This window comes from Acidiphilium sp. PA, from assembly GCF_026191915.1.
Lineage (GTDB): Bacteria > Pseudomonadota > Alphaproteobacteria > Acetobacterales > Acetobacteraceae > Acidiphilium.
Genome location: NZ_JAIMBY010000001.1, coordinates 225118 through 282474, shown reverse-complemented (window position 1 = coordinate 282474; position 57357 = coordinate 225118). Strand labels below are relative to the sequence as shown.

General features: G+C 65.0%; 47 protein-coding genes, 1 tRNA gene and 1 pseudogene (2 of these 49 cut by a window edge). 26 read left to right on the top strand and 23 right to left on the bottom strand.

The window, feature by feature from the left end; translation table 11 throughout:
- A protein-coding gene (locus tag AruPA_RS01320; protein ID WP_265634391.1) for a membrane integrity-associated transporter subunit PqiC crosses the window boundary here: on the top strand, positions 1-27 show its end. It extends 561 nt beyond the left edge of the window; only the last 27 of its 588 coding nucleotides appear in the window; the start codon falls outside the window, past its left edge; its stop codon occupies positions 25-27.
- Positions 28-299: 272 nt separating this feature from the next.
- Here the strand turns inward: AruPA_RS01320 and AruPA_RS01315 are convergent, their stop codons facing one another.
- Entirely contained in the window at positions 300-1706 is a 1407-nt protein-coding gene (locus AruPA_RS01315) for a UdgX family uracil-DNA binding protein (RefSeq protein ID WP_265634387.1), read from the bottom strand.
- Positions 1703-2917, bottom strand: coding sequence for a putative DNA modification/repair radical SAM protein (locus AruPA_RS01310; protein WP_265634385.1), 1215 nt, complete (start codon positions 2915-2917; stop codon positions 1703-1705). Before AruPA_RS01310 ends, AruPA_RS01315 begins: the two co-directional genes overlap by 4 nt.
- Positions 2918-3058: 141 nt before the next feature.
- On the opposite strand from AruPA_RS01310, the gene AruPA_RS01305 reads away from it, so the two are divergent.
- Together AruPA_RS01305 and AruPA_RS01300 are read left to right on the top strand one after the other, a co-directional pair.
- Positions 3059-5227, top strand: coding sequence for a malate synthase G (locus AruPA_RS01305; protein WP_265634382.1), 2169 nt, complete (start codon positions 3059-3061; stop codon positions 5225-5227).
- Between the two features lie 116 nt (positions 5228-5343).
- Complete coding sequence (locus tag AruPA_RS01300) at positions 5344-6216, top strand: retropepsin-like aspartic protease (RefSeq protein ID WP_265634380.1); 873 nt, start codon at positions 5344-5346, stop codon at positions 6214-6216.
- Positions 6217-6262: 46 nt separating this feature from the next.
- Here the strand turns inward: AruPA_RS01300 and lptB are convergent, their stop codons facing one another.
- The 6 genes from lptB to AruPA_RS01270 all read right to left on the bottom strand — a co-directional run bounded on the left by lptB (position 6263) and on the right by AruPA_RS01270 (position 10784).
- Positions 6263-7003, bottom strand: a complete 741-nt coding sequence (gene lptB, locus AruPA_RS01295; protein ID WP_265635114.1) for an LPS export ABC transporter ATP-binding protein — start codon at positions 7001-7003, stop codon at positions 6263-6265.
- Positions 7004-7050: 47 nt separating this feature from the next.
- A complete protein-coding gene (locus AruPA_RS01290; RefSeq protein WP_265634378.1) occupies positions 7051-8034 on the bottom strand; it encodes an LptA/OstA family protein in 984 nt (327 codons plus the stop codon).
- A gap of 92 nt (positions 8035-8126) precedes the next feature.
- Positions 8127-8870 (bottom strand): LPS export ABC transporter periplasmic protein LptC, encoded by a 744-nt coding sequence (gene lptC, locus AruPA_RS01285; protein ID WP_265634376.1) that lies wholly within the window; start codon positions 8868-8870, stop codon positions 8127-8129.
- 2 nt (positions 8871-8872) lie between these two features.
- Positions 8873-9910 carry an SIS domain-containing protein gene (locus AruPA_RS01280; protein WP_265634374.1) on the bottom strand — a complete coding sequence of 346 codons (1038 nt, stop codon included), beginning with the start codon at positions 9908-9910 and terminating at the stop codon, positions 8873-8875.
- Between the two features lie 72 nt (positions 9911-9982).
- Positions 9983-10639 carry a ribonuclease D gene (locus AruPA_RS01275; RefSeq protein WP_265634372.1) on the bottom strand — a complete coding sequence of 219 codons (657 nt, stop codon included), beginning with the start codon at positions 10637-10639 and terminating at the stop codon, positions 9983-9985.
- A gap of 62 nt (positions 10640-10701) precedes the next feature.
- Positions 10702-10784: transfer RNA gene (locus tag AruPA_RS01270), tRNA-Leu, on the bottom strand.
- A gap of 151 nt (positions 10785-10935) precedes the next feature.
- Here AruPA_RS01270 and AruPA_RS01265 point away from each other — a divergent pair.
- The 3 genes from AruPA_RS01265 to gltB all read left to right on the top strand — a co-directional run bounded on the left by AruPA_RS01265 (position 10936) and on the right by gltB (position 18044).
- Positions 10936-11877 carry a complex I NDUFA9 subunit family protein gene (locus AruPA_RS01265; RefSeq protein ID WP_265634370.1) on the top strand — a complete coding sequence of 314 codons (942 nt, stop codon included), beginning with the start codon at positions 10936-10938 and terminating at the stop codon, positions 11875-11877.
- A gap of 186 nt (positions 11878-12063) precedes the next feature.
- Entirely contained in the window at positions 12064-13500 is a 1437-nt protein-coding gene (locus AruPA_RS01260; protein WP_265634368.1) for an NAD(P)-dependent oxidoreductase, read from the top strand.
- A 5-nt stretch (positions 13501-13505) separates the two neighbouring features.
- Positions 13506-18044: a glutamate synthase large subunit gene (gene gltB, locus AruPA_RS01255; RefSeq protein ID WP_265634366.1), complete on the top strand. Its 4539-nt coding sequence runs from the start codon at positions 13506-13508 to the stop codon at positions 18042-18044.
- Positions 18045-18439: 395 nt separating this feature from the next.
- On the opposite strand, the gene rdgB is transcribed toward gltB, so the two are convergent.
- Together rdgB and rph are read right to left on the bottom strand one after the other, a co-directional pair.
- Entirely contained in the window at positions 18440-19027 is a 588-nt protein-coding gene (rdgB, locus tag AruPA_RS01250) for an RdgB/HAM1 family non-canonical purine NTP pyrophosphatase (protein WP_265634364.1), read from the bottom strand.
- Positions 19027-19758 (bottom strand): ribonuclease PH, encoded by a 732-nt coding sequence (rph, locus tag AruPA_RS01245; protein ID WP_265634362.1) that lies wholly within the window; start codon positions 19756-19758, stop codon positions 19027-19029. Before rph ends, rdgB begins: the two co-directional genes overlap by 1 nt.
- Positions 19759-19825: 67 nt before the next feature.
- On the opposite strand from rph, the gene hrcA reads away from it, so the two are divergent.
- Positions 19826-20917, top strand: coding sequence for a heat-inducible transcriptional repressor HrcA (gene hrcA / locus AruPA_RS01240; protein WP_029314034.1), 1092 nt, complete (start codon positions 19826-19828; stop codon positions 20915-20917).
- Between the two features lie 32 nt (positions 20918-20949).
- Here hrcA and AruPA_RS01235 read toward each other — a convergent pair whose 3' ends face one another.
- From AruPA_RS01235 to AruPA_RS01220, 4 genes are all read right to left on the bottom strand, one after another.
- Positions 20950-21984: a YncE family protein gene (locus AruPA_RS01235; RefSeq protein WP_265634360.1), complete on the bottom strand. Its 1035-nt coding sequence runs from the start codon at positions 21982-21984 to the stop codon at positions 20950-20952.
- A gap of 87 nt (positions 21985-22071) precedes the next feature.
- On the bottom strand, positions 22072-23862 hold the full coding sequence (locus tag AruPA_RS01230) for a Hint domain-containing protein (protein ID WP_265634359.1): 1791 nt from the start codon (positions 23860-23862) through the stop codon (positions 22072-22074).
- A gap of 188 nt (positions 23863-24050) precedes the next feature.
- Positions 24051-24914: a prephenate dehydratase gene (locus tag AruPA_RS01225; RefSeq protein WP_265634358.1), complete on the bottom strand. Its 864-nt coding sequence runs from the start codon at positions 24912-24914 to the stop codon at positions 24051-24053.
- Positions 24911-25660, bottom strand: a complete 750-nt coding sequence (locus tag AruPA_RS01220) for a 3-deoxy-manno-octulosonate cytidylyltransferase (protein WP_265635112.1) — start codon at positions 25658-25660, stop codon at positions 24911-24913. Before AruPA_RS01220 ends, AruPA_RS01225 begins: the two co-directional genes overlap by 4 nt.
- 92 nt (positions 25661-25752) lie before the next feature.
- On the opposite strand from AruPA_RS01220, the gene AruPA_RS01215 reads away from it, so the two are divergent.
- Together AruPA_RS01215 and AruPA_RS01210 are read left to right on the top strand one after the other, a co-directional pair.
- On the top strand, positions 25753-26745 hold the full coding sequence (locus AruPA_RS01215) for a cytochrome c family protein (protein WP_265634357.1): 993 nt from the start codon (positions 25753-25755) through the stop codon (positions 26743-26745).
- Positions 26742-27506, top strand: coding sequence for an inositol monophosphatase family protein (locus AruPA_RS01210; RefSeq protein WP_265634356.1), 765 nt, complete (start codon positions 26742-26744; stop codon positions 27504-27506). The genes AruPA_RS01215 and AruPA_RS01210 overlap by 4 nt, the downstream gene beginning before the upstream one ends.
- 192 nt (positions 27507-27698) lie before the next feature.
- Here the strand turns inward: AruPA_RS01210 and AruPA_RS01205 are convergent, their stop codons facing one another.
- Positions 27699-28418: a hypothetical protein gene (locus AruPA_RS01205; protein WP_265634355.1), complete on the bottom strand. Its 720-nt coding sequence runs from the start codon at positions 28416-28418 to the stop codon at positions 27699-27701.
- 203 nt (positions 28419-28621) lie between these two features.
- Here AruPA_RS01205 and AruPA_RS01200 point away from each other — a divergent pair, with 203 nt between their 5' ends.
- On the top strand, positions 28622-29116 hold the full coding sequence (locus AruPA_RS01200; protein WP_265634354.1) for a cupin domain-containing protein: 495 nt from the start codon (positions 28622-28624) through the stop codon (positions 29114-29116).
- Between the two features lie 147 nt (positions 29117-29263).
- On the opposite strand, the gene AruPA_RS01195 is transcribed toward AruPA_RS01200, so the two are convergent.
- Positions 29264-29935 carry a PEP-CTERM sorting domain-containing protein gene (locus AruPA_RS01195; protein ID WP_265634352.1) on the bottom strand — a complete coding sequence of 224 codons (672 nt, stop codon included), beginning with the start codon at positions 29933-29935 and terminating at the stop codon, positions 29264-29266.
- A 389-nt stretch (positions 29936-30324) separates the two neighbouring features.
- Between AruPA_RS01195 and AruPA_RS01190 the strand changes: the two genes are divergently transcribed.
- The 4 genes from AruPA_RS01190 to AruPA_RS01175 all read left to right on the top strand — a co-directional run bounded on the left by AruPA_RS01190 (position 30325) and on the right by AruPA_RS01175 (position 34254).
- Entirely contained in the window at positions 30325-30681 is a 357-nt protein-coding gene (locus tag AruPA_RS01190) for a hypothetical protein (RefSeq protein WP_265634350.1), read from the top strand.
- A 191-nt stretch (positions 30682-30872) separates the two neighbouring features.
- Positions 30873-32195, top strand: coding sequence for a cytosine permease (locus tag AruPA_RS01185; RefSeq protein WP_265634349.1), 1323 nt, complete (start codon positions 30873-30875; stop codon positions 32193-32195).
- Between the two features lie 77 nt (positions 32196-32272).
- Positions 32273-33292: an alpha/beta fold hydrolase gene (locus AruPA_RS01180; RefSeq protein ID WP_265634347.1), complete on the top strand. Its 1020-nt coding sequence runs from the start codon at positions 32273-32275 to the stop codon at positions 33290-33292.
- 512 nt (positions 33293-33804) lie between these two features.
- The gene (locus AruPA_RS01175; RefSeq protein WP_265634346.1) at positions 33805-34254 is read left to right on the top strand and encodes a PEP-CTERM sorting domain-containing protein; all 450 of its coding nucleotides are present in this window, start codon (positions 33805-33807) and stop codon (positions 34252-34254) included.
- 564 nt (positions 34255-34818) lie between these two features.
- Here the strand turns inward: AruPA_RS01175 and AruPA_RS01170 are convergent.
- Entirely contained in the window at positions 34819-36576 is a 1758-nt protein-coding gene (locus tag AruPA_RS01170) for an aminopeptidase P family protein (protein ID WP_408858555.1), read from the bottom strand.
- Positions 36577-36742: 166 nt separating this feature from the next.
- On the opposite strand from AruPA_RS01170, the gene AruPA_RS01165 reads away from it, so the two are divergent.
- Positions 36743-37015 carry a DUF1127 domain-containing protein gene (locus AruPA_RS01165; protein ID WP_265634342.1) on the top strand — a complete coding sequence of 91 codons (273 nt, stop codon included), beginning with the start codon at positions 36743-36745 and terminating at the stop codon, positions 37013-37015.
- Between the two features lie 82 nt (positions 37016-37097).
- Here AruPA_RS01165 and AruPA_RS01160 read toward each other — a convergent pair whose 3' ends face one another.
- The 3 genes from AruPA_RS01160 to metF all read right to left on the bottom strand — a co-directional run bounded on the left by AruPA_RS01160 (position 37098) and on the right by metF (position 41231).
- Positions 37098-38003: a 50S ribosomal protein L11 methyltransferase gene (locus AruPA_RS01160; protein ID WP_265634341.1), complete on the bottom strand. Its 906-nt coding sequence runs from the start codon at positions 38001-38003 to the stop codon at positions 37098-37100.
- Positions 38003-40180 carry an ATP-dependent helicase gene (locus AruPA_RS01155; RefSeq protein ID WP_265634339.1) on the bottom strand — a complete coding sequence of 726 codons (2178 nt, stop codon included), beginning with the start codon at positions 40178-40180 and terminating at the stop codon, positions 38003-38005. The genes AruPA_RS01160 and AruPA_RS01155 overlap by 1 nt, the downstream gene beginning before the upstream one ends.
- A 127-nt stretch (positions 40181-40307) precedes the next feature.
- Positions 40308-41231: a methylenetetrahydrofolate reductase [NAD(P)H] gene (gene metF / locus AruPA_RS01150; protein WP_265634337.1), complete on the bottom strand. Its 924-nt coding sequence runs from the start codon at positions 41229-41231 to the stop codon at positions 40308-40310.
- Between the two features lie 222 nt (positions 41232-41453).
- Between metF and AruPA_RS01145 the strand changes: the two genes are divergently transcribed.
- From AruPA_RS01145 to AruPA_RS01110, 8 genes are all read left to right on the top strand, one after another.
- Positions 41454-42266: a VacJ family lipoprotein gene (locus tag AruPA_RS01145; protein ID WP_265634336.1), complete on the top strand. Its 813-nt coding sequence runs from the start codon at positions 41454-41456 to the stop codon at positions 42264-42266.
- 13 nt (positions 42267-42279) lie between these two features.
- The gene (locus tag AruPA_RS01140) at positions 42280-42915 is read left to right on the top strand and encodes a phospholipid-binding protein MlaC (RefSeq protein WP_265634335.1); all 636 of its coding nucleotides are present in this window, start codon (positions 42280-42282) and stop codon (positions 42913-42915) included.
- Positions 42916-43198: 283 nt separating this feature from the next.
- On the top strand, positions 43199-43723 hold the full coding sequence (gene rimP / locus AruPA_RS01135; protein ID WP_265634333.1) for a ribosome maturation factor RimP: 525 nt from the start codon (positions 43199-43201) through the stop codon (positions 43721-43723).
- Between the two features lie 46 nt (positions 43724-43769).
- On the top strand, positions 43770-45284 hold the full coding sequence (nusA, locus tag AruPA_RS01130) for a transcription termination factor NusA (protein WP_265634331.1): 1515 nt from the start codon (positions 43770-43772) through the stop codon (positions 45282-45284).
- A complete protein-coding gene (locus tag AruPA_RS01125; protein WP_265634329.1) occupies positions 45268-45969 on the top strand; it encodes a DUF448 domain-containing protein in 702 nt (233 codons plus the stop codon). Before nusA ends, AruPA_RS01125 begins: the two co-directional genes overlap by 17 nt.
- Before the next feature lie 78 nt (positions 45970-46047).
- Entirely contained in the window at positions 46048-48753 is a 2706-nt protein-coding gene (gene infB / locus AruPA_RS01120) for a translation initiation factor IF-2 (protein WP_265634327.1), read from the top strand.
- Positions 48723-49202 (top strand): 30S ribosome-binding factor RbfA, encoded by a 480-nt coding sequence (gene rbfA / locus AruPA_RS01115; protein ID WP_265634326.1) that lies wholly within the window; start codon positions 48723-48725, stop codon positions 49200-49202. Before infB ends, rbfA begins: the two co-directional genes overlap by 31 nt.
- Positions 49199-50158 (top strand): L-threonylcarbamoyladenylate synthase, encoded by a 960-nt coding sequence (locus AruPA_RS01110; RefSeq protein ID WP_265634324.1) that lies wholly within the window; start codon positions 49199-49201, stop codon positions 50156-50158. The genes rbfA and AruPA_RS01110 overlap by 4 nt, the downstream gene beginning before the upstream one ends.
- Before the next feature lie 145 nt (positions 50159-50303).
- On the opposite strand, the gene AruPA_RS01105 is transcribed toward AruPA_RS01110, so the two are convergent.
- Complete coding sequence (locus AruPA_RS01105; RefSeq protein WP_265634322.1) at positions 50304-51587, bottom strand: chloride channel protein; 1284 nt, start codon at positions 51585-51587, stop codon at positions 50304-50306.
- Between the two features lie 269 nt (positions 51588-51856).
- On the opposite strand from AruPA_RS01105, the gene AruPA_RS01100 reads away from it, so the two are divergent.
- Positions 51857-55315 carry a DEAD/DEAH box helicase gene (locus AruPA_RS01100; protein ID WP_265634320.1) on the top strand — a complete coding sequence of 1153 codons (3459 nt, stop codon included), beginning with the start codon at positions 51857-51859 and terminating at the stop codon, positions 55313-55315.
- 304 nt (positions 55316-55619) lie between these two features.
- On the opposite strand, the pseudogene AruPA_RS21755 reads toward AruPA_RS01100, so the two are convergent.
- Together AruPA_RS21755 and AruPA_RS01095 are read right to left on the bottom strand one after the other, a co-directional pair.
- Positions 55620-55814 (bottom strand): annotated as a pseudogene (locus AruPA_RS21755) (Gfo/Idh/MocA family oxidoreductase); the annotation flags it as partial.
- 95 nt (positions 55815-55909) lie between these two features.
- The gene (locus tag AruPA_RS01095) at positions 55910-56095 is read right to left on the bottom strand and encodes a Gfo/Idh/MocA family oxidoreductase (protein ID WP_265634319.1); all 186 of its coding nucleotides are present in this window, start codon (positions 56093-56095) and stop codon (positions 55910-55912) included.
- Between the two features lie 108 nt (positions 56096-56203).
- Here AruPA_RS01095 and AruPA_RS01090 point away from each other — a divergent pair, with 108 nt between their 5' ends.
- On the top strand, positions 56204-56368 hold the full coding sequence (locus AruPA_RS01090; protein WP_265634318.1) for a hypothetical protein: 165 nt from the start codon (positions 56204-56206) through the stop codon (positions 56366-56368).
- 105 nt (positions 56369-56473) lie between these two features.
- A protein-coding gene (locus tag AruPA_RS01085; protein ID WP_265634317.1) for an ABC transporter permease crosses the window boundary here: on the top strand, positions 56474-57357 show its 5' portion. 169 nt of this gene lie beyond the right edge of the window; only the first 884 of its 1053 coding nucleotides appear in the window; it begins with the start codon at positions 56474-56476; its stop codon lies beyond the right edge, outside the window.

Sequence of the window (57357 nt, the reverse complement as noted above, 5' to 3'; positions counted from 1 at the left end):
ACCCTCCTGGCCCCGGGCCACGCGTGATAACCTGATGCTTGCCGTCTTGGGGGGCGCTTTGGGTGAGCAAGGCGGGGGGCTTTGCCCCCTCGACCCCCACTAAGGGCGGAGCCCTTAGAACCCGCTAGTTTTAGGTAAGGGGAGGGCGACACAGGCCAGATCGGCGAAAAGTCCGAGGCAGCGCCCTCCCCTTACCTAAAACTAATGGATTTTAAAGGCTCCGCCTTTAACGGGGTCCAGGGGCAGAGCCCCTGGCCTTGCTTGCCCAAAGCGCCCCCAAAACGGCAGGCATCGGGTTATCACGCGGAGGCCAAGGATCGGGCGTGTTGGAGGTCGGCGACGAAGGCGGTGTAGGCGGTTTGTTGGGTGGCGGGATCGGGCAGGCGCAGCAGGTAGGCGGGGTGGGTTGTGACGAAGCCGGCCTGGCCGTCGAAACTGATCGGGCCGCGGTTGCGCAGCAGCGGCAGGGGCTGGCCGGTGAGGGCGAGCAGCGCGGTTGCGCCGAGGGCCACGACCAGTTTGGGCTGCACGAAGCCGAGTTCCTGCATCAGCCACCAGCGGTAATGTTTCACTTCGCTCGTGGTGGGCGATGCGTGCAGCCGGCGTTTGCCGCGTTGCTGGTATTTGAAATGTTTGACCGCGTTGGTGAGGTAGGTGGTGGTGCGATCGATCCCGGCGGCGGCCAGGGCGCGATCGAGCATCTGCCCGGCCGGGCCGACGAAGGGGCGGCCGGCGATGTCTTCGGCGTCGCCCGGTTGTTCGCCGACCAGCATGATCGCCGCCCCGACCGGGCCTTCGCCGAGCACCGCGCGTGCTGAGCCCGGCACGAGGCCGGGGGCGGCGGCGATGATGCGGTTGAGATCGGCGAGGGATTGCGGGTTTTGCCTGGTCATGGCGGCGACCGCGCGCGTCGGGTCGCGATGGACCGGGGCGGTGGCTTCGCGCGCGACCATTTCGCGCAGCCGCTCCGGTGCGCCGCGCACGAGGGCGGGGATCAAGCGCGCTTCGGGCAAATTGTGCCAGTATTTGCCGGCCATTTCGCTGCGCATTGCGACCGTGTTGAGCCGCGCGGGATTGAAGATGCTTTCGTAATAGCTGCACCAGCCGGCCTCGAACGCGTCATCGGCCGGCAGGTGGTCCTTGCTGCCGGCGCCACCGATCGCGAGGCGTTCGGTATCCCAGAACAGCGAGCCGACCGGGGTGAGAATGGCCCAGATCATGCCGCGGAATCGTTCGACAAAGAATCCCGCCGTCGCTTCGACGATGTAATGATCCGGCTCGAACCAGGCGATGTAGCGCGCCGTGCCATCGGGCGCGATGGTTTCGCGGAACCGCACGAAGGCGTGCATTTTGTGCAGATCGCGGCGGATGGCTTTGCGCATCGTCTCCAGCCGGCGGACCAGCGGGTCGGCGGGGTTGGCAAGCAGGGCGGGCTCGCCGTGCCGCATCCGCCAGATCAGCCGATACAGCAGGGCGTAGCGTTCGGGATCACGATGGCAGACCACCGGCGTGATCATCGCGGCGAGTGCCCGCGGCAGCATGACCGGCGGCGCATCGCCGGTCAGCGTGCCGCCGAACAGATCGCCCGCATCCGGCGTGCCCCAGACCACGGCATCCGGCGCGACATCGGCGGCGAGCAGGCGCCGGACCGCCAGGCGAAACCCGTCCTGGTCGGCGCCGGCGGCGAGGGTGACGGCTGTGTTCAATCGAACAGGCTCGGTTGCACCGGCGGTGCGACCAGGCTTTGCCGCAGATCGGCGCGGTCGATCAGCCGGGTGGGGCGATGGTCGAGCGTGATCAGGAACGGTCGCAGCCGTTTCAGCCCGCTGGTCAGGCGGGCGATGTCATCGAGCCGCAGACGCATGTGCCGCCGTGCGGCGAGGATGCGATCCACCGCGCGCGTGCCCAGCCCCGGCACCCGCAACAGCATTTCGCGCGGCGCGGTGTTCACATCGACCGGAAACAGCGCGCGGTGTTTCAAGGCCCAGGCGAGTTTCGGGTCGATATCGAGGTCGAGCATGCCGTGATCGCCGCCGTCGGTGATTTCAGGCACGGTGAAGCCGTAATAGCGCAGCAGCCAATCCGCCTGATACAGCCGGTGCTCGCGCTGCAAGGGCGGCGATTTGGCGGGCAGGAATCGGCTCGCCTCGGGGATCGGGCTGAACGCGGAATAATAGACGCGCTTGAGGGCGTAGTTTTTGTAGAGCGATGCGCTCGTCGTCAGCACGATGTCGTCGGTCGCGGCATCGGCGCCGACGATCAACTGCGTGCTCTGCCCGGCCGGCGCGAAATGCCGGCGTTCCTCTTTTGCCTCGACGATGCGTTCGCGCATCTGCCCCATCGCGGTCTTGATGGTCGCGGTGTTCTTTTCGGGCGCGAGATCCTCGAGGCTTTTCTGCAGCGGCAGTTCGAGATTGATCGAGAGCCGGTCCGCGAACAGCCCGGCCTGTTCGATCAGCCAGGGATTGGCCTCGGGAATGGTTTTCAGATGGATGTAGCCGGCGAATCCATGCTCGTTGCGCAGGGTTTTCGCCACCAGCATCATCTGCTCCATCGTGTAATCGGGCGAGCGGATGATGCCGGACGAGAGGAACAACCCCTCGATATAATTGCGCTTGTAGAACCCGAGGGTGAGGGACACCACTTCCGCCACGGTGAAGCGGGCGCGCCTGGTGTTGGAGGAGCGGCGGTTGATGCAATAGGCGCAGTCGAACAGGCAGTAATTGGTCAGCAGGATCTTCAGCAGCGAAATGCAGCGGCCGTCGGGCGTGTAGGAGTGGCAGATGCCCGAGCCGGTGGTCGAACCGATGCCGGACTTTCCCGCGGCGCGTTTTTTACCGCCCGACGAGGCGCAGGACGCATCGTATTTCGCGGCATCGGTCAGGATCCGCAGTTTTGCGTCGAGCGCTTCATCCATCGAAACAACCACCAATCATTTGTTCACTATATGTTCGTAAAATGGCGGTTGCAAGAGGAGGGTGTCAGCCTGCGGGTTCCGCCCACTCGACAAGCGCGTGGCGTTTGGCCAAAACCACCGCAACGGATGGAGACCCCCTTTATGAGCCAAACCTATATCGATGCGGGTAGCATCAAAATCGCTGCACCGCTGCACCATTTCATCGCTTCCGAAGCATTGCCGGGCACCGGGCTGGAGCCGAGCGAATTCTGGCGCGGTTTCAGCGCGCTGATCGCCAAACACGCGCCGCGCAATGCCGAGCTGATGGCCGAGCGTGACCGTTTGCAGACCGCGATCGATCAGTGGCACCGTACCCACAAGGCGCAGCCGATCGATCAGGCGGCATATCAGGCGTTTCTGCGTGAAATCGGCTATCTGCAGCCCGAGCCTTCGACATTCGCGGTCAGCACCAGCATGGTCGATGCGGAAATCGCCACCATCGCCGGCCCGCAGCTGGTGGTGCCGGTGATGAACGCGCGCTACGCGCTGAATGCCGCCAACGCGCGCTGGGGCAGCCTGTACGATGCGCTTTATGGCACCGATGCGATCCCCGAGTCGGAGGGTCAGGAGCGGGGCAGGACCTACAACGAAAAGCGCGGTGCCGCCGTGGTTGCGCGCGCGCGGGCGTTTCTCGATGCGAATTTTCCGCTCTCGGTCGGCAGCCACAAGGAGGCGCGCGGCTATCACATCCATAACGGCCATCTCGCGGTCGTGCTCGAACGCGGGGAAACCGGCATCAAGCACGGCGCGCAATTCGCCGGCTACCGTGGCGATCCGGCAAAACCGACCGCGATCCTGCTGCGCAATCACAATCTGCACGTCGAAATCGTGATCGATCCGACCAACACGATCGGCAAGACCGATCCGGCCGGCATCGCCGATCTGGTGATCGAATCCGCCATCAGCTCGATCATGGACGCCGAGGACAGCGTTGCCGCGGTCGATGCCGAGGACAAGGTGGTGGTCTATCGCAACTGGCTCGGTCTGATGAACGGCACGCTCGAAGAGCAGGTCGAAAAAGGCGGCACGCGCTTCACCCGCCGCCTCGCCGCCGACCGGGTCTATACCGCGCCGGATGGCACCGAATTCACACTGCCTGGCCGCGTGCTGATGCTCATCCGCAATGTCGGGCATCATATCTACACCGACACCGTGCTCGATGCCGCCGGCAACCCGATCCCCGAGACCATGCTCGATCTCGTGGTGACCGCGCTGTGCGGGCTGCACGACCTCAAACGCACCGCGGGGCTGAAAAACTCGCGCGCGGGATCGATCTACATCGTCAAACCAAAGATGCACGGCGCCCACGAAGTCGCCTACGCCAATGCGCTGTTCGGCGCGGTGGAGACCCTGCTGCATCTGCCGGCGAACACGATCAAAATGGGCATCATGGACGAGGAACGCCGCACCTCGGCCAATCTCGCCGCCTGTATCGAGGCCGCACGGCACCGCATCTTTTTCATCAACACCGGCTTTCTCGACCGCACCGGCGATGAAATCCACACCTCGATCGAAGCGGGGCCAATGATCCGCAAGAACGAGATCAAAAACACGCCGTGGATCAAATCCTACGAGGATCGCAACGTCGATATCGGCATCGCCTGCGGCCTGCCCGGCCGCGCCCAGATCGGCAAGGGCATGTGGGCGGCGCCGGATGCGATGGCCGCGATGCTAGAGCAGAAAATCGGCCATCCGCGCGCCGGTGCGAACACCGCCTGGGTGCCATCGCCTACCGCGGCGACGCTGCATGCGCTGCACTACCACAAGGTCGATATCGCAGCCCGCCAGACCGAGCTGAAATCCCGCCCGATGGGTTCGCTGAACGATCTGCTGACGATCCCGCTGGCCGGCCGGCCGAACTGGCAACCGGACGATATTCAGCAGGAGCTCGACAACAACGCGCAGGGCATTCTCGGCTATGTGGTGCGCTGGATCGACCAGGGGATCGGCTGCTCGAAAGTGCCCGATATTCACAACGTGGCACTGATGGAAGACCGCGCGACCCTGCGGATTTCCGCCCAGCACATCGCCAACTGGCTGCACCACGGCATCGTTACTGAGGCGCAGGTGATGGCGACGATGAAGCGGATGGCCGCGGTCGTCGATGGTCAGAACGCCGGCGATCCGCTCTATAAGCCCATGGCACCGGGTTTCGACGGCATCGCGTTCCAGGCCGCCTGCGATCTGGTGTTCAAGGGCCGCACCCAGCCGAACGGCTATACCGAATTCATCCTGCATGACCGGCGCCGCGAGGCCAAAGCCGCCGCCTGACGCCGAGCGCATGATCACGGTGACGTGATTGGACGAATCGTAACATTTCCCCCCCCCTGATCGCTTGCCGATCAGGGGGGATGTCTGTGAATTTTGCTTTTGTGCTGGCTGGTATCATGATGATGCTGGCCATGGGCGGTTGTGCTTCATCGGGCGTATGCAAACCCAAGCCGGTTGCCCTGCTCGAGACCGCCTTTCCGAACAGCCCGATGCCGATCGTCCGCGCGCGGATGAACGGGTTGCCGGTGGATATCGTGATCGATACCGGTGGCGCGTTTTCCAGCGTGACACCGTCGGTCGCCACCGCGCTCAATCTGCCGGTCGAGGCCAGCAAATCGCTGCTGGTCGCCGGCGCGGGCGGGTCGACGTTCACCTCGGTCGCGACGGTGCGCGATTTTCAACTCGGTGCTGCGCGCGGCAGCAAGATCCTGCTGCCTGTGCTCGCGTTGTCGGACCACAAACTGCCCGATGGGCGGCATCTCGGCGGCCTGATCGGCAACGACATCCTGCGTTATTACGATATCTACATCGACCTGCCGGCGCAGCAGGTGTTTCTCGTCGATACGTTCGATTGCGGCACGATCGTGCCATGGAGCGGTGCACTACACCCTGTCGATTTCGGCAAGGCGGGCAATGGCGCACCGAAATTTCCGGTCACGCTGGATGGTCATCGCCTGACCGCGATTCTTGATACCGGTGCGGCCAGCAGTTTTCTGTCGGAATACCTGTTCCACGCCTCCGGCCTCGCTGCGGAGCATCCACAGATCGTGGGGGAGCGGAAATACAGCGGCGTCGGCAACCAGATCTTCATCGCAAAACTGTACCGCTTCAAGACGCTCATCTTCGGCGGGCTCGTCTGGCATCACCCGATCATTGCCGTCGGTGGCCATCTGGCACAGATCGACAATCGTCTGGTGATCGGCGACAATCTGATCGCCCATCACGAGATCTATATCTCGAACACGACCGATCAATTATTTGCAAGATAACGGATAAAAGTTTTTTGGTTCTTTTTTGCAAAAAAGAACCCTTCTTTTACAGAATAAACCGATCCCCGAGATAAACGCGCCGCACATCCGGATGCGCCACGACCTCATCCGGCAGACCCTCCATCAAAACCTGCCCGTCGTGCAGAATATAGGCCCGGTCGATCACTTCGAGCGTCTCGCGCACATTATGGTCGGTAATAACCACGCCAAGACCGCGGTCTTTCAACTGGGTCACCATGTCACGGATCTCGCCGACCGCGATGGGATCGATCCCGGCCAGCGGTTCGTCGAGCAGAATGTAGCTGGGGCCGGTGGCCAGCGCACGGGCGATTTCCACCCGGCGGCGCTCACCGCCCGACAGCGCAATGGCCGGGGTGCGCCGCAGGTGCAGAATGCTGAATTCCGCCAGCAATTCAGTCAGCATCGCATCGCGCCGGTCGCGGTCGTGCTCGACCACTTCCAGCGCCGCCATGATGTTCTGCTCAACCGTCAGGCCGCGAAACACGCTCGCCTCCTGCGGCAGGTAGCCAACCCCGAGGCGGGCGCGGCGATACATCGGCAAGGTCGAGATATCCGCGCCATCCAGCACGATCGAGCCGGTGTCCGGCTGGATCAGCCCGACGATCATGTAGAACGTCGTGGTCTTGCCCGCGCCGTTCGGCCCCAGCAGTCCCACCACCTCACCGCGCCGCAGCGTGACCGACACGTTGCGCACAACCGGGCGCTTGCGAAAACTCTTGCCAAGACCGGTCGCGACCAGTCCCGCGCCCGATGGCGTCGAAATCATGCCGGCCGGCTCGCGGTAGCCGCCCTCGCTGACGCGCGATTGCTCGTTCATGATCCCGGTTTCCGCGCAGATTGCGGCGACTTCGCGGCAGGCCCAGGGGCGGAATTCGGCAGCACCATGCCCTCGACGCGATGGCCCTTGGTCGCCATCAGGGTCGCGATACCGGTTTTCATGTTCACCTGACCGCGCTGCCCCGCCAATTCGTTCGGTCCACGCGTGATATGCACGTCACCTGTCAAAATCGCGATGCCGGTCGCCGGATGATACACGCCGTGCTCGCCGGTCGCGATGTCGGTCGCCGTCCGCACCACCACATGCCCGACCGCGACGACCTTGCGCAGCTTGCTCGCCTGATCGTCCGGATCGGACGATGGTTTCGCCGCGGCGACGCCCGGCGCCGCGGCCGCGATGAAATAGCCGGTCAGCGTATCCGCCGCGATCGATCGGTGGTCGTTCGTCACGATCAGCGCGTTGCCGATCGCGACGGCCTTGCGCGCCTGCGACCAATACTGGATCTGATCGCGCGCCGTCACCGTATCGGTCGGCGTCGTCAGCTTCAGGTGCTTGCCGGTCAGAACCAGTTCGTGCCGGTCCATGTGAAACACCGCCAGATCCCCGAACGCCTGATCGGTCGCGGTGAAAATATGCACATTGCCGACCGCATCGAGCTGCGTGATCTGCGACGAGCCGGAATCGAGCCCGCCCAGCCCGCCATCGGTCGCGGCGGGTTTGGTCGCGGGCGGCGTGGTGCCCGATTTCGGCTGATAATGCGCGACCAGTTGATCCGCCGTCACCGTCACCTTGCCGCGCACTGCCTGGGCGTTGCCCATCGCGGTCACGGTGTGCGCCGTCTGGTTCCAGGCGATGCCGTTGCTCGCAGTGATGTTGATCGGCACCGGCGTCGGGCCGGAGCCGCCGCCGAAGCCGAGGGATTGGGCCTGGGCGGCCAGGGGTGCTGCGCAGGTAAAAAAGAGAAGGAAGGAAGCACTTCTTTTTTTGGAAAAAAAGAAGCAAAAAAACTTTTCAACCATCAGTCCGTGCTGGTGCAACCGCCCATGGCCCAGATTAACAAAAGTTTTTTGCTGCTTTTTTACAAAAAAGCAGTCCTTGCCTTGCCTCACCGTCACGATCCGCCTCCAACGGCCGGAACCGCGACCTGATCAAGCACCACGTGCGAAGCGCCCTTGAACAGAATATCACTGCCATGATTGGTCGCAACGAAGCCGTCCTGCGCGTGCAGCGTGCCGAACGGCCCGAACGCCCTGACCGGATCGGAGCCCTTGGCCGAGCCGCCCTTGATATCGATCGCGGCGCGGCTGGTGTGCAGAACCGTGCCGTCCTGGCGGTACAGCGTCACCTTGCCGGCGAGGTCGAGCAACTGGCTGTTCTGGTGATACAGGCCGCGGCGCGCGTTCAGCATCAGCCAGTTGCCGGCTTTGGTGGTCAGATCGCCCTTCGGCGCCACCAGGTTCAGCCGGTCCTGCGTGACCTGGATGACCCGCCGCGCCGTGATGGTGAATTTCTCGCCCTGCGCATCCACGCCGCGATACCGCGCCGCGCTCATGCGCGAGAGCGGTGTGCCGGCCGCAACCGCCTGTTTCTTGTACGAAATCCGGCCGATCGCGGCGCCATTGCGCAGATTCGGAAACACGGCGAGCGCCGTGATCAGCACGGCGGCGACCGCCGGCAGCGTGTATTTGAAGATCGACACCGTGCGGCGGTGGCGCCTGAGCACGGCGCGCTGTTCTTCGCGCGTGCGGCTCAGCGCCGCCATGATCCCCTCGCTGGTCAACAGCGAGCCCGGTTTTTTGTCGCTGTGCGCATCGGCGGGGCCGCCAGCGCGTTCGGGTGCGATCGGCGGGGTCATGCTCACGCCACCCCGGCGCGCAGCAGGTCATGCATATGCACGATCCCGATCACGCGCCGCGCCGCATCGACCACGAACAGCGACATCACCTTGGGGTCCAGCGCCGTCATGTCGTGCAGCGCGTCCTCGGCGAGTGCCGCCGCATCGATCACGCGGGGTGTGCGCGTCATGATGGCATCCGCCCGCCGGTTCAGGAAATCCGGCCCCATGGCGCGGCGCATATCGCCATCGGTCACGATGCCGAGCAGCCTGCCCTCGGGATCGACGATGCCGAGGCAGCCGAAATGCTTTTCGGTGATCAGCAGGATCGCCCGGTCCATGGTGGTCTCGGGCCCGGCGAGCGGGATTGCGGCGCCGGTGTGCATCAGATCGCTCACCCGCTTGAGCCGGGCGCCGAGCTTGCCGCCGGGATGGAACGAGGAAAAATCCGCCGCGGTAAAGCCGCGCCGGCACAGCAGCGTCACCGCCAGCGCATCGCCCAGCGCCATCTGCATGGTCGTGCTGGTGGTCGGCGCCAGGCCGATCGGCCCGGCCTCCGGCGCGTTCGGCAGCAGCAGCACCTGTGTCGCCGCCCGTGCCAGCGTGCTGTCGGCGCGCCCGGTGATCGCAATCAGCGGCAGCGCGAACCGCCGGGCATGGGTCACGATGTCGGCAAGTTCCGCCGCTTCACCGGAATTGGACAGGGCCAGCACCACATCGCCTGGCACGATCATGCCGAGATCGCCATGGCTCGCCTCCGCCGGATGCACGAACAGGGCAGGGGTGCCGGTGGAGGCCAGGGTCGCCGCGATCTTGCGGGCGACATGGCCGGATTTGCCCATGCCGGTCACCACCACCCGGCCGCCCGCTTCGTGCAGCAGCGAAACCGTGGCCGAGAAGCCGCTACCCAGCGTGCCGGCCAGTGCTTTCAACGCATCCGCCTCGGTGCTCAGCACATCGCGCGCAACCGCGAGATCGTGCGTCACCGACGCCGATTCGTCATCGCCGCCCCCGGCCCTGCGGCCGATGCGGGGATGATCCAATGTCTGCCTCAGACTCATGATCCTGTATGGGACGATGGATCGCGTCGGGTCAACTCATCAGGGCGCAACCAAGTGTAATCGGCGGCGCGCTCACCGGTGGCTGAACAGGTCCGGGTCCTCGTAGCCCAGCAGATCGAGCCGGCCGCGCATCGGCAGGAAATCGTAACAGGCCTGGGCGATATCGCGCCGGTTTTCCCGTACCAGCAACGCATCGAGCTTCGCCCACAACGCGTGCAGATGCAGCACATCCGATGCGGCATAGGCGCATTGCTCGGCGGTCAGTTCGGGTGCGCCCCAATCGCTGGTCTGCTGCTGCTTGGACAGATCGACGCCGATCAGATCGCGGCACAGATCCTTCAGACCATGCCGGTCGGTATAGGTGCGGATCAGTTTCGAGGCGATCTTGGTGCAGATCACCGGTGCGGTCATCACGCCGAGCCCGTTGTAGAGGGCCGCGACATCGAACCGGGCGAAGTGAAAAATCTTGGTCACGTCCGGGTTGGTCAGCAGCGCCTTCAGGTTGGGGCAATCGGCCCCACGCCCGCCCATGGCAGGCGGGATGATCTGCACCAGATGCGCGGTCCCATCACCAGCCGAGAGCTGCACCAGACAAAGCCGGTCGCGCCGGGGATCAAGGCCCATGGTTTCGGTATCGATCGCGACCATCGGGCCGAACGTGATGCCATCCGGCAGGTCGTGGCGGTGGATGTGAATGGTCGCGCCGGCGGCAAACTGCGTCTGGCTCATGTGATTTTCCAACAATATGATGACGGACCGGCCTGTCGCCCCACGGAAATGGCCCACCCAAATGCCCAGGAGAAGACTCGAACTTCCACAGCCTTGCGGCCACAGGCACCTGAAGCCTGCGCGTCTACCATTTCGCCACCTGGGCAGGGGGCTTTCGAGCGCCGCGTCACGAGGCGGCAACCGATGAGCCGCGCTTTAGCGAAGCCGCCTGCGCCCGTCAATGCGCCTACCGCCGGGCAGTTGTCTTGCCGCGGGTGATCGTGCGACCATTTCCCGGAGCAACCCCAGGAGATTTCATGGCATCGCGCAAGATCGCAACGGTATTCGGCGCCTCCGGTTTTATCGGCCGCTACGTGGTCAAGCGCTTGGCTGACCAGGGCTATATGGTGCGTGCCGCGATGCGGAATACCGAGGCCGGCGCGTTTTTGCGACCGCTCGGCAGCGTCGGGCAGATCGTGCCGCTTTATGCCCCGCTCGATAACGAGGCGGCGGTTCGCCGTTCGGTCGAATCGGCCGATGCCGTGGTCAATCTGGTGGGGATTCTGGCCGAGCGGCGGCGCGGCGATTTCGAGCGCGTGCAGCACGCCGGCGCCGGCCTGATCGCGCGCCTCGCCGCCGCCGGCGGGGTTGCCCGGCTGATCCAGATCTCGGCGATCGGCGCCGATCCCGCCAGCGCCAGCCAGTACGCGCGCAGCAAGGGCGCCGGCGAAGCCGCGGTGCGCGCCGCATTTCCGACCGCGACGATCCTGCGCCCCTCGATCGTGTTCGGACCGGAGGATCAGTTTTTCAACCGGTTCGGCGCGATGGCCGCGATCGCGCCGGCTTTGCCGGTGATCGAAGGCAACACCCGGTTCCAGCCGGTCTATGTCGGCGATGTCGCGCAGGCGGTGATGGCGGCGCTCGCGCAGCCAGCAACGATGGGCCAGACCTACGAACTCGGCGGGCCCGACATCGAAACCTTCCGTGCGCTGATGGCCTACATCCTGCACGAGACCGGCCGGCATCGCGCGTTGATCGCGCTGCCCCGCTGGCTCGCTGTGCTGCAGGCGAGCGTGCTGGAACATCTGCCGGGCAAATTGCTCACGCGCGACCAATTATTGCTGCTGCGCCAGGACAACGTGGTCACGCCCGGCGCGCTGACGCTGGCGAACCTCGGCATCACGCCCACACCGATCCGCCTGATCGTGCCCGATTATCTGCGGCGCTACCGCGTCGGCGGCAAGGGAAAACCAGGCTGAATCCCAGATAGGTCCGATTTGGGACTTATTTGCACCGATTGGTCGCGATCGGCGCTGGGCGCAATGCAGAAAAACAAATAAATGTAACACCTATCCTGTCCTATAGGTCAAATATTGCTGGTGTCGGGCGGTTTGATCGGATAAACGAAATCCGAACAGTGAAATAACGGAAACGGAGTTGTGCCGATGACCGAGCACATGCAGCAATTCGTCCGCCTGCCACAGCAACCGCCCCAGAAACGCGGCGTGGCGGAGCGGCGCGAGGATTTCGGCGAGATCTATCGGGAATTCGATCAGGCCGGCGCCAGCGCCCAGGCGAGCCGTTGCAGCCAATGCGGCATTCCGTTCTGCCAGATCCACTGCCCGCTCGGGAACAACATCCCCGACTGGCTGAAACTGTCCGCCGAGGGACGGTTGGAGGAGGCGTATGAAATCTCCGCCGCGACCAACACCTTCCCCGAAATCTGCGGCCGCATCTGCCCGCAGGACCGGCTGTGCGAAGGCAATTGCGTGATCGAAAAAGGCTTCGAGAGCGTCACGATCGGCGCGGTCGAGCGTTTCATCACCGATACCGCCTTCGAGCAGGGCTGGGTCCGGCCGATCCGCCCGCGGCGCGAACGCGCGCAGTCGATCGGCATCATCGGTGCCGGCCCCGCCGGTCTCGCCGCCGCCGAGGCGCTGCGCCGCCAGGGCTATCAGGTCCATGTCTATGACCGGCACGACCGGATGGGCGGCCTGCTGATCTATGGCATTCCCGGCTTCAAACTGGAAAAACCGATCGTCGAGCGCCGCCGCCTGTGGCTGGAAGACGGTGGCATCCGGTTTCACCTGAACCAGGACATCGGCGGCACGCTGAGCTTCGAGGCCCTGCGCGGCCGCCACGATGCCGTGCTGATCGCAACCGGCGTCTATAAAGCGCGCGAAATCGCAGCACCGGGGTCGGGCCTGCGCGGCATCGTGCCGGCGCTCGATTATCTGATCGCCTCGAACCGCAAGGGATTGGGCGATGACGTGCCCGATTACGACTCCGGCCTGCTCAACGCCGCCGGCAAGCGCGTGGTGGTGATCGGCGGCGGCGATACCGCGATGGATTGCGTGCGCACCGCCATCCGCCAGGACGCCGCCTCGGTCACCTGCCTCTATCGGCGCGATCGGGCAAACATGCCCGGCTCGATGCGCGAGGTGGCCAACGCGATCGACGAGGGCATCGAGTTCACCTGGCTCGCCGCACCCGAGGCGTTTCTGGGCGATGATCACGTCACCGGCGTGCGTGCGGTGCGGATGCACCTCGGCCTCGCCGATGCCTCGGGCCGGCAGATCGTCGAACCGGTCGCCGGGTCGTCCTTCACGGTCGAGGCGGATCTGGTCATCAAGGCGCTGGGGTTCGACCCCGAAGACCTGCCCGGCGCCTTCAACGAGCCCGGTCTGGCACTGACCCGCTGGGGAACGCTCAAGGTCGGCTCGAAGGATTTCATGACCGCGCTGCCCGGCGTGTTCGCTGCCGGCGACATCGTGCGCGGCGCGAGCCTGGTGGTCTGGGCGATCAAGGACGGGCGCGACGCCGCGGCCGCGATGCATCAATATCTCGAACAGAGCGCGTCGTTCGCGACCGCAGCGGAGTGAAGGCGATGACCGAAGAGACAGCCGCGGAATTTCTCGCAGCCTGGCACAGCAACGTGGCCAAACTCGCCGGCAGCTACGATGCCGCGCAGGAGCACGACAATTGCGGCGTCGGCCTGATCGCGGCGCTCGACGGCCGGCAGCGCCGCGACGTGGTGCTCGCGGGGATCAATGCGCTCAAGGCCGTCTGGCACCGCGGCGCGGTCGACGCCGATGGCAAAACCGGCGATGGCGCGGGAATTCACGTGGAAATACCACAGGATTTCTTTGCCGATGCGGTGGAGCGCGGCGGCGACCGGATGCGCCAGGGCCCGATCGCGGTCGGCATGGTCTTTCTGCCCAAGACCGATCTTTCCGCGCAGGAGCGCTGCCGCCAGATCATCGAAACCGAGATCCTGAATTTCGGCTACCGCATCTACGGCTGGCGGCAGGTGCCGATCGATGTCGCCTGCATCGGCGAAAAAGCCAATGCAACGCGGCCGGAAATCGAACAGATCATGATCTGGAACGCGCTCGGCAAGGCCGAAGCCGATTACGAGCGCGATCTCTACATCATTCGCCGCCGCATCGAAAAATCCGCGATCGAGGCGCAGATTCCCGAACTCTATATCTGCTCGCTGTCATGCCGCTCGATCATCTACAAAGGCATGTTCCTCGCCCAGAGCCTGACCGAATTCTACCCCGATCTGCTCGATGACCGGTTCATCTCACGCTTTGCGATCTATCATCAGCGCTACTCCACCAACACGTTCCCGACCTGGCGGCTCGCGCAGCCGTTCCGCACGCTGGCGCACAACGGCGAGATCAACACGCTGGCCGGCAACGTCAACTGGATGAAAAGCCACGAAACCCGCCTGTCGGCCGCCGTGCTCAACAATCATCTCGATGACATCAAGCCGGTCATCCAGGCCGGCAGCTCCGACACCGCGACGCTCGATGCCGTGTTCGAACTGCTGATCCACGGCGGGCGCGACGCACCGATGGCAAAGACGCTGATGATCCCGCCAGCGATGGGCAGCAATGCCACGATGAAGACCGCCCATCGCGACCTGATCGCCTATTGCAACGCGGTGATGGAGCCGTGGGACGGGCCGGCCGCGATCACCGCGACCGATGGCCGCTTCGCCATCGCCGGGCTCGACCGCAACGGCTTGCGCCCGCTGCGCTTTACCAAGACCAGCGATGATCTACTGATCATCGGCTCGGAAACCGGCATGGTGAAGCTCGATGAAATCCGCATCGTCGAACGCGGCCATGTCGGTCCGGGCGAGACCATCGCGGTCGATCTCGCCAGCGGTCGGTTTTATCACCATAACGAAATGATGGATGTGCTGGCGGCGCGACAGGATTTTGGCGCCTGGACCAAGCGGATCACCGTGATCGATCACATCGTGAAGACCGATGCGCCGGAGCCCGTGCTGTTCGCCGGCGAAGACCTCCGCCGCCGGCAGCTCGGTGTCGGCTACACGCTCGAGGAACTCGAACTGATCCTGCACCCGATGGTGGAGGACGCGGGCGAGGCGATCGGCTCGATGGGCGATGATACGCCGATCGCGGTGCTATCCGAGCGTTATCGGGGGCTGCACCATTACTTCCGCCAGAATTTCTCGCAGGTGACCAATCCCGCGATCGATAGCCTGCGGGAATCGCGCGTCATGTCGCTCAAGACCCGACTCGGCAATCTGGGCAACGTGCTCGATGAAGATTCCGAGCAATGCGATCTGTTGCAGCTGGACAGCCCGGTTTTGTCGACCGCCGAGTTCGATGCGATGCGCCGCACCATGGGCGTCAATGCCTGCGTGGTCGATTGCACGTTTCCGGTCGCCGCCGGCGAGGCCGGGCTGCGCGCCGCGATCGAACGCATCCGCCGCGAGGCCGAGGAAGGTGTCCGCGCCGGCCGCACCCATGTCATTCTGACCGACGAAGCCTTCAACGAAACCCACGCGCCGATCCCCATGATCCTCGCGACCGGCGCGGTGCACACCCATCTCGTGCGCCAGTCGCTGCGAACCTTCACCAGCCTGAACGTGCGCGCGGCGGAATGCATGGATGTGCATTATTTCGCCGTGCTGATCGGCGTCGGTGCCACCACGATCAACGCCTATCTCGCGCAGGAAAGCATCGCGGACCGCCACCGGCGCGGCCTGTTCGGCACGCTGTCGCTGAAGGATTGCGTCGGGCGCTACAAGAAGGCCGTGAGCAAGGGTCTGCTCAAGGTGATGTCGAAACTCGGCATCTCGGTGATTTCATCCTATCGCGGCGGCTACAATTTCGAGGCGATCGGCCTGTCGCGCGCCTTGGTCGCTGAGTTTTTCCCAGGCATGCTCTCGCGAATCTCCGGCATCGGCCTGCCCGGTATCGCCCACAAACTGCTCGAACTGCACGCGACCGCATGGGATTCCGATGCGGTGACCCTGCCGGTCGGCGGCGTGTATCGCCTGCGCCGCCAGGGCGAGACCCATGCATTCGATGGCGGCATGGTGCACATGCTGCAAACCGCGGTCGCGACCGATAGCTACACGCTCTACAAAAAATACGCCGATGCGGTGCACAGCCAGGCCCCCGTCGCGCTGCGCGACCTGCTCGATTTCCGCCGCGAGGGTCTGACGCCGATTCCCGTCGATGAGGTGGAGAGCATCACCGAGATCAGAAAACGCCTGCTCGCACCAGGCATTTCGCTCGGCGCCCTCTCGCCCGAAGCCCATGAGACGCTCTCGATCGCAATGAACCGGATCGGCGCACGATCGGATTCCGGTGAAGGCGGTGAAGATGCCGAGCGCGCGAAACCCCGCGCCAACGGCGATAACGCATCCTCCGCGATCAAACAGATCGCCTCCGGCCGGTTCGGCGTCAACGCCGAATATCTCAATAATTGTCGCGAAATCGAAATAAAAGTCGCCCAGGGTGCCAAGCCCGGCGAAGGTGGTCAGTTGCCCGGTTTCAAGGTGACCGGTCTGATCGCCAAGCTGCGCCACGCGACACCCGGCGTCATGCTGATCAGCCCGCCGCCGCATCACGATATCTATTCGATCGAGGATCTGGCTCAGCTGATCTATGATCTGAAACAGATCAACCCGCAGGCCAGCGTCTGCGTGAAGCTGGTTTCACGATCCGGTATCGGAACGATTGCCGCGGGTGTCGCTAAGGCAAAAGCGGATGCGATCCTGATCTCCGGCCATTCCGGCGGCACTGGCGCAAGCCCGCAAACCTCCATCAAATACGCCGGCCTGCCCTGGGAAATGGGCTTGTCGGAAGCGCATCAGGTGCTGATGCTCAATCGCTTGCGCCACAAGGTGAAACTGCGCACCGATGGCGGCATCAAGACGGGGCGCGACGTGGTGATCGCCGCGATGCTCGGCGCCGAGGAATTCGGCATCGGCACCGCATCGCTCGTCGCCATGGGCTGCATCATGGTGCGGCAGTGCCACTCCAACACCTGCCCGGTCGGCGTGTGCACGCAGGACGAGGCCCTGCGCGCGAAGTTCGAAGGCACGCCCGAGAAAGTCATCAATCTGTTCTCGTTCGTGGCCGAGGACGTCCGGCATATCCTGGCCTCGCTCGGCGTGCGCCATCTGGCAGATGTGATCGGGCGCACCGACTACCTCCACCAGGTCTCGCGCGGCTCCGAGATCCTCGACGACCTCGATCTGAACGCGATCCTCGCCCAGGCCGACCCCGGCCCGCACGCACGCTACTGCACGCTCGAAGGCCGCAACGAAGTGCCCGAAACGCTCGATGCGCAGATGATCGCCGATGCCGGCGCGTTTTTCGAACGCGGCGAGAAAATGCAGCTGCAATACGGCATCCGCAACACCCACCGCGCGATCGGCACCAAGTTTTCATCACGCATCGTCCGGACCATGAAGGGCATGGACCTCAAACCCGATCACGTCACGGTGCGCCTGCGCGGCGCCGCCGGCCAGTCGCTCGGCGCCTTCGCGGTCCAGGGGCTGAAACTGGAAGTCTTCGGCGACGCCAACGACTATGTCGGCAAAGGCCTGTCGGGTGCGACCATCGTGGTGCGCCCGGCACCATCCTCGACCATGATCAGCAACGAAAACACCATCATCGGCAACACCTGCCTCTATGGTGCCACGGCAGGCAAATTATTCGCCGCCGGCCAGGCAGGCGAGCGCTTCGCCGTCCGCAACTCCGGTGCCACCGCCGTCATCGAAGGCTCAGGCTCGAACGCCTGCGAATACATGACCGGGGGCACCGTGGTCATTCTTGGAGCGACCGGCGATAATTTCGGCGCCGGCTTCACCGGCGGAATCGCCTTCGTCTACGACGCCCACGATGATTTCGAACTGCGGATCAACCCGGAAACACTATTGTGGAACCGCGTTTCCGAGCCCTACTGGGCCGACCACCTGCGCGCCCTGGTCACCGAACACGCCCGCGAAACCCAGAGCCGCTACGCCGAAGCCTTGCTGAACGCATGGGACCGCACCATCCAACATTTCTGGATGATCGTCCCACGCGATTACGCAAAATTCCTGCCCGTGCCAATGATGACGGCAGACCGCGTGCTGGTGCCGGCGGAGTGATGCCCGTCGGTGGTGTGGGCGGCTGAAGCAAGTAAGGCCAGGGCTCTCCCTCCGGAGCCGTTCCAGCGATGAAGAGCATCGCTGGAACCTTCGGCTCCTCCGCCCCTGGACCCCGTTAAAGGCCCCGCGGGCAAGATGCCCGCTATCATACGATGAGGCGCGCGACGCGCGCCGGGCTTTAAAATCCATTAGTTTTAGGCAAGGGGAGGCGACCCAAGCCAGATCAGCTTAGCCACCGAGGCAGCGCCCTCCCCTTGCCTAAAACTAGCGGGTTCTAAGGGATCGAGGCGACCGTGGCCGAAGGCCGCGTAAGCGCCGAGATGCCCTTAGTGGGGGTCGAGGGGGCAAAGCCCCCCGCCTTGCTTGCTTCAAGCGCCCCCCACCACCGGCCAGCATCACCCGCAATGCGCCGCTACGAACTGCCTGAGGGCGCGGCCGCGGTGGCTGAGGGCGGCTTTTGTGGGTTTGTCCATTTCACCGAAGCTCTGGGTTGCGCCGGCGGGGATGAAGATCGGGTCGTAGCCGAAGCCGCTGGCGCCGCGGGGAGTGGCGGCGATGTGGCCATGGCAGTAGCCGAGGTAGGTTGCGGTTTTGCCATCCGGTGTGGCGAGGCAGATGGCGCAGGCGAAGGCGGCGTGATCGTTGGTGCGGGTCGCCGCGATGATGCGCGCCATCGCCTGATCGTAGCCACCGGCTTTGGTGGCGAAGCGTGCGGAGTGCACGCCGGGGGCGTTTCCCATGGCACTGACCAGCAGGCCGGAATCATCGGCGAGCGCCCAGGTATTGCTGGCGCGCGCGGCTTCGAGAGCCTTGATTTGTGCATTGCCCGCGAAATCCGGCGCGGTTTCCGCCGGCTCCGGCAGGCCCAGCGCGCTCGATGCGACGCAGTCCAATCCGAACGGTGCCAGCAGCAGGGCGAACTCCGCGAGTTTGCCTGGGTTGTGGGTTGCGATGATCAACCGCTGGCCGCGTTCGAGCCGCATCACGCCGTCTCGATGGCCGCGGTCTGGGCGGCGAACAGGGCGGCGGTGCCCTGGCGGGCGAGGCCGAGCAAGGCGGCGAATGCGGCGTCGTCGAAGGTTGCCTGCTCCGCCGTCGCCTGGATTTCAACGATGCCGCCCGCGGCCGTCAGCACGAAATTCGCATCCGCCTCGGCGTTGGAATCTTCGGCATAGTCGAGGTCGAGCACCGGGCTGCCTTCGAAAATACCGCAGGATACCGCGGCAACCTGGCCGATCAGCGGGTTGGCCTTCAGCACGTTGTTGGCCTGAAGTTTCCTGATGGCGAGCGCGAGGGCGACGTAGGAGCCGGTGATGGCGGCGCAGCGGGTGCCGCCGTCGGCGTTCAGCACGTCGCAATCGAGGGTGATGCTCATTTCGCCGAGCAATTTCCGATCGACCACGGCGCGCAGGCTGCGCCCGATCAGGCGCTGGATTTCCTGGGTGCGGCCGGATTGCTTGCCACGTGCGGCTTCACGGTCGCCGCGGGTGTGGGTGGCGCGTGGCAGCATGCCGTATTCCGCCGTCACCCAGCCGAGGCCGGTGTTGCGCAGGAACCCGGGCACGCGGGACTCCACGCTGGCGGTGCACAGCACTTCGGTGCCGCCCATCCGGATCAGCGCCGAGCCTTCCGCGTGGTGGGAGAAGCCGGTGACGATTTCAACGCGGCGCAGCGCATCGGCCGTGCGGCCGCTGGGTCGTGTGGGGGCGTTCATGAAAGGCTCTCCGGTGAGGGTGCTGCGATTACTTGATTTTCGCCCCGCGATAGCCTCTTCTTGCCCGATGGACCAGTCACCCCCGCGACCGCCGCGCACGTTTCAGTCAGGCGCCCCGACCAAGCGGCCACCCGGGCTCGATGCCCGATCGGCCGCGGTGCTGCGCGAAATCGTCGAGCAATATGTCGAAACCGGTGAGCCGGTGGGCAGCCGCACATTATCGCGCCTGCTGCCGCTGGGTCTGTCGCCGGCGACGATCCGCAATGTCATGGCCGATCTGACCGAGGCCGGACTGCTGTTCTCGCCGCATATTTCGGCGGGCCGCCTGCCGACCGACCGGGGTTTGCGGCTGTTCGTCGATGGGTTGCTGCATTTCGGTGAATTGTCCGATGAGGAGCGCGAGCGGATCGAGGCGGCGCTCGCGCAGTCCGGCCGGTCGGTGCAAGACACGCTGACCGAGGCATCCACCCTGCTGTCCGGCCTGTCGTCGGCGGCGGGGATCGTGCTCGCGCCGAAATCGGAAGGCGCGATCAAGCATATCGAATTCGTGCCGCTGAGTTCCGGCCGGGCGCTGGTGGTGCTGGTTTCGGCGGATGGCCAGGTCGAGAACCGGGTGATCGAGACGCCGCTCGGCCTGCCGCCTTCGGCGTTGCAGGAGGCAAGCAATTATCTGAACGCGCAATTGTCCGGCCTGTCGTTGGCGGATCTGCGGCGGCGGGTGGCGGCGGACATGACCGCGGACCGTTCGGCGCTCGATTCGATCGCGGCCGGCATTGTCGAGGCCGGGCTCGCCACCTGGTCGGGCGAGGGGCGCGGCGGGTCGTTGATCGTGCGCGGCCAGGGGCGGTTGCTGGCCGATATCGACCAGGTCGAAAAGCTGGCCGCGCTGCAGCAATTGTTCGAGCGGCTCGAGGCGCAGGAGACCATGCTGAAACTGCTGGAACTGGCCGAACAATCGGACGGGGTGCGGATTTTCATCGGCGCGGAGAGCGGCCTGTTCGGGGCGTCCGGCATGTCGATGGTGGTCGCCCCGGCGCGCAACCGGAATGATCGGATCGTCGGCGCGATCGGCGTGATCGGCCCGAGCCGGATCAACTACGGCAAGATCATTCCGGTGGTCGATTACACGGCCCGCGTCATCGGCCGCCTGCTCGGCTGACAGCGCGGCCCACCGGACGCGCTGGGTTCGGCTCAATGGTGTTCGGCCCTGACGATCAGGATGCGGAAGCTCCCCGGTGCGAATACGGGCCTGCCATAGGTTTTGCCCGGTGCCGGCGGCAGGGTTTTGACGATGGTGGCGGCCGAGAGATACGCGGTCTGGGTCGCCTGATCGAACGCCATGGTGCGGGCGGTGGGCGCGGTTTTCAGGGTCTGGACGATTTTATAGCCGCTCTTGCCGGCGGCGCCGATCACCGTGAGGGTGCCATCGATGCTGGGGGCGAAGGCGAGGTTGCGTGAGGGGTCGAACCGCATCGCATCGGAAAATGCCGGGATCGGCAGGGTTGCCAGGATGCGCCCGGAGCGCGCCGCGACGACATCGACCGCGTGATTGCGGCAGGAGACGAACAGCCGTTCGCGGGCACGATCGATCGCGAGACCGGTGGGGCCGTGGCAGGTGGGGGCCACGTCGATCCGCCGGATGATCGTGAGGGTGCGGGTGTTCACCACCGCGATCTGGTCGGCCGAGTTGAGGTTGAGATAGGCGGTGCCGCGTCCATCGGTGACGATGAATTCGGGATCGGCGTGGAACGGAATGCGCTTGATGATTTTGCCGGTGCGGGCATCGATCGCGATCAGCGCCTGGGTTTTTTCATTGGGCACGAAAACGCGTTCGGTCGCGGGGTCGTAGGCGATGGCGTCCGGTCCGGGGGCGACGTCGATGGTCTTGATGGGTTTTAGGGTTTTCAGGTTGAACATCGTGACCGTGCCGGCGATGCCCGCGGTTGCGAAGCCGCGATTGAGGCGCGGCGCGAGCGCGATGCCGTGGGCGCCGTCGATCGGGGCGATGGTGGCGATGGGTTTGCGGGTCGCGGTATCGACCACGACGACGCGATCGCCCTCCGCCGCAAAGAGGCAGTTGGTGCCGGGCTGGGTGGTCAGATAGTCCCATTTCACCGGGCCGGCGATCGGGATGCTGCCGGTCACGGCGAAGTGCGGCGGGGCGGCGGCGGCGATCGCGGGCAGGAGTGACGCGGCGAGCGCGAGGGCCAGGCGGAATCGTGTCATCGATGATCCTTGATGTTGAACGATGCCCGGTTTGTGAAATGCCCCGGTGCGGGATGCAACCGGGGGTGACGCAGTGTCATTGATTTGTCACTGCGGCGGTGCGGGGCGCTGCCAGGCGAGAGGCAGGCCAGCGATGTCGACCGCGATCGATCGCACACAGGTCGGCAGATGGATCACGCCGTTGCCATCGGTCCAGCGGGCGGTATCGCCGCTGGCGCGGGGGTGAAAGCCGGAATGGACGAGATCGTCCGGATTGAAGCGGCGGCGGCCGGCGCGCAGGGCGGTGATGGCGACGCCGAGTTCGCGCCGGTCATCCGAGGCAGGATCGAAATGCGCGGGGATGAAGCGGTGCGAGCGGATGACCGCGCGGCCACCGTGCACCAGCGGTACGGCGAAGCGCCCGGCGGCATCGCGCGCGGCGGGCCGGCCATCGATCCAGAGACTGACCGTGGCGGCGGCTGCCGGGGTAAAGCCGAGCGCGCAGGCCCGGTCGTGCAGGGCGGCGCGGCTGCGGCGCAAGCGGCCGCCGGCGGTGACCAGCGGCGCGCAGGCATCGCGGTCCCAGCGTTTCTGCCGCACCGGCCATGAGGATGCGGTGCTGAAGCCCGCGCGGTTGCCGGTGTCGAGATAGGTTTCGCAGGGTGCCGCTTCGGCCAGCACGACGTCGTGGCGGGGCAGTTCGATGTGGTGATAGGTGACCGCGAGGCAATCCTGTTCCTGGATGATCGTGGCGCCGTTGACCAGCAGTTTGGCGGGGATCAGCACGCCGTCCAGCGCGATGGCGTGATCGGGCGAGACCCGCAGGGCACGGCGCGGCACGCTGTGCGCGAGCGCGCCGGCCGCGATGCGGATGGGCTGCACCCGGTGGGGTGCGGGATGGGTCGCGAGATCCGACGTGTGCTGACCGACCCAGACGATCGGCTGGATGCCGCCGCTCGCGGTGATCACCGGATCGCCGACCGCAAGCTGTTCGACCGGCCGATAGCCGCTGGGGGTGAGGATGGCGGTGCCGCGCGCGAAGCAGGGCGGGTCGTTGCCCGGGGCGGGCGCGCTGGCCGCGGCGATGACCAGGGCGCTGCCGCTGCCCGAGGCGACGACGCTGAGGGCCGGCGTGCCGGCCAGCGCGAAACTACCTTCGACGACGCCGGTCGCGGTCTCGATGGTGACCTGGCCGTTGGCCTCGGCGATGCGGGCGTCCGCCAGGGTCGGCAGCAGCAGGACATCGCCGCTGGTGAAGCCGGTGAGCGAGACCGCGGCCCCGAGCAGCGGATCGGCGAGGGCGAGTGTGCCGCCGGCGAAGCTGATTTGCTGGTCGGCCACGCCATCCCCCAGCCAGGCCAGCGCGTTATCGGCGAGATCGATGGTGCCGCCGCCGGCGAGCGCGCCGCCGTCGAGCATGAGCGTGCCGCCGGCGAGCGCCAGGGTACCGGTGTTTTCGAATTCGGTGCCGGTGATGGCGAGCGTGGCGCCGGTTGCGAGCGCGATGGTGCCGGTGTTGGCGAAGCTGGGCGGCGCCGCGCCGGTGAGGCCGCTGAGCGCGCCGAGCTCGACCACGACGCTGAGGCTCGATGCCGCGCCGAGCGCGATGACGCCCTGGTTGACCACGGAATCGTTCGCGAGGAGCGCACCGTTGCCCGAGAGGGTGAGTGCGGCCGATGAGCCGAGCACCACGGCGCCGTCGTTGCCGCTCAGCGCGGCACCGCCGGCGAGGGCGAGGCTCGCCTCGATCGTGACCCCGGGGTCGAGCAGGGCGGTCGTGCCGGCGATGGCGGCGGCGACGCCGGCGCCCGGCACCACGCCACCCGACCAGTTCGCCGGATCGCTCCAGTCGGCGGCGGGGGCGCTGATCGGGTTGAATGTCTCGCTCGGCACGGTCATCACGCTCTCCCGGCAATCACCGGTTGTGTTTTGCGCCGATGCCTGCCCCGTGAGGCGGTTATTGCGCCTCGATCGGCGTGAGTGTTAGCAAAACCGGTCGCGGGTCACAACGAAATTCGACGGGTCCGGGACGATGATGGTGCATTATCTAACGAATCGCCGCCGGATGCTCCGTGCAACGCCAGGTTTTATTCGGCACCGCTCTGCGCGGCGCGCTGGGCCAGGCGGAAGGGTGCGGCGGGGTAGACGCCGAGGATGCGGATTTCGCGGGAGAAGAAATTCAGCTCTTCGAGGGCGAGGCGGACGTCGCGCTGTTCGGGGTGGCCGTCGATTTCGGCGAGGAACTGGGTGGCGGCGAACTGGCCGCCGACCATGTAGCTTTCCAGCCGGGTCATGTTGACGCCGTTGGTGGCAAAGCCGCCGAGCGCCTTGAACAGGGCGGCGGGCACGTTGCGGACGCGGAAGACGAAGCTGGTGATCAGGTTATCGGTCTCGACCGGCGGCAGGCGGGGGGTTTTCGCCATCACGTAGAAACGGGTGGTGTTGTGGGCAGCGTCCTCGACGTTGCGGCGGAGGATGTCGAGCCCGTAGATTTCGGCGGCGAGCGACGAGGCGACGGCGGCGCTTTCCGGCCGGTTCCAGCGCGCGACCAGCTCGGCCGAGCCGGCGGTATCGGCCTCGACGATGGTTTGCGCGCCCAGCTCGCGGACCAGGGCGCGGATCTGGCCGAGGGCGACGGCGTGGGAGTGAATTTTCCGAACCTCGGCCAGCGTGGTTCCGGGGACGCCGAGCAGGCAATGCTCGACGCGCTGGAAATGCTCCGCGATGATCGACAGGCCCGAGTCCGGCAGGAGGGTGTGCATGTCCGGCACGCGGCCGGACAGGGAGTTTTCGGTCGGCAGCATGGCGAGGGTTGCGGCACCGGAGCGGACCGCATCGATCGCGGCTTCGAAGGTCTGGCAGGGCAGGGTCGCCATGCCGGGGAAGGCGGTGCGGCAGGCGAGATCGGAATAGGCGCCGGGGACGCCCTGGAAGGCGATGGTGTCGGTCATGGGTCAGTGATGTCCTTGGCGGCGAGTGCGCGGCGGGCGCGGGCCAGATCGTCCGGCGTGTCGACGCCGAACGGCGCGTGGGCGATGCGGGCGGCGCCGATCCGCAGGCCGAGTTCGAGGGCGCGCAATTGTTCGAGTTTCTCGCGCCGTTCGAGCGGCGAGGGCGGGGCGGCGACGAAGCGTTCGAGCGCCGCGCGGCGGTAGGCGTAGACGCCGACATGATGCCAGAGCGGCCCGGCGCCGGAGGGGATGATGTGGCGCGAGAAATAGAGCGCGGGCGCGATGTCGCCGGCTTCGAAGCCGCAGGCGGCTTTGACCACCTGATCGGCCGCGGCTTCATCCGGGCTGGTGATCGGGGCGACCAGGGTTGCGATGTCGAAGCCCGGGTTATCGAGCACGGCGAGCAGGTCGTGCAGGGTGGCGGGGTCGAAGCCCGGCAGGTCGCCCTGCAGGTTGATCACGATGTCATGCGTGCGGGCCGGGTCGAATTCGGCGAGGGCCGCGGCGATCCGATCCGAGCCGCTGGGCAGATCGGGATCGGTCATGATCGCGATGCCGGCTGCCTTTCGCACCGCTGCGGCGATGGCGGGTTCGGCGCAGGCGATCACCACCGGCCCGACCGCGGCGGCCTGGGCGCGGCGCAGGACGTGGACGATCATCGGCAGGCCGGCGATGTCGGCCAGCGGTTTGCCGGGCAGGCGAGTCGAGCCGAGCCGGGCGGGGATCAGGATGATCGGTGATGGAATTGCGGCCTCCCTGCGTGCGATCACGTTATCGCTTGTCGCACTTTCCTAAATCGTTATACATCCCCCGGTAAAGCTCTGGAGGATGCCTGACTATGAATACGCCAAACCCCCATGCGAACGGTACCGGCGGCAAGCGTCGTGATCCGTTGCTGCTGAACAAGATCGCTGGCGGCATTCTGTCGGCCGGGCTGGTGTTCTGGATCGCGACTCACGCGGCCGGAATCATTTCCGGCAAGGACGCGCCGAAGAAGCCGGTGATTGCGACGGCGGCCACCGCGACGGCGCCGGCCGGGGGTGGGGTGCCCTCGATCGACGGGTTGATCGTCAAGGCGGATGTCAGCAAGGGGGCCAGTTTCGTCGCCCAGCAATGTTCGGCCTGCCATTCGGTGAACAAGGGCGGGGCGAACGGGGTCGGGCCGAATTTGTACGGCGTGATGAACGACAAGATGTTCGCCAAGGCGGGGTATGATTTCTCCTCGGCCGCGAAGGCGAAGGCGTCGGGCGTGTGGACCTATCAGAAGATGAACGAATGGCTCGACGATCCGCAGAAGGACGTGCCGGGCACGCGGATGGGCTATACCGGGATCAAGAACGACCAGGTGCGCGCCGATACGATCGCGTATCTGCGGACGCTGTCGTCCAACCCGATTCCGCTGCCCAAGCCGGGTGCGGGCGGTGCGACGGCGACCGCGGCGGCGGCGCCGGCGGGGCTGAGCAGCGGGGCGCCCTCGATCAAGCCGCTGCTCGCCAGCGCGGTGGTCGCCAAGGGGGAGAGTTTTTTCCAGCAGCAATGCTCGGCGTGCCATTCGATCAACAGTGGCGGGGCCAACGGCGTCGGGCCGAATTTGTACGGCGTGGTGGGGTCACCGATGTTCGCCAAGGCGGGGTATAGTTTTTCGGGCGCGGTGAAGAAGGCGGCGCATGGCAAATGGACGCCGCATAAGCTGAACGAGTGGCTGTATAATCCGATGAAGGATATTCCGGGGACGCATATGGCGTATCCGGGGATCAAGAATAACCAGGTGCGCGCCGATGTGGTGGCGTATCTGAACGCGCAATCGGCCAGCCCTGCGCCGCTGAAGTGAGCGATGGGTATGCCGCCGTCGCTGCGGCGGCGGCGGATGCGGCGGGGGCGGTGATCGGGCGGTATTTCCGGGCGCTGCCGGATGTGGTGACCAAAAGCGATGACAGCCCGGTGACGCTGGCGGATCAGGGTGCCGAGGCCGCGATCCGGGCGGTGCTGGCGGAGCGGACGCCGGCGTTTGGGATCATCGGCGAGGAGATGGGCGGGGTGGCGCGCGGGCGCTTCACCTGGGTGGTCGATCCGATCGATGGGACACGGGCGTTCATTACGGGACGGCCGATTTTTGCGACGCTGATCGCGCTGCTCGACGAGGGCGTGCCAGTGCTTGGGCTGATCGATCAGCCGATCACCGGGGAGCGCTGGCTGGCGGATGGCGGGGTGCTGCAGTTCAGCGGGCGGCACGGTCGTGCGGGGTGCCGCAGACTGACGGCGCTGGCGGATGCGGAATTGTCCTGCACGGCGCCGGAGATGTTCGAACCGGCGCAGCATGTGAAATTCGGCCGGCTCGCGGCCGCGTGCCGGCGGGTGACCTATGGCGGTGATGCCTATGCCTACGGGCTGCTGGCGCTGGGACAGATCGACGTGATCGCCGAAGCGGGGCTGAAACCGTGGGATTGGGCGGCGGTTGTGCCGGTGATCGAGGCGGCGGGTGGGTCGGTGACGGATTGGCAGGGACGGCGGCTGACGCTGGATAGCCCGGGCGAGGTGCTGGCGCTGGGAGATAGGGCCATGCTGGGCGGGGTATTGGCGGCGTTGGGGTAGGGTAGGGGAGGGAAGGCTTCTTTTTTGTAAAAAAGAAGCAAAAAACTTTCTGACCCTGAGGCACGGGCGTTTTCACAGCCGCAGACCCAAATGAACAAAGTTTTTTTTGCTTCTTTTTTGTTCACAAAAAAGAAGAACTTCCCTTGCTTCTTTGCCTGTTTCGTTATGATATCGTAACGATTCAGGCGTGCATCAGCCCCGTGGGCCTTTGCGCCACATTTTTTTGGCATCGAAGGAGGGCACGAAGGGGTGGTGCCAGGGGGGCACGGGTGGTGGGGGTGGGCCGAGGATGTCGCGGAGTTGTTCGGGGGTGAAGTCGATGCTGCCGTCGGGGTTGACTTTGTATTGGGCCATGAAGTCGGGCTGGCGTTTCGGGCGGGGGCGTTTCGGGCGGGGGGTGGCGGGGTTTGCGGGCTCGCTCCGGGGTTTTCGGGGGCGTTTGATGATTTGGGGGGGACGCAGGCCGAGCATGGTGTGGAGGGGGCGGAGGATGCGGCCGAGGCTGGGGTGGGTGGCGAGCAGGTCCAGCACGATGGGGTCTTCCATGAAAAGCTGGAGATCGGCGCGGGCGGCGGCACCGGCGACGACGGTGGCGGGGCCGTTGGGGAGCAGGCGGATGAGCCAGGCGAAGCCGCGGGGGAGTGTGAGGGGTGGTTTGGGTTTGGCGGTGGCGGGTTCGCGCTCCACCGGTCCGGGAGCGCGGGTGCGGGTGCGGGGAGATTGGGGTGGGCGGGATGCGATGCGGGCGAAGCGGGCGATCTGGCGGGCGAGGTAGTTCCAGATCAGGACGATGAGCGGGCCGTGGATTTTGAGGCGGTAGCCGTTGTCGGCGACCGAGCGCTGCAGGGCACGGAAGATCACCGTGAAGCGCTCGGTCGGATCGGCAGGCATGAACGGCGCGTTTGCGATCATGGGTAAGTGTAAACCATGGCGGGTGGGGGGTGAGAAAGAGGTTTGTTAGAGGTTTTGTTAGATTCTTTGTTTGGGGGTTGGCTGGGGTGGATTGCCGCGCTGCCTGCAATGACGGTGTGGGGTCGGGGTGATGGGTTTTGGGTGGTTGTGCGCTAGGTTGTTCCGATATGGCTCGTGACGGGCCGTGGCAACGGAGGGTATTGATGGATCGACCTGATTTCGTCCGGCATTGGTCAGAGCTGGAAGAGCCGGATAACGCGCATTATCCGGGTGATGACGAGTTGCTTTCGATCAATGCGCCGCTCGGCCGCAAGCTGGGGCTGAAGCGGATCGGCATCCATCACGAGCGCCTGCCGCCTGGCCGGCGGACCTCCTACCCCCATGCCGAGAGCGCGCTGGAAGAGTTCGTGTATGTTCTGGAGGGCACGCCGGATGCCTGGATCGACGGCCATTTGGTGCGCCTGCGCGTGGGTGACGCTGTGGGGTTTCCGCCCGGTACCGGCATTTCGCACACATTCATGAACAACACGGCCAGCGAGGTCCGGCTGCTGGTGGTTGGCGAGGCAACGCATGAAAACCGGATCCGCTATCCGCTGAATGCGAGCTTTGAGGCGGCTTGCCCGGAGCGCTGGGTGAACCCGCCGGAGCGGCCGCTGGGTCCGCACGATGGGCGACCCAAGGTCGAGCCACCGGTTTGACGGCGCCGGGGCTGCCTCCGGCGGGGGGCCTTGTTGCTGTTTGCGATGACCGGGGCCTGGTTTGACGTGTGTGGGCGCTGGGGAGGCGAAAAAAAACCTCCGGCGCGGCCGGAGGTTTTCCGTCAGGCTCGATGGGGCGGCGGGGCGTTAGCCGATGACGCGGTCTTTCCTTGACCGGCGCAGCACGAGGCCAAGGCCGATCAGACCCGTACCGAGCACGAGCAGCGAACCCGGCTCCGGCACATTGAATTTCAGCACGGCCGGCGCGCCGTTGGCTTCGACATACCACAGGTTATAGCTGCCCGGCCCGAGCGAGAAGGGCGTTCCGATCTCGTTGGTCGGGGCGGCGCTGTTGACGTATTCGACCGAGTTGATGCTATTCCAGATGCTCAGACCGTCGTCGTGCTGGATTGTGCCCGACAGATTGGCGGTTGTGGTAAAGCTCAATTCGAACAGCGACACGCTGCTGAAATTACTGGTGCTCAGAACGAAGTTTTGCGTGGTGGCATAGGTGCCAAAGAAAACTTGATTCTGGATAGCGGTCGACGGAACAACGAAATCGGTGAACGTATTGGCTGAGTGGGCCGGATTGTTCCAATCAGGCAAGCCGGCGAAGCTGAAGGATGTGGCAAGGTTGGCGTTTTGTGCGATTGGATTGTCGGGCGTGGCCTGCTGACTGGCACTGGTGCTCGTCGCGCCGGGTGTCGATGCCGTCCAGACCTGCACGGCGAATGTGATCGGCGACGCGTGGGCGATGCCGCCCGCCAAAGTGGCGGCCAGGACCGTGGCGCCAGCCAATCTCTGAAGTTTGTTGCGCATCATCATCTCCATAACAGCGGTTAAATCACATTTTTTGTGGTGTATGGCCGACTCGTTCAGCGCGCACGCGATCCGCCGGTATTCACCTGCCGGTATGTTAAGCAAACATCATGCCAAAAATTAATTTTCAAGGATTTCAGTTAGTTAGAGTGCAGCTACTCGTCTATTCCTGGCATAGTTGTAAAGAATCCTGACACCACTTCTGATTGCAATCGGTTTGCATTGTCAACCGCTGACATGGTTTGTGCTTTATCGGCAATAATTTTATTTTTTATCCATTTGCGCCATGAAGCGGGAGGGCCGCGTCCGGGGTGGTTTCTGCCGGGGATGGTCCCTGTGGTTTGGGTGGACGACGTTGGAACTGACGTGTCTTTGCGGCCGTGTGCGGAATGACGTTCGGCAGTGGCCTGACTTCATCAATGGCTGCAATGGCACGCGGTGCGACACGTCCGGTGCGCGCTGGAGGTATTTCGATCCTGCGGCTGTCGGCAGTGCGGGCGCCAGGGCGGGATATCGGCGGGGGACAGGGACGATCCGGCGGCGGACGTCCATTTTGCGCATATTGTGGTGCAACGACGCATTTTGGTCTGACCGAGCGCGTGATTGCGCGATTTGGCAATGCCCAGCTGGGCGTTACCAGGCGCTTGGCCGATGAGGGTGATGGGATGCGAGAGAGAAATGTGCCTGCTGCGTCGCGGGCGGTGATCATTGACGTCACGCGGCATATCAGCTATGTGAATATGTAACGAAATTTGCCAAACGCAGCAACAGCGCTGCGGGATCTTCAAATGCCAGGCAGTATTGCCCCGTCTCGACCTTCATCGGTTGGTGCGGGTTTTTTTGCGTTCTGACCAGGCATGTCGAGGCTCGGTCATGAAGCCAGAAGCATTCAGTACATTTACGGAGTATTCCTCATGAAAGGTTGTCAGGGCAAGCAATGAAACAGACGCATGAGCACGGGGCTTTCGGGCAGGCGGAGGTGGATCATCTGCTGGGTGATGAGTATGAGCACCACCCGGTGCCGCCGACCGCGCGGCGCAGCCTGTTTTCGGTCTCGCTGGTGTGGGCTGGGTTTCCGATGATCATGACGGGCGCCATGACCGGTTCGATCCTGGTGCTCGGCATGGGGTTTCGCGACGCGCTGGCGGCGATGGTGATCGGGAATCTGGTCATGCTGGTTTATGTCGGTTCACTTGGCGTGCTGGGGACGCGCAGCGGTACGAGTTTTGCCCAGCTTGCCAGCATCGTGTTCGGCCGCAAAGGCTATGTGGTTGCGTCCGGCCTGCTCTCGACGCTGCTGCTGGGGTGGTACGCGGTGCAGACCGGGATTACCGGGGCGCTGGTGAGTAGTGCGTATCATCTGAATTATGTGTTGATGACGGTGATTGCCGGGGTTTTCTATATCGGCATTACGTTCGTGGGCGTGCGTGGGCTGCACTATATCGGGCTGGTTTCGATTCCGCTGTTTCTGGCGCTCGGTCTGTTCGTTGCCGGCGATGCGGCGAGCCATAGCAGTTGGCATGCGATTCTGGCCTATGCCGGCAATAACGGCAAAGCGACGATGTCGATGGGCGCGGGCCTCACCGTTGTAATTGCCCTGTTCATCGATGCCGGGACGGTAACCGCCGACTTCAATCGCTGGGCACGCTCGACGCGGGATTCAATCATTGCGACGGCGTGCGCGTTTCCGATTGCCAATCTGGTTGCCATGCTGATCGGGGGTGTGATGACCGCGGCACTGGCCAAGCCGGATGCCAACCCGTTCGGCTCCGATAATCTGTTCGGGTATTTGAACGGATTGCAACTCGGTTGGCTCAGCGCGCTGGCGGCGGTGTTTCTGTATTGCAATCTTGGCTCGGTCTGCTCGCATTGTTTGTATAATTCATCAACCGGGTGGTCGCGGATTCTAGGGACGCATATGCGCGTGATGGCGGTGATGCTGGGTGCGATTGGCATTGTGGTTGCGGCGGGGAATGTTTGGGCGTTCTTCATCCAGTGGCTCAGCCTGCTCGGGGTGCTGGTGCCGCCGATCGGCGCGATTGTTCTGGTTGATCAATATAGTCTGCGGCGGGATGCGACGGTCGATGCCAATGTGCGCGTCAGCCCGTTCATTGCGTGGGCAATCGGTTCGGCGGTGGGGTTGCTCGTGCAGTTCGATGCGCCGGGGTATTCGACCGCCATTGCTTCGATGATCACAGGCGGGGTGGCGTATTACGCGATTGGCGCGCTGACTGCCGAGCGGGCGCGGCGCATCGCCTGAGTTGAGTTTCATGCGGCCGCCGGTGCAGGCACAGCGGCGCGCATTTCCCTTGGCCTGCGAACGGAAAAGGACAGACAATGCCGGCAGACTATGAAATTTTCGACCTCGGCGATTTTGGTTTGCAACGCGGTGCGACGATCCGCGGTTGCAAGCTTGCTTACAAGACGTTCGGCACGCTCAATGCGGCGAAGGATAATGTCGTTGTCTATCCGACATGGTATTCGGGACAGCATTACGACAATGAATGGTTGATCGGGCCGGGGCGGGCGCTCGATCCGGCGCATTTGTTCATTATTATCCCGAACATGCTGGGTAACGGCCTGTCATCCTCGCCGAGCAATACGCCTGAGCCGTATAACGCGGCGCGGTTTCCGCTGGTGACGGCGTGCGACAATGTGCGGGCGCAGCACCGGCTGGTGACCGAGTTGTTCGGGATCGAGCGGGTTCGCCTGGTGGTGGGCTGGTCGATGGGGGCGTTGCAGACGTTTCATTGGGGGGCGCTGTATCCGGACATGGTGGAGCGGATTGCGCCGTTCTGCGGGTCGGCCAAGTGTTCGCGGCATAATTTCGTGTTTCTGGAAGGGGTGAAGGCGGCGCTGACGGCGGATGCGGCCTTCGCCGATGGCTGGTACACCACCAAGCCGGCGCGCGGGCTGCGGGCGATGGCGCGGGTTTATGCGGGGTGGGGATTTTCGCAGGCGTTTTATCGCGAGGCGCTTGATATCAAGACGCTCGGGTATTCTTCGCTCGAAGATTTCCTGGTTGCGTTCTGGGAAGGGTTTTTTCTGCCGAAGGATGCGAACAATCTGCTGACCATGCTCTGGACCTGGCAGAACGGCGATATCAGCGACAATGAACTGTATAACGGCGATTTTGCCAAGGCGCTCGGTGCGATCAAGGCGAAGGCGTATGTGATGCCGGGCCAGACCGATCTTTATTTTCCGCCGGAGGACAGCGCGTTCGAGGTTGCGCATATGCCGAATGCGACGCTGATTCCGGTACCCTCGATCTGGGGGCATTTCGCGGGCGGGCCTGGAACCAATCCGGTCGATGTCGATTTCATCGATGGTAAATTGAAAGAGCTGCTGGCGGCTTGAAGGTTGGTGGGCGATTGGAGGGCGGGGCCGTGGGTGTGGTCCTGACTGATGGGTTTTGAGCACGCCGGCTGCGGTGACATTGGGAGATGGTTAACCGGGCGGTGTTATGCGCTTACCGGACACGGTTGGTCGCGATGGCATCGACTTGCCGTAATTTTTTGATCTGGCGTGCTGCGCAAGGGACCGCCCGCCCACCGGGCCGGCTGCGCCGTGCGCGGCAGTCTGACGGTTTCCGCGTCGATTCGGCGAGTCGTTACGGAGATTTTGTCAGGATTCTTTACACTCACCCGGGAGCGATTTTGGCAACGTATTGAATTTAAAAACTATATTTTTTGGCACATATCTTGCTGGTAATATTTTGTCCATGATATGTTCGAAACATGCAAAAATAGGAATTATTTACGATGACGCTATATGGTCGATCGACACTGATGGTGCTTGGGGCATTGTTGTGCCTCGCTGGTACGGCCCCTGCAGCGGTCTATGACTGGTCCTACACCGGGTCACCCTTGTTGGACCGCGCCAGTGGTACGCTGACGACTGGCCGCCTCGATCCTTCCAACAGTTTGAACAGTCCAGCGGGTTATGACATCACGGCGATTACCGGGACCTATAATGGGTCCAGCATTACTGGCCTGCTTGCGCCGGGCTCGTGCTGTTCGGTTCCTGCTAATGATAATATTGTCTACTACTCGCCAACGCCCGGCGCCGTTTATCTTGACCAAGCAGGTCTAGCGTTCACTGACGCGCTCGGCGGGGAGATTAACATTTATTCTTACAACGGCGCCGGGTTGTATGCTGATATCCTTGCGCCGCCCGGGAGCGCGAACGGGGGTTTTATCACCTCCGGGATTTTTTCTTTGACTCCGGTTGCCGTTCCCGAACCCGGTTCATTGGCGGTTCTTGGCTCGGGTCTCGTCGCGCTTGCTGTGTTTACGCGCAGGCGCCGCAAGAACGTCTGAGCTCGAATAGCGAGGCGCAATTGGCGTGGGGCATAGCCAGGAGGCATGCGCCACGCCGTTCACCGATGCGGCCAGCGTCGCGATTTTGTGACTGTTTTTGATGCGGCTCATCGGTCCTTGCGGGCGCTGGAGACGATCTGCCTTTTGACAGACCGACCGCGCCGAAAGCGTATTCTAATGCAGGATGAAGAGGCCGCACCGGCGGCCACGCAGGCGCGCGAGGGTTGATCCGCCACGTCCCGCGCAGCCGACGATGGCGATGCCCCTCGCACCATCCTCCTGTTCAGATCTGCCGTGATTGCGCGTGTTGTCCAACGATCCAGATGCCTGTGCAGGTTGTGCAAGATTTCTGCATGGAAGCGATATCTCGGTGGGTCCAGAGTCTTGCAAGCTGCGTTCCAGTGAATGACATCAATGCGTTGCCGTATTCGATTCCGACTGGAAACGCGGTCGTGCGGGATCGTGCGATCTGGGCCGCTGGGACTCGGTCGGGGTTGTTGCAATACCCGCATTCATAAAAGTTTTTTGCTTCTTTTTTTCAAAAAAGAAGCGCTTGCTTCCGTTTCATAGCGCAGCGCAGGCGGTTTCGAGCCAGGCCTGGGTTTGCTGGTCCACCAGGGGAGCGATCTCGTGCAGGATTCGGGTGTGGTAGGTGTTGAGCCAGGTGATGGCGTGCGGGGTGAGGAGGGTGGGGTTGATCAGGCGGCGGTCGAAGGGGGCGAGGGTCAGGGTTTCGAAGGTGAGGAAGGGTTTTTTGGTGGTGAGGGGGGCCGGGGTGACGAGGAGGAGGTTTTCGAGGCGGATGCCGAAGGCTCCGGGCTCGTAGTAGCCGGGTTCATCCGACAGGATCATGCCGGGGGCGAGGGGGATTGGCCTGCCGCGTTTGTGGAAGCTGACCGGGCCTTCGTGGACGGAGAGGTAGGAGCCGACACCGTGGCCGGTGCCGTGGTCGAAGTCGAGGCCGGCTTGCCAGAGCGGGGCGCGGGCCAGGGCATCGAGCTGCGGGCCGGTGGTATCGGCGGGGAAGATGGCGCTGGCGAGGGCGATGTGGCCGGCGAGGACGCGGGTGAAGCGATCGGTGATCAGGTCGGGTGGGGTGTCCGGGCCGGTCCAGAGGGTGCGGGTGATGTCGGTGGTGCCGTCGGGGTACTGCGCGCCGCTGTCGATCAGGTAGACTTCGTTGGGGTGGATGGCGCGGTTGCTGGCGTCGTCGGCGCTGTAGTGGATGATGGCGCCGTGTTCGCCGGCGCCGGAGATCGGGTTGAAGCTTTCGGCGCGGAACGTGGGGGCGGCGGCGCGGCAGGCGCGCAGGGTGGCGGCGGCGGAGAGTTCGGTGAGGCTGCCGGTGGGGGCGGTTTGTTCGAACCAGGCGAGGAAGCGGCACATGGCGGCGCCGTCGCGGTGGTGGGCGGCGCGGGCGCCTGCCTGTTCGACGGGGTTTTTCAGGGCGCGGGGCAGGACGCAGGGGTCATCGCCGGAGACGGTGATGGTGCCGGCGTCGCCGAGCATCTGGGTCAGGCGGATGGGGGCGGTTGCGGGGTCGAGGCGGATGCGTTTGCCGCGCATTGTGGCGAGGGTTTCGGCCATGGCTTCGCGCGGGACGATGGTGACCGAGGGGCCGAGTGCTGTGCGGGTTTCAGCCGGGATTTTGGCGGGGTCGATGAACAGGATGGCGGATGAATCGCGGCGGAGGAGGGCGAAGCAGAGGGCGATGGGGGTGTGCGGCAGGTCGGCGCCGCGGAGGTTGAGCAGCCAGGCGATGGCGTGGGGGTCGGTGAGGAGGACGGCGTCGGCGCCCTCGTCGGCGATGGTGGCGGCGATGCGCTGGCGTTTGGCGGCGGCGGATTCGCCGGCGAATTCGATGGGGTGCGGGGTTGCCTGGGCGGATGGCGGGGCGGGGCGGTCGTTCCAGAACCTGTCGATCGGGTTGGCGATGGGGACCATGGTGAGGCCGGCATCGGTGAATTTGGCGACGGTGTTGGCGCTCATCAGCCAGGGGTCGTAGCCGATCTGGCCTAGGTGGCCTCGGGTTTTCAGCCAGGTTTCGGGTGGGGTTTCGGTGATGTGGAGGCGTTGCCAGATGGCGGGGTCGGTCTGGGATTCGAGCTGGAGGGTGTAGCGGCCATCGGAGAAGACGGCGGCCTGGTCGGCGAGGACGATGGCGAGGCCGGCGCTGCCGGTGAAGCCGGTGAGCCAGGCGAGGCGGGCGGCGCTGTCGGGGACGTATTCGCCAAGGAATTCGTCGTTGCGGGGCTGGATGAAGCCGTCGAGTCCTTGTGCCTGCAATGCCGCCCGCAAGGATGAGATACGCTCTTTCATCATATCTTAATCAATTTCCTATCATGTTTTTGCATGGCTGACAGAGAAAAGCTTCGCTCCACAAGTCGTGATCGGGGGCTTATGTTGCGCTGCAAGACGACGATGACGATTGGCAATGATGCACAGATCGCCTTCCCCGCCTGTTGTTATTGAACCGAAAGAGAAGATCATGACCACTTCAACGAACTCCACCAAACTCGGCTCCCCGGTCGCTGATGCGATCGCTTCGCAGAATGCCGCGATCGATGCGGCGCTGCGCGACAATTTCAACCGCACGGTTGCGATGTTCGAGCGCGTGCGCGCGATGTTCACGCAGCAGCGTGCGGCGCGGCAGGCTTATCGTGAACTGTCGGAACTGAACGATCGTGAACTGGCCGACCTCGGCATTGCGCGCTCGGACATCCGCAACGTGGTGCGGGGCAAGTTTCCGTCGCGCGTCTGAGCGGCGGGTTTCAGGCTCCATTGGTTTCGGGCAAGGGGAGGGCGATGCTCTCCCCTTGTCGCGTTTGGGGCGGTTGCTTCGTTCAAAACCCACGCACGCCGGCCCGGATCGGTTTTTCGAGGATCAGGGTGGTCCATTCGCCGTCGTTGATGCGTTGTTTCAGCACGAGGCCGTGGCGGCGGTGGGCGGAGAGGACCCAGCGTGCCTGGCGGTCGAGCAGGCCGGCGAGGATGGCCGTGCCGCCGGGGGCGAGTTTGGCGGCGAGCTGGTGGGCCATGGCCGCGAGCGGGCGGGCCAGGATGTTGGCGAACACGAGGTCGTAGGGCGCGTGCCGGCGCAGGGTGGGGCTGAGCCAGCCATCGGCCTGGCGGGCGCGGAATAGAGGGGCGATGCCGTTGATGCCGGCGTTGGCCGCGGCGACGCGGACGGCGCGGGTATCGATATCGGTGGCGAGCACGCGGCGGCCCCAGATTTTGGCGGCGGCGATGCCGAGAATGCCGGAGCCGGTGCCGAGATCGAGGATGCGCAGCGGCTGGCGGCGTTTGGCGGTGCGTTCGAGCGCGAGCAGGCAGCCGCGGGTCGAGCCGTGTTCGCCGGTGCCGAAGGCGAGGCCGGCATCGACGGTGATGATGTGGCGGCCGGGCGGTTTGGCGGTTTTGATGTGGGTGCCGCGGATGGCGAAGCGCTGGCCGATTTTCTGTTCGGGAAAGCCCTGGTAGCTGCGCGCGAGCCAGCCGCCGGCGGGGACGCGGATGCGTTGGATCGCCGGGCTGATGCCGCTGGCGGCTTCGGCGAGGATGAGGGCGGTGATCAGATCGCCGTCCGACCCGTCGATTTCGCGGAGGCCTTCGACCACCCAGGTGTTGGTCTTTTCATCGAGGAAGAAGCCGACGGTGCGGCAGCAGCAGCCGAGTGCGGCCTCGAAGGCTTCGAGCGCGACGGCGGGGACGGTGAGGATGATGCGTTCGAGCTGTTCGACCTGGGGCATCAGGCGCGTTCCACGAAACGGTCGAGCACGCGTTTTTCGCCGGCGGTTTCGAATTTGATGTCGAGGCGGTCGTCATCGGTGTCGATGATGACGCCGTAGCCGAATTTCTGGTGGAACACGCGGGTGCCTTCGGTGAGTTTGTCGGTGCGGGGTGGGCGGGCCTGGGGGTTCCAGGCATCGTCGCGCCGGGCCAGCAGGGGGGTGGCGGTGGCGAACACCGGCGGGGCGGACAGGCGTTGTTCGCGCGCGAGGCTGGCGGAGCCGCCCATGGTGATGAAATCGGCCGGCAGTTCCTCGATGAAGCGGGAGGGGACGCTGGATTGCCAGTTGGCGTAGATGCGGCGGTTGGCGCAGTGCGAGATGATGGCGCGCTGCCTGGCGCGGGTGATGCCGACATAGGCGAGGCGGCGTTCCTCCTCGAGCGATTTGGCGCCGCCCTCATCGAGCGAGCGCTGGTTGGGGAAGACGCCTTCCTCCCAGCCGGGCAGGAACACCGTGTCGAACTCCAGGCCTTTGGCCGCGTGCAGGGTCATCAGGAACACTTTGTCGTCATCCGCCTCGTTATCGTTGTCCATAACGAGGGAAACATGTTCGAGGAAGCCTTCGAGCGTGTCGAAATCGGTCAGGGCGCGGACGAGTTCCTTGAGGTTTTCGATCCGGCCGGCGGCATCGGGGGTTTTCTGGTCCTGCCACATTGCGATGTAGCCGCTTTCATCGAGCACCGTGGCGAGGGTGGTGACGTGGCCGTCGCGCCTGAGGGCGGCGCGCCAGTCGGTGAGTTTGGAGACGAGGTCGCGCAGACCCTCACGCGCTTTGCCGCGCAGGCTGGCATCCGCCACGATGCGGGCGGCGGCTTCGGCGAGGGGGGTTTGATCGGCGCGGGCGCGTTCGTGGATGGTGCGCAGGGCGGTGTCGCCGAGGCCGCGCTTGGGGGTGTTGACGATGCGTTCGAAGGCGAGGTCGTCCGCGGGTTGGGCGATGACGCGGAGATAGGCGATGGCGTCGCGGATTTCGGCGCGTTCGTAGAAGCGCAGGCCGCCGATGATGCGGTAGGGCAGGCCGATCGCGATGAAGCGTTCCTCGAAGGCGCGGGTCTGAAAGCCGGCGCGGACCAGCACGGCGCATTCGGCGAGTTTATGCCCGTCGCGGCGGAGGGTTTCGACGCGGGTGGCGACCGCGCGGGATTCCTCATCGGAATCCCAGAAGGCGAGAACCTCGACCTTTTCGCCATCGGCATCGGGGCGGCCGGCGTGCAGGGTCTTGCCGAGGCGGCCTTCGTTATGGGCGATCAGGCCCGAAGCGGCGGCGAGGATGGGGGCGGTCGAGCGGTAGTTGGCTTCGAGGCGGACGATTTTGGCGCCGGGGAAATCGGCCTCGAAGCGGAGGATGTTTTCGATCTCGGCACCGCGCCAGGAATAGATGCTCTGGTCGTCATCCCCCACGCAGCAGATGTTCCTGTGGCTCTGGGCGAGCAGGCGGAGCCAGTAGTATTGGACCAGGTTGGTGTCCTGATATTCATCGACCAGGATGTAGCGGAAGCGGCGGTGGTAGTCGGCCAGGACCTCGGGGTCGCGGCGGAGCAGGTCGTAGGCGAGGAGGAGCAGGTCGCCGAAGTCGCAGGCGTTGAGGGCGCGCAGGCGGTCCTGGTAGGCGGCGTAGAGGTCGCGGGCGGATTCGGCACCCCAGTCGATATCCTGGTCGCGCGGGACGGCATCGGGCAGCAGGGCGCGGTCTTTCCAGCGCTGGATGGCGCCCATCAGCCCTTGCGGGGTGAAGCGCTTGGTGTCCATCCGGCGGGCTTCCATCACCTGTTTGAGCAGGCGCAACTGATCGTCGGAATCGAGGATGGAGAAGCTCGATGTGCGGTCGACCCGCTCGGCGTAGCGGCGCAGCATGCGGGCGGCGAGGGCGTGGAACGTGCCGAGCCAGAGGCCTTCGGCCGGTTGGTCGAGCAGGGCGGAGACGCGCTCGAGCATTTCGCGGGCGGCCTTGTTGGTGAAGGTGACCGCGAGGATCTGGTTGGGGAAGGCGCGGCGGCTGAGCAGGATATGGGCGAATCTGGTGGTCAGGACGCGGGTCTTGCCGGTGCCGGCGCCGGCGAGCACGAGGACGGGGCCGTCGGTTGCTTCGACGGCTTCGCGCTGGGCCTGGTTGAGGCGGGTCAGGTAGGCGGTCAAGAGACGGCTTCTTTTTTGGAAAAAAGAAGCAAAAAACTTTTAGTCCTCTGGGGCACGGGCGCTTTCACGGGCAAGGGCCCAGATAAATGAAGTTTTTTTGCTTCTTTTTTTTCAAAAAAAGAAGTCTTCACTTGCCCTTGACTCCAAGGATACGCGCGATCGCATAGGTGAGGTCGGCGCGGTTCAGCGTATAGAAATGGAACTCGTCGATGCCGTTGGCCTGCAGGATGCGGACCTGTTCGGCGGTGACGGCGGCGGCGACCATTTTGCGGGTTTCGGGGTCGTCATCCAGCCCGTCGAACATCTCGCCCATCCAGGCCGGGACCGATGTGCCGCCCATTTCGCCGATCCGTCGCGCCTGGGTGAAATTGGAGACCGGCATGATGCCCGGGATGATCGGGGCGGTGATGCCGGCGGCGAGGGCGCGGTCGAGAAAATCGAGATAATGGGCGGTGTCGAAAAACACCTGGGTGATCGCGCGGTTGGCCCCGGCATCGAGCTTGCGTTTGAGATTGTCGAGATCGGCCGCGGGGCTTGCGGCCTGGGGATGGGTTTCGGGGTAGGCGGCCACCGAGATGTCGAAATCGGCGACGCGTTTGAGGCCGGCCACCAGATCGGACGCGAAGGCGTAGCCATCGGGGTGGGCCTGATAGGGCGCACCGCCGGGAACATCGCCGCGCAGGGCGACGATGTGGCGGACCCCGGCATCCCAGTAGCGGCGGGCGACGTCATCGACCTCGCCGCGCGTGGCGCCGACGCAGGTGAGATGCGCGGCGGGGATCAGGCTGGTTTCGCGGACCAGGCGGAGCACGGTGGCGTGCGTGCGTTCCTGTGTCGAGCCGCCGGCGCCGTAGGTGACGGAGACGAACTGCGGCGCGAGCGGTTCGAGGCGGCGGATGCAGGCCCAGAGCTGGGTTTCCAGCGCCTCGGTCTTCGGGGGGAAGAATTCGAAGGAAATCTGCGGCACCGCCGGAACGCTGCCCGGCAGGGGGGCGACGCGCGGGCCGGACAGCCAGCGTTGCAGGGCGGCGCGGGGTGGTTCATGGCTCATCGCAATCTCCTTCGCGGCGTGGTGACAGCAAGCGGTGCGGCTGGCAAGGCGGCCGGCACGGCGCGGGAACGGTCATGCCTGATGGCCGCCACAAGCGGTTGATCATGCTCGCTCTTGCGCTACATATCGGGTAACAAAACAACTCGTAAATAGTCTTGGCGCTGGCGTACGCGATAAATAAGAGTGAGCGGCCCTGATTCCCGGGGCCGATGAAGGAGGCCCATGGGCATCGTGATGAAATCGGTTTTGCCGCTGTTGGCGGCTGGGTGCCTGCTGGCCGGGTGTGCAACGCCCCCGCCGCAGTCGAACAAGGCGGCCTTTGAGGCGTATCAGCAGCAGAACGACCCGTTGAAGCCGTTCAACAAGGCGTCGTATCATTTCGACAATGTGCTCGACACCTATGTGCTGCGGCCGGTCGCGATCGGGTATATCGATGTCACGACGCCGGGGATTCGCCGGCATGTCGGCGAATTCATGAGCAATACGGATGCGCCGGCGCAATTGCTGGAGTTCATGGCGGCGGGCAAACCGCGCGATGCCGGCACGACGCTGGTGCGGTTTCTGGTCAATTCCACGGTCGGCATCGGCGGGTTGTTCGACCCGGCGGGCGCGCTTGGCTATCACAAGGTCTATACCGATGTCGGCCTGACGCTCGCGGGTTACGGCGTGCCGGAGGGACCGTATTTGTATCTGCCGTTCGCGGGCCCTTCGGATCTGCGTGATGCGACGGGAATTCCGGCCTCGATCGTGCTCAACCCGACGTTTCCGGCGCCGCCTTCGACGGGTCTGACCATTTTCAACTACGGGTCGGATGCGCTGAGCGTGGTGAACACCCGTGCCGAGCTGCATGGCACGATCTCGAACATCAAGAAGACCTCGCTCGATCCCTATGCCACATTCCGGAGTCTTTATCGCCAACATCGTGCCGCAGAGTTGCAGGACATCAACAAGCGCGACGTCGCCACGCCGCCGGCCTGGTATTCGGCCGCGCAGCGCAAGGCGATGAAGCACGCGGAATACGATTCCACCAACTAGAAAGGATTGCTCCATGGCCGCCTATTTCCGCCGGGTTCTGCTCGGCGCCTTTGCCGTGATGCCCGTGCTGGCGCTTTCGCCCCTGCTTGCCGGCCGCGCGCTGGCCGCGGCACCCAGTGCTGCGACCGCGAAGGCCTTCATCGACAGTTCCGGTCAGAAGCTGGTGTCGATCATCAACGGGGCCGGCTCGACCAGCCAGAAGGCGGCGCAGCTGCGCGCGCTGGTGAACAATATCGTCGCGGTCGATCAGATCGGCAAATTCGTGCTCGGCCGCTACTACCGGGTGGCGACGCCGGCGCAGCGCAGCGAATACATGCAGCTGTTCCACCAGACGCTGGCGTATAACATCACCACCCAGATCCGGGCCTACAAGGGTGTGACCTTCAAGACCGGGCGGGTAACCAGCGGGCCAGAAGGCGAGATGGTGAGCACCGAGGTCAGCCGGCAGGGCCAGGCACCGGCGCATGTTCAATGGGTGGTCGATACCGTCGGCGGGCAGCCGAAAATCGTCGACGTGGTGGTTGAAGGCACGTCGCTGCGGGTGACTGAACGGTCGGATTACTCGAGCGTGATCAATGATCATGGCGGTCAGGTCGAGGCGTTGTTGAGTGCCATGAAGCGGCAGCTTTCGCGGATGCAGGCGGGGTGAGGCCGTAAGGGAAGGAAGGCTTCTTTTTTGTAAAAAAGAAGCAAAAAACTTTTTGACTTTGGAGCACGGGCGGTTTCAACGGCACGGGCCCAGATTAGCGAAGTTTTTTTTGCTTCTTTTTTGTTCACAAAAAAGAAGACTCTTTCTTCCCTTCGATCCGGCCTTGCCTCGGTGCGTGTCCGGCGCTATAGAGCAGAAAAATCATACTCCAACCTTCACGGAGGTGGCCTCAACGGGCCGCCTTTTTTGTTGCCCAACCGCCTTTGTTCCGAGAATGCCAGGTTTGAACCAGACTCGCCCGCAACACACCGGCCTTGAGGGCCGCATCGCCGATCTGATCGCCCCCGGGCTCGAATCGATCGGGTATGAACTCGTCCGTGTCACCATCATGGGCAAGCAGACGCCGACCGTGCAGATCATGGCGGACCGGGCGGATCAGACGCAATTGACCCTCGATGATTGCGAGCGGATCAGCCATCTGGTGTCCGCCGTGCTCGATGTCGATGATCCGATCAGCAGCGCGTGGACGCTCGAGGTGAGCTCCACCGGGATCGACCGGCCGTTGACGCGGGTGAAGGATTGGAACCGGTTTGCCGGGCATCTGGCCAAGATCGAGATGGATGTTCCGATCGCCGCCGGGCGCAAGCGGGTGACCGCGACGGTGCTGAGCGCGGATGACACCGCAGCACGGGTGAAGCTCGATACCGGCGAGACCGTGGATTTGCCGCATCATGACATCCGCAAGGCCAAGCTCGTCCTGACCGAAGATTTGATCAAGGCGACGGAAACGCCGTCGCCGCCGAACTGAACCATCCTGCGAACCGAACCATTCAGAGCAAAAGAGCGAGATTTCCATGGACACCGCGATTGCCCGCCCCGAACTGCTCCTCGTCGCCGACGCTGTCGCCCGCGAAAAGCAGATCGACCGCGACGAAGTGCTGGAAGCGATGGAACAGGCCATCCAGAAAGCCGGCCGCGCCAAATACGGGCACGAGAAGGATATTCGTGCGACGATCGACCGCAAGACCGGTGATGTGCGCCTGTCACGCTGGACCGAGGCGGTCGAGGTGGTGGAAAACGAGGAGACGCAGATTCCGCTGCACATCGCGCGGAAGTTCAAACCCGATATCGAGCTGGGCGGGCATCTGATCGATCCGTTGCCGCCGATCGATTTCGGGCGGATCGCGGCACAGACCGCCAAGCAGGTGATCGTGCAGCGGGTGCGCGAATATGAGCGCAAGCGCCAGTATGACGAGTTCAAGGACCGGGTCGGCGAGATCATTACCGGGGTCGTCAAGCGGACCGAGTACGGCAATCTGATGGTTGACCTCGGCCGGTCCGAGGCGCTGCTGCGGCGCGATGAGACGATTCCGCGCGAGAATCTGCACAATGGCGATCGGGTGCGGGCGTTCATTTACGACGTGCGCGAGGAGCCGCGCGGGCCGCAGATTTTTTTATCGCGCACCCATCCGGGGTTTCTGGCCAAGCTGTTCGCGCAGGAAGTGCCGGAGATTTACGAGGGGATCATCGAGATCAAGGCGGTCTCGCGGGATCCGGGGTCGCGCGCGAAGATGGCGGTGATTTCGCGGGATGCCTCGATCGATCCGGTCGGCGCGTGCGTCGGTATGCGTGGATCGCGCGTGCAGGCGGTGGTGGCCGAGCTGCAGGGCGAGAAGATCGACATCATTCCCTGGTCGCCCAACCCCGCCACCTTCGTGGTCAATGCGCTGGCGCCGGCCGAGGTTTCGAAAGTCGTGCTCGACGAGGAGGCCGGCAAGGTCGAGGTCGTGGTGCCGGATACGCAATTGTCGCTGGCGATCGGCCGGCGGGGTCAGAACGTGCGGCTGGCCTCGCAGCTGACGCGCTGGGACATCGATATTCTGACCGAGGCCGAAGAGAGCGAGCGGCGCCAGGAAGAATTCCGCCGGCGCTCGCATCTGTTCGTCGATGCGCTCGACGTCGATGACGTGATCGCCGGCTTGCTTGTCACCGAAGGATTTGAAGGGATCGAAGACTTGGCTTCTACACCGTTGGACGAACTGGCCTCGATCGAGGGGTTCGATGAGGGCATCGCGGCCGAACTGCAGCGCCGCGCGGAGACCGCGATCGAGAAGCGGGCGGCCGAGCTGGAAGGCAAGCGCACCGCGCTGGGCGTGAGCGACGCGTTGGCCGATCTCGAGGGGCTGTCGCCGGCGATGCTGGTCGCCCTGGGTGAGGCCGGCGTGAAGACGCTGGATGATCTGGGTGATCTGGCGAGCGATGAGCTGATCGACATCGTCGGCAAGGAGGCGCTCGATGAGGAGAGCGCCAATGGCATCATCATGGCGGCGCGCGCGCATTGGTTCGAAGGGGATGAAACACCTGCCTGATTCCGAGCCGGGTGATACCGGGGCGATCGAGGACGACGCGGCCGATCATGCCGGTCCGCTGCGCCGGTGCCTGGTCACGCGGGAACGCCAGGAGCGCGCGACGATGCTGCGCTTCGTGGTGGGGCCCGATTCGACCATGCTGGGCGATGCGCTGTTGTTCGACGTCGCTGCAACCCTGCCCGGGCGTGGCCTGTGGTTGAGTGCGCGGCGGGATGTGATAGAGATGGCGGTCAAGCGCGGCGTGTTCGGCAAGGCCGCGGGCAAGCGGCTGGTGATCCCGGAACGGCTGGCCGATCGGGTCGAGCAGGTTCTGGAAAATCGGGTCGTCGAGTTGCTGGGGCTGGCCAGGCGCGCGGGCGCGGCGGTCGGCGGGTTCGAGAAGGTGAAGGAACGGCTGGCGGCCGGGCAGACGGGCTTGCTGGTCATGGCATCCGACGGGAGCGAGGCGGAACAGGCCAGGGTACGGGGCCATCACAAGGTCGCGATGGTGCGGCCGCTTTCGGCCCAGCGGCTGGGAGCGGTGTTCGGGCGTGAGCGCACCGTGCATGTTTCGATCGGACCCGGCAAACTGGCCGGTATGATCGCAATCGAGGCCGCCAGACTGGCAGGGGTTCGTCCCGCGGCGATCGCCGGGGACATTGCCAGTGCGGCGGAGAGCGGGCAGAGAGAGCCGCAGCCGGGGTGACCCGGATTTTGGCGATGCCTGCGGCTGGTGCCGCGGGTGACGAGACTAAGAAACCGAATTGAATACGGACCGGATTGTATGAGCGACGAGCAGGATCAAGGCGAAACCAAAGGGCGGCTCTCGCTGCGGCCGGCGAACCGGACCGAGCTTGGCCGTACGGTCGATGCCGGATCGGTGCGGCAGAGCTTCAGCCATGGCCGCTCGAAAGTGGTGCAGGTCGAGGTGCGCAAGAAGCGCGGCGGTGCGCCGGGCGCTTCCGCTGAGTCGACCGCGACGCGGCCGGCGCCGGCACCCGTGCGTGGCGGCAATACCGTGACACCGGTGCCGCGCAGCCTGACCGCGACCGAGCAGGCCGCGCGCCAGCGGGCCGTGGCCGATCAGCAGCGCGAATCCGCACGGCGCGATGCCGAGCGGCGGGAGCAGGAGACGATTTCGATCCTGTCCGCCGCCGAGGAAGCACGCCGCCGCGAGGAAGAGGCGGCGAAGCTGGCGGAAGAGGAAAATCGCAAGCGGATCGAGGAAGAATCGCGCCGTCGCGAGGAAGAGGCGGCAAGACCGCCGGCCGCGCCGGTGGCCGAGCCGGTGGACCCGGTCGAAGCGCCGGCCGCGCGTGATGCCGCAGCGGTAACGCCGACGCCGGCCGCACCGCCTGCGCCGGTGCCGCGCCGGGTTGATGCGCCGCCGCCGCCGCGCCGGCCGGCGACGAGCACGCCCGCCGCTGCCGTGACGCCGGAGACGCTGCGCCTGAAAGCCGGCCGCGCCGGTGGCCGTGAGGATGAGGACGAAGCGCCGCGCGTCGCCCGCCGCCCGGGTGGCGGGGGTGGTGCATTGCCGGCGCGCAAGCCGGTGGCGCCGCCCGCGAAGAAAGTGGTGGATGATCGTCGCCGTGGCGGCGCCCGGATCGATGTGCAGGCCGCCATATCGGGCGAGGATGAGCGGGTGCGCTCGCTCGCCTCGGTTCGTCGGCAGCGCGACCGGGAGCGTCGCCAGGCCGAACTCGAAATGCTCCGTTCAGATCAGGTGCGCGTCGTGCGAGATGTTATTCTGCCGGAAACCATTACGGTCCAGGAACTCGCCAACCGTATGGCGGCGCGGGTGCCGGACGTCGTCAAATCGCTGATGAAGCTGGGCGTGATGGCGACGGCGACGCAATCGATCGATGCGGATACCGCTGAGATCGTGGTGGAGGAATTCGGCCATAAATCGAAGCGCGTTTCGGAAGGCGATGTCGAAATCGGCCTCGAGGGCGTGGTGGATGCCGATGCCGATCTGCGGCCACGGCCGCCGGTGGTGACCATTATGGGCCATGTCGATCACGGCAAGACCAGTCTGCTCGATGCGTTGCGTTCGACCAGTGTTGCCGCCGGTGAGGCGGGGGGGATCACGCAGCATATCGGTGCCTATCAGGTGACGCTGCCGAGCGGCGAGCGGATGACCTTCATCGATACGCCGGGCCATGAGGCGTTCACCGCGATGCGGGCGCGGGGCGCGCAGGTGACCGACATTGTCGTGCTGGTCGTGGCCGCCGATGATGGGGTGATGCCGCAGACGATCGAGGCGATCCGCCACGCCAAGGCGGCGAACGTGCCGATTATCGTGGCGATCAACAAGATCGACCGGCCGGATGCCAACCCGACGCGGGTGCGCAGCGAGTTGCTGCAATATGACATCGCGGTTGAGGAAATGGGCGGTGAGACGCAGGATGTCGAAGTCTCGGCGTTGAAGCGCGAGGGGCTCGACCGGTTGCAGGAAGCCATTCTGCTGCAGGCGGAAATTCTCGATCTGAAGGCCAACCCCGATCGCAGCGCGGAGGGTGCGGTGATCGAATCGCGGCTCGACCGTGGGCGCGGGCCGGTGGCGACCATTCTGGTGCAGAAGGGTACGCTCAAACAGGGCGATATCGTGGTGGCGGGGACCGAACAGGGTCGCGTGCGGGCGATGCTCGATGAGCATGGCAAGCCGGTGACCAGCGCCGGGCCTTCGGTGCCGGTCGAGATTCTCGGCATGTCGGGCGTACCGTCGGCCGGTGAGGCGTTCGTGGTGGTCGAGGACGAGGGCAGGGCGCGCGAGATCGCCGAGTTCCGTCAGCGCCGTCAGCGCGAGACCAACGCGGTGGCCGGTGCGGCGGCGCGCGGTACGCTCGATCAGATGCTGGCGCGCATTCAGGCGGGTGAGCAGAAGGAAGTTGCCCTGCTGATCAAGGCGGATGTGCAGGGCAGCGCCGAGGCGATCCAGGCGCTGGTGACCAAGCTCGGCAATGACGAGGTGCGGGTGCGGGTGCTGCTCGCCGCGGTCGGGCAGATCACCGAGAGCGATGTGCAGCTTGCCAAGGCATCCGATGCGATCGTGGTCGGGTTCAACGTGCGGGCCAACGCGCAGGCGCGCGCGCTGTCGAACCGGGACGGCGTCGATATCCGGTATTTCAGCATCATCTATCAGGTGGCTGACGACATCGAAAAGCTGGTCAAGGGCAAGCTCGCACCGGTGCATCGCGAGAAATTCCTGGGCTATGCGGAGATCCGCCAGGTGTTCAACATCACCAAGACCGGCAAGGTGGCGGGTTGTTATGTCACCGAAGGGCTGGTCAAGCGCGGCGCCGGCGTGCGGCTGCTGCGCGAGGGCGTGGTGGTGCATCAGGGCGAACTGTCGCAGCTCAAGCGGTTCAAGGACGATGTGCGCGAAGTGGCGCGCGGTTATGAATGCGGCCTGTCCTTCGCTGGTTTCGGCGATATTCGCGAAGGCGATGTGGTGGAATGCTACGAGACCGAACTCGTTCCGGCATGACCGGCGCGGGCAGCGGGCGGGGCAGGACCGACCGGGCCAGCGTAGCCGGCAAGGTGCAGGACGGCCCGTCGCAGCGGATGCGGCGGGTGGCCGAGGATATCAGGCATCGGCTTTCGGCCGTTCTGGCGCGCACCGAGTTTCGGGATCCCGATCTGATCGGGGTGCATCTGACGGTGGCAGAGGTGCGGATGAGCCCGGATTTGAAACACGCGACGGTGTTTGTCTCGCGGCTGGGCAATGTTCCGACCGATCCGCTGCTGCCGGCGCTCAAGCGGGTCGGGCCGTTTCTGCGCAGCGCGATCGGGCAGGGGATGCGGACGAAATTCGTGCCGGAGCTGCATTTTCAAGCCGATATGGCGCTCGATGAGGCGACCCGGATCAACCGGTTGCTGCATAGCCCGGAAGTGGCGCGCGATCTGCCGCCGGCACCCGACCCCGACGAGGCATGACCGAGATTCTGCGCGATGATGCCGATGGCATTGCGCGGGCGGCATTGTTGTTGCGAACGGGCCATGTCGTCGCGTTCGCCACCGAGACGGTTTATGGGCTGGGAGCGGATGCGACTGATGGGGATGCGGTTGCGGGGATTTATGCGGCGAAGGGGCGGCCGCAGTTCAATCCGCTGATCTGCCATTTTCCCGATGCGGCGCGGGCTTTTGTTCACGTGATTGCGGATGAGCGGGCGTGGCGTCTGGCTGAGGCGTTCTGGCCGGGGCCTTTGACGCTGGTGTTGCCGCGCCGTGCCGAAAGCAGGGTTTCCAGCTTGGCGGCGGCGGGGCTCGCGAGCCTGGCGGTGCGGGTGCCGGGCCATGCCACGGCGCGCGCGGTGATCGAGGCGGCGGGTGTGCCGATTGCGGCACCTTCGGCCAATCGGTCCGGCCGGCTGAGCCCGACCCGCGCGGCGCATGTGCATGGGGATCTGGCCGGGCGGATTGCGGCGGTGCTGGATTCCGGGCCGACCAGCGTGGGGGTGGAATCCACCATTGTCGATCTGACCACGGAGACAGCGACGATTCTGCGGCCCGGCGGCGTTGCGCGTGAGGCGCTGGAGGCGGTGATCGGCCCGGTTGCGTGGGGGGCGGATGCGGGGAGGATTATTGCGCCCGGGATGATGCGGTCGCATTATGCGCCGTCGCTGCCGATCCGGCTCGATGCCGTGGCGCCGGGCGAGCGGGAATCCTGGCTCGGGTTCGGGCCGGCGGTGGTTACGGCGCCGGTGGCGGTGAATTTGTCGGCGGCGGGCGATCTGCGGGAGGCGGCGGCGCATTTGTTCGAGGCGCTGCATCGGCTGGACGCGGCATCGGTGGCGGCGGGATTGGCGGGGATTGCGGCGGCGCCGGTGCCGCATGAGGGGCTGGGGGCGGCGATCAATGATCGGTTGCGGCGAGCGGCGGCGCCTCGGTGAGGGAGACGGAGTCTTCTTTTTTGTGAACAAAAAAGAAGCAAAAAAAACTTCTTTAATTTGGGCCAGTGCCGGTTCCAACGCCCCTGCCCCAGATTAAAGAAAGTTTTTTGCTTCTTTTTTACAAAAAAGAAGCGCTTCCTTTCTACTATACGCTTTCGGTAACCGGCGCCGGCCGCTCAACCACGCGGAGAAACTGCTGCGCCATCGCGTGATAGACGGGTGTCTTACAGACCAGTCGCGAGGCCATGGTGCCCAGGATGGCGGCGATGCCGACCGGGACGGTCATGGCGGGGTTGGCGGTCATTTCGATGACGATGGCGGTTGCGGTGAGTGGTGACTGCACGACGCCTGAGAAATAGCCCGCCATGCCGATCATGGCGAAGCCTGCGACCGGCAGGCCGGGCAGGAGGTGGGCGAAGCCGGTGCCGATGCCGACGCCGACCGCGAGCGAGGGGGCGAAGATGCCGCCGGGAATGCCGGACAGGTAGGAGACGAGAGTGGAGACGAATTTCAGCGGCGCGAAATCGAGCGGCGGCATGATGCCTTGGGTGAGTGCGGCGCGGGCCTGGCCGTAGCTGGCGTCGAACACCTGGCCGTGTGAGGCGAAGCCGATGGCGGCGAGGATGAGCCCGCACAGCGCGGCGAAGGCGACCGGCCGGCTGGTCGCGAGGCGGTTGATCGGGCCGGGCATGAATTGCGCGGGTTTGACCAGGATGCGCGCGAAGGCACCGCCGGCGATGCCGCCGATGCCAGCGCAGATCGGGACCGCGAGCCAGTCCGCCCCGATCGGCAGCAATGCGGGGGACAGGCCGAAATACGGGTGGTAGCCGAGGGCGAGAAACAGGGTGACGCCGCTGACGAAGGCGGCCAGGATGATCGAGCGGACCTGCCGGTCATCGAAACTGCGGGCCATTTCCTCGATCGCGAAGATGATGCCGGCGACCGGCGCGTTGAAGGCGCAGGTGATGCCGGCGGCACCGCCGGCCAGGATGAGCAGGCGTTGCAGGGCGTGGCTGCGTTCCAGCCCGATGCGGCCGCACACGTTCATCACCGCGCAGCCGATCTGCACGGTCGGGCCTTCCTTGCCGATCGAGGCGCCGACCATGAAGCCGAGCAGGGTGAGCAGGAATTTGCCGGTGGCGATCCGCACGGAGAGCACGGCATCGACCCCGGCGGCATCCTGCATCTGGAGTGCGGCCATCGCCTGGGGAATGCCCGAGCCTTGCGCGCCGGGGAAGACGCGGCGGGTGAGGGTGACGATCAGGGCGAAACCGGCGGGGCAGAGGATGAACACAAGCCAGCGATGGTGCGCCGTGATGCGGGCGAAGATGGTGCTCGCCCGATCGACGCCGAGGCCGAAGGCGATGGAGATCAGGCCGGTGATGATGGCGGCGAGCGCAAAAATGAGATTTCGCCTGGTGGTCGCCATTCGTACTGCCTCCTGCGGGATCATGCCAAGCCGGTTGGTATGCCGGGGCGGGGTTGGGGCGGCAAGGGTCGCGACTGTGGGGGCGGCTTGCGGGCGCGGGACCGGTCCGGTGACGAAAAGCCGGAGATGCGGGTCGCGGTGCAACCCGTCCCCCTTGGGTTCGGGGCCAGCTTGTCTATAACGAGGGGTCCGGCCGGGCGAAGTGGCGGCCGAGAGAAGGGGTGTATGCGTTTGTTCGGTCCTGAATTGCTGCAACGTCGTGTGATCGCGTGAGCCGGTCCGTCGAATCGCCTGGGGCGCTGCCGATCCTGGATGTGCTGGCGGGCCTGATCCCCGAAAAATTGCCGCCGATCTTCGGCCGTGAAACTGTCTTGCGGGGAGAGGCCTATGCCAAGCGGGGGCAGGTGGCGTCGGTCGCGCTGGAAAACGCCGGCACGCTGCTGACCGCCGAGGTGATCGGCACCGAACCGCTGCCTTATCGGGTGCGGGTTTCGGCGCGCCGTGGTGTCCGGGGGTTTTTGTACGCGGGCGAATGCACCTGCCCGGTTGCGCAGAATTGCAAGCATGTCGTCGCGACATTGCTGCACGCGGCGCAGCCTGATCAGCGCCGGCGCCTGGCGGCGGCGCAGACGAATGCGGCGCCGGTGACCGGCAGCCTGTCGCCGCGATTGCAGATCTGGATGAACGATCTGCGTCTGGCGCAGGCGGGGGCGGACGAGGATTATCCGGCAGATGTCAGCCAGCGGTTGATCTATGTGTTCAAGCCGCTGCCCGGACCCAACCCGCAGGTGTCGGATCTGGGGATCGAGGCGGTTTCGGTGCGGCTGCTCAAGGATGGCACGCTGTCGGCCGCGCATTCGTCCTATGATCCGGGAACGCTCGATGATCGCGGGGTCGGGGGGACGAAGTTTCTGCGCCCGTCGGACCGGGAGATCCTGCCGCGCCTGTCGCGCCTCGCGCAGCGCGGGGCGACGAGCGGGTACGTCGTGCGGCTGAGCGGGGTCGAGGGGAATGCGCTGCTGCAGGCGATCCTTGCGACCGGGCGCGGGCGGTGGGAGGCGGTGACCGGGGTGGTGATGCAGGCGGGGCCACCGCTCGAGGCCGGCATCGTCTGGGCGCTGAACGAGGATGGCAGCCAGAGCCCGACCTTCGAGCATCCCGACACCGCGATCGCGGTGCGCCTGACGCCGCCATGGTGCATCACGCCCGATATCGGGCGCGCGCAACCGGTGCGGACCGGGCTTGCGGATCGGTTGGCCGATACGCTGCTTGCGGCACCGCCGGTGCCGCCGGAGCAGGCCGAGGCGTTGCGGACGCGCCTGGCGCGCGACGTGCCGGCGGTGGCGCCGCACGCGCCGCCGGTGCTGGCGGCGCCGGAGGAGATTGCGGTGCCGCCGGTGCCGGTGCTGCGGATCGAGCCGCGCAAAATCACCCTGCCTGCCTGGATGGGCGGTTACCGCAATGCGCATGGCGCGGTCGCGACCATCAGTGTCGCCCGCCTCGGGTTTCGCTACGGCGCGTTCGAGGTGGCGGCGCATGACGAGCGCACGCTGCCGCGCTTTACCAAGGGGACGGCGATCCTTGCGGTCGTGCGCGACGAGGCGGGCGAAGCCGATGCGATGCGGCAACTGGTCACGATGGGGTTCAAGACGGCGACGAGTGGTGCCAGCAAAGCGGCGGGGGAGCTGGTACTGGCGATTGGTGAGATCGATTCCGAACTCGACTGGCTGGATTTCTTTTATCACGATGCGCCGCAACTGCGGGCGGCGGGCTGGGAGGTGATCATCGCGGATGATCTGCCGGTCCGGCTTGTCAAGGGCGATGACGCGCCGCTCACCGCGACGCTCAACGAGCGTTCCGAGGCCACGGGCAGCGGAGTGGATTGGTTCGATCTCGATCTCGGCATCGTGGTCGATGGCGAGCGGATCGATCTGCTGCCGGCCGTGATCGATCTGATCAGCAGCGAGGGCTGGTCGCTGGAGGCGTGGGGTGGCGCGGCGGATGAGGATGCCGGGCGCGACGAGGACGGGCTGGATGAGCCGGACGAGCCCTTCTATCTGCCGCTGCCCGATCGCCGCGTGTTCGCAATGTCGCGCGCGCGGCTGCTGCCGATCGTGCGCGCGATCCATGATCTGCTCGCCGCGACATCGCGCGATGGGGCGGGCGCGTTTCGGGTTTCCACCTACGATGCGGCGCTGCTCGCGGCTCTCGAACAGGCGAGCGGTGCGGCGGACACGACCTGGTCCGGCGGTGAGACGCTGCGCCGGCTGGGGCGGATGCTCGGCGAGACCGGCAGGATTCCGCCCGCGGTGATCCCGCCGGGTTTCACCGCCGATCTGCGGCCGTATCAGGCGCAGGGTGTCGATTGGTTGCAGTTTCTGCGCAAGGGCGGCCTGGCGGGCATTCTGGCCGATGAGATGGGCCTGGGTAAGACCGTGCAGGCGCTCGCCCATATTCTGATCGAACAGGCCGAAGGCCGGCTCGATCAGCCGGCGTTGATCATCGCGCCGACCAGCCTGGTGGTGAACTGGCAGCGCGAGGCCGAACGCTTCGCGCCCGCACTGCGCGTGCTGGTGCTGCACGGGCCGGATCGCGCCGCGCGGTTTGCCGAGATCGCGGCCCATGATCTGGTGATCACCACCTACCCGCTGCTCGCCCGCGATCATGAGGTGCTGCACGCGCAGCAATGGCACATTGTGGTGCTCGATGAAGCGCAGATCATCAAGAATCCCAACGCCCTGACCTCACGCCTGATGCGCGGGCTGCAGACCCGGCACCGGCTGTGCCTGACCGGCACGCCGCTCGAGAACAACCTGGGCGAGTTGTGGTCGCTGTTCGCGTTTCTGGCGCCCGAACTGCTCGGGGATCGCAAGACGTTCCAGAAACGCTGGCGCCATCCGATCGAAAAACAGGGCGATCCCGAACGCCAGCAACTGCTCGCCCGCTATGTGCGCCCGTTTCTGCTGCGCCGGACCAAGGCGCTGGTCGCCGCCGAACTGCCGCCCAAGACCGAAATCGTCGAATCCGTCAGCATGGAGGCCGAACAGCGCAATCTGTACGAAGGCATCCGCCTTGCCATGCACAACAAGGTGCGCGAGGCGATTGCGGCGAAGGGCCTGGCGCGCAGCCATATCGTGATCCTCGAGGCGCTGCTGCGCCTGCGCCAGACCTGTTGCGATCCCCGCCTGCTCAAACTGCCGGGCAACCGGGCGGAGGGCGTCGCTTCCGCCAAGCTCGATCGGCTCGCGGAGATGGTGCCGGAACTGGTCGCCGATGGCCGGCGCATCCTGATTTTTTCACAATTCACCAGCATGCTTGCACTGATTGAAGCCATGCTCGCCGAAGCCGGGTTGCGGTGGGTCAAACTCACCGGCGACACACGCGACCGGCAGACGCCGATCAGCCAGTTCCAGGGCGGCGACGTGCCGATTTTTCTGATCAGCCTGAAAGCCGGCGGCGTGGGCCTCAATCTCACCGCGGCCGATACCGTGATCCACTACGACCCGTGGTGGAACCCCGCCGTCGAAGATCAGGCCACCGACCGCGCCCATCGCATCGGCCAGCCCAACCCCGTGTTCGTGCACCGGCTGGTGGTGGCCGACAGCGTCGAAGAAAAAATGGAGGCACTCAAACTGCGCAAACGCCAACTCGCGGAAGGCCTGTTCGATAACGCCGCCGGCGAGACACTCGCCTTCAGCGAAGCCGACATCGACGATTTGTTCTCGTGACATGGGCAGCGGCTGGCGAGGCGTGGTGGGGGCGCTGAGCGACAGCAAGGCGGGGGCTATCCCTGCGGAACCATTGCAGGCTGTAGAAATCAGGACGGATTGGCGGGCCACCTTGCAATCCTGCACCGGGGAGCGCGGGCAGTCACGACATTCAAACGAAGAGGATCCGGATCGAGCGATTTCGATTTCTGCGGCCGCGCCCGCGCAATACTCCCTGAACGATGGTTGCGGTATCAATATGAGGGGAGGAATGAGGGCGGTTTGGCCAGTGGCTTGTCGTCAAAAAGCGTGATCGACCCCTCATTCATAGCCGGACGCCAGCTGCGGATTTTGCAGAGTAGCTGGCTGCATCCGCCAGGCGTTGCGCGGCTAAGCCGTCATTACCGTCAGGCGAGGGCTTCGTATAGGTGGTGAGGGTTGTTATGAACGCATCCAGCTCGGCCCGATAAGCGGCCCTGTAGCGTTCAAGGAAGAATGGCAGGGCGCGGCCGGTGCGATAACCGGTGCGCTCGCTTCGGTTACACTGGTTTCCCTCTGGTTGGCGGCAGCCAGCATGCCCTGGCTGCCATGCACCTCAATCCGTTGGTCGTAACCCTACGTGGCGCGCCGGGAATTGGAGATACTGATCAGTGTGCCCCCTGCGGTCCTGAGCGTCACGACGGCGGTATCGATATCGTCTGCCGCTCCGATTTCCGGATCGACTAACGCGCTGCCCCAGGCGTGAAGTTCGACCGGTTCTTCGCCGAGCAGAAACCGTGCCATGTCAAAATCATGGATCATCATGTCGCGAAACAATCCGCCCGATCGCGCGATATAGGCGATTGGCGGTGGCGCTGGATCTTTCGAAATGATTGTGATCAGTTCTGCGCGCGCGCGTGTGGAGGCGCGGTGATCGCGATCACGGATTCAGCGTTCAACCCGCTGTCGGATGGCGCGCAGGTGCACCTTCACGTTACGGATGCGGATTTCGGCGCGTTCCGTTCGCTCTCCGCGACCATGGCTCTGGCAATGCCGCTCGCGATTGCAGACGCGGAGCGGCGCGCTTCAGCATAGCGCAGGATTTATCACATCTTGTCGAAGGCGATTTAAAACATTGACGCACTGAGGCGAACGGCCAATAAATTGGCGTAACAGACGAAATCCGTTTCAAGGATCGCCATGGGGGAGCCGCCGGTTCAGACTGATTCAGGGGAATCATCGCCCGACAAGCGCGTATCACTTGTCGCGACAGGCGGCACACTGCGGCGGGTCATCGATTTTTTCTTGCTGCCCTGGACCGGCGTTTTGATTGCCCTGGTGGTGATTTCGGGCAGCCTGAGCCTGGCGTCGCCGTATTTTCTCAGTTCCAGCAATATCATCGGCACCGTTGCGGTCTATTTCTCGTGGATCTGCATCGCCGGATTCGGTGAGGCCATGGTGATGATCGGCGGCGGGCTCGATCTGTCGGTGGGCTCGACGATGGGGTTCGCGGGGATGATTGCGGCACTCGTGCTGTCATCGGGCCTGGGGCTGGTGCTCGCGATCCTGGCCGGGTTGGCCGCGGGTGCCGCGGTTGGGCTGGCCAACGGTCTCGTTATTACGCGGATCGGGCTCAATCCGTTCATCACGACGCTCGGTTCGCTCAGCATCGTGCGCGGCCTGACATTCGGTGTGGTTCAGGGCATGGCCGTCACACCACCCGACCACGGCGCCGGCGCGGTGTTCTCGGCGTTCGGCACCGGCAGCGTGCTGGGTATTCCGAACCCGGTGCTGATCATGCTCGGGCTCGGGGTGCTGGTGCATGTGGTGATGACGACGCGGCCGTTCGGTCGCCATGTGTACGGCTTGGGCGGCAATGAGCAGGCCGCGCGGCTGCTCGGGCTCAACGTGAATCGCCTGAAACTCAAGCTCTATGTCGCGTCAGGCATGCTCGCAGCGATCGGCGGCATGCTGCTCACCGCCAAGGCTGGCACGGCCCTGCCGGATGCCGCGACCGGCTATGAGTTGAAGGTGATCGCGGCCGTGATCATCGGGGGCACCAGCCTCGCCGGCGGGCGCGGCAC

Bases quoted from the DNA above. Each gene is read 5' to 3' on its own strand.
- AruPA_RS01310 (WP_265634385.1), bottom strand. From the start codon at position 2,917: ATGGATGAAGCGCTCGACGCAAAACTGCGGATCCTGACCGATGCCGCG.
- AruPA_RS01305 (WP_265634382.1), top strand. From the start codon at position 3,059: ATGAGCCAAACCTATATCGATGCGGGTAGCATCAAAATCGCTGCACCG.
- AruPA_RS01300 (WP_265634380.1), top strand. From the start codon at position 5,344: ATGATGATGCTGGCCATGGGCGGTTGTGCTTCATCGGGCGTATGCAAA.
- lptB (WP_265635114.1), bottom strand. From the start codon at position 7,003: ATGATTTCGACGCCATCGGGCGCGGGACTGGTCGCGACCGGTCTTGGC.
- AruPA_RS01290 (WP_265634378.1), bottom strand. From the start codon at position 8,034: ATGGTTGAAAAGTTTTTTTGCTTCTTTTTTTCCAAAAAAAGAAGTGCT.
- lptC (WP_265634376.1), bottom strand. From the start codon at position 8,870: ATGACCCCGCCGATCGCACCCGAACGCGCTGGCGGCCCCGCCGATGCG.
- AruPA_RS01280 (WP_265634374.1), bottom strand. From the start codon at position 9,910: ATGAGTCTGAGGCAGACATTGGATCATCCCCGCATCGGCCGCAGGGCC.
- AruPA_RS01275 (WP_265634372.1), bottom strand. From the start codon at position 10,639: ATGAGCCAGACGCAGTTTGCCGCCGGCGCGACCATTCACATCCACCGC.
- AruPA_RS01265 (WP_265634370.1), top strand. From the start codon at position 10,936: ATGGCATCGCGCAAGATCGCAACGGTATTCGGCGCCTCCGGTTTTATC.
- AruPA_RS01260 (WP_265634368.1), top strand. From the start codon at position 12,064: ATGACCGAGCACATGCAGCAATTCGTCCGCCTGCCACAGCAACCGCCC.
- gltB (WP_265634366.1), top strand. From the start codon at position 13,506: ATGACCGAAGAGACAGCCGCGGAATTTCTCGCAGCCTGGCACAGCAAC.
- rdgB (WP_265634364.1), bottom strand. From the start codon at position 19,027: ATGCGGCTCGAACGCGGCCAGCGGTTGATCATCGCAACCCACAACCCA.
- rph (WP_265634362.1), bottom strand. From the start codon at position 19,758: ATGAACGCCCCCACACGACCCAGCGGCCGCACGGCCGATGCGCTGCGC.
- hrcA (WP_029314034.1), top strand. From the start codon at position 19,826: ATGGACCAGTCACCCCCGCGACCGCCGCGCACGTTTCAGTCAGGCGCC.
- AruPA_RS01235 (WP_265634360.1), bottom strand. From the start codon at position 21,984: ATGACACGATTCCGCCTGGCCCTCGCGCTCGCCGCGTCACTCCTGCCC.
- AruPA_RS01230 (WP_265634359.1), bottom strand. From the start codon at position 23,862: ATGACCGTGCCGAGCGAGACATTCAACCCGATCAGCGCCCCCGCCGCC.
- AruPA_RS01225 (WP_265634358.1), bottom strand. From the start codon at position 24,914: ATGACCGACACCATCGCCTTCCAGGGCGTCCCCGGCGCCTATTCCGAT.
- AruPA_RS01215 (WP_265634357.1), top strand. From the start codon at position 25,753: ATGAATACGCCAAACCCCCATGCGAACGGTACCGGCGGCAAGCGTCGT.
- AruPA_RS01205 (WP_265634355.1), bottom strand. From the start codon at position 28,418: ATGATCGCAAACGCGCCGTTCATGCCTGCCGATCCGACCGAGCGCTTC.
- AruPA_RS01200 (WP_265634354.1), top strand. From the start codon at position 28,622: ATGGATCGACCTGATTTCGTCCGGCATTGGTCAGAGCTGGAAGAGCCG.
- AruPA_RS01195 (WP_265634352.1), bottom strand. From the start codon at position 29,935: ATGCGCAACAAACTTCAGAGATTGGCTGGCGCCACGGTCCTGGCCGCC.
- AruPA_RS01190 (WP_265634350.1), top strand. From the start codon at position 30,325: ATGACGTTCGGCAGTGGCCTGACTTCATCAATGGCTGCAATGGCACGC.
- AruPA_RS01185 (WP_265634349.1), top strand. From the start codon at position 30,873: ATGAAACAGACGCATGAGCACGGGGCTTTCGGGCAGGCGGAGGTGGAT.
- AruPA_RS01180 (WP_265634347.1), top strand. From the start codon at position 32,273: ATGCCGGCAGACTATGAAATTTTCGACCTCGGCGATTTTGGTTTGCAA.
- AruPA_RS01170 (WP_408858555.1), bottom strand. From the start codon at position 36,576: ATGATGAAAGAGCGTATCTCATCCTTGCGGGCGGCATTGCAGGCACAA.
- AruPA_RS01165 (WP_265634342.1), top strand. From the start codon at position 36,743: ATGACCACTTCAACGAACTCCACCAAACTCGGCTCCCCGGTCGCTGAT.
- AruPA_RS01160 (WP_265634341.1), bottom strand. From the start codon at position 38,003: ATGCCCCAGGTCGAACAGCTCGAACGCATCATCCTCACCGTCCCCGCC.
- metF (WP_265634337.1), bottom strand. From the start codon at position 41,231: ATGAGCCATGAACCACCCCGCGCCGCCCTGCAACGCTGGCTGTCCGGC.
- AruPA_RS01145 (WP_265634336.1), top strand. From the start codon at position 41,454: ATGGGCATCGTGATGAAATCGGTTTTGCCGCTGTTGGCGGCTGGGTGC.
- AruPA_RS01140 (WP_265634335.1), top strand. From the start codon at position 42,280: ATGGCCGCCTATTTCCGCCGGGTTCTGCTCGGCGCCTTTGCCGTGATG.
- nusA (WP_265634331.1), top strand. From the start codon at position 43,770: ATGGACACCGCGATTGCCCGCCCCGAACTGCTCCTCGTCGCCGACGCT.
- AruPA_RS01125 (WP_265634329.1), top strand. From the start codon at position 45,268: ATGAAACACCTGCCTGATTCCGAGCCGGGTGATACCGGGGCGATCGAG.
- infB (WP_265634327.1), top strand. From the start codon at position 46,048: ATGAGCGACGAGCAGGATCAAGGCGAAACCAAAGGGCGGCTCTCGCTG.
- rbfA (WP_265634326.1), top strand. From the start codon at position 48,723: ATGCTACGAGACCGAACTCGTTCCGGCATGACCGGCGCGGGCAGCGGG.
- AruPA_RS01110 (WP_265634324.1), top strand. From the start codon at position 49,199: ATGACCGAGATTCTGCGCGATGATGCCGATGGCATTGCGCGGGCGGCA.
- AruPA_RS01105 (WP_265634322.1), bottom strand. From the start codon at position 51,587: ATGGCGACCACCAGGCGAAATCTCATTTTTGCGCTCGCCGCCATCATC.
- AruPA_RS01095 (WP_265634319.1), bottom strand. From the start codon at position 56,095: ATGATCCATGATTTTGACATGGCACGGTTTCTGCTCGGCGAAGAACCG.